Below are 46,853 nucleotides of genomic sequence, written 5' to 3' on the forward strand. Positions count from 1 at the left end.
GCTTCCATCTCGGCCAGCCGGAGTTCCAGCGCCTTGGTGCGCCTGTGGAGTCCCTTGGGGGCTGAGTGTCCCGACATCTGCTATTCCCCTGCAAGTTTGACGCCTACGGTAGCACAACGTCATGGCTGACACACGGCGCATTGACACACGGCGCCTCGCAATGGCACCATCCCAGCATCCTGCGAGCGCCCAACCGCGCGAGAAAGCGACTGCCCATGGCCAAACACGGCTTCTCGGTCATGGACTCCGACATGCACATCGTGGAGCCCAATGACCTGTTTGAGCGCTACCTTGATGCCCCCTACAGCCACCAGGCGCCCAAGATCACCCGCGTGCGCGGCCAGAGGGTGGGCATCTTCCTCTTCCAGGGGCATGCCTTCCCGACGGTCGATGTGGAGCACCCTGTGCGCAACGTCGGCATGGCCAGCCGCGCCGACGCCGCCTCCAAGCCCATGCGCGACAAAGGGTACTCCGGCGAATCCCAGCTTGAAGCTATGGACATGGAGGGCATCGACATCGCCATCATGTTCCCCACCGTCGCCCTCTACATCCCCAACGGCATGGATGACGTGGATCCCGGCCTCTCCGCCGCCGTGTGCCGCGCCTACAACAACTGGCTCTACGACTTCTGCCAGGCCGACCCGGCCCGCATGAAGGTCTGCGCCATGCTCCCCCAGCACGACACCGGCGAGGCAGTCAAGGAGGCGGAGCGCGCGGTCAAGGAGCTCGGCGCGGTGGGCGTCTACATGCGCCCCAACTTCGTCAACGGCCGGACGCTGCACAGCGGCTACTGGCACCCGCTCTGGAGCACGCTGCAGGAGCTCGACGTCCCTGTCGGATTCCACGAGGGCACCGGCTCCGTCTACTTCCAGGACGGGTCCGAGTTCGGCGACAACCGTCTCATGCGCCATGCCGCCTCGCACCCCATCGGCATGATGAAGGCCGTGATGAGCATGGTTTGCGGAGGCGTGTTCGAACTTTTCCCGCGCCTGCGGGCTGCCTACCTCGAGGCTAATGCCGGCTGGGTTCCCTTTTGGCTTGCGCGAATGGATCGCGACTACGAGCTCTACGGCGAGTGGGACGCCCGAATCCTCACTCGCAAGCCCAGCGACTATTTCCGCTCAAACTGCTACGTCGGCACCGAGGCCGACGAGGCCGAGCTCAAGTACACCATCGACGCCTTTGGCGACGCCAACATCGTATTCTCGACCGACTACCCTCACCACGACTCGGAGTTCCCCTACGCAACCGATGAGTTCCTCAAGATGCCGGACGTGAACAACGAGAGCAAGAAGCGCATCCTGTGGGAGAACTGCTCGCGGTTGTACAACATCGGCTAAAGCGAAACGCCAACGCCAGAGGGTCTGGTATCATGGGCAGGCTCGCCAGGCGGTGAGTCCGCAAGAGAAGGAGGCAACATGGCCCAACAGGCGCTCCTCAGCCCGGAAGCGGTTATTGAGGAGTTCAACAAGAATGGCGTGACCCACGTCGTATACCTGCCCGACAGCGAGACAAACTGGATGTACCAGCTCATGGAGGCGGACCCCTCATTGGACCTGATCCCGGTTTCCAGGGAAGGCGAGAGCATCGCGATTGCGGCTGGGATCATCGCTGGGGGAAAGAAGCCCGTGGTGCTCATCCAGAACACCGGCATGTTTGAGTCTGGTGACTCCATTCGCGGCCTCGCCCAGGACTGCGAAATCCCCGTGGTGATGCTCATCGGCTACCGCGGTTGGACCCGGCACGGGCCAACCCCGGACTCGGCGGCACGTCTCACCGAGCCGACGCTGCGTGCTTGGAACGTGCCCTACTACCTTGTAGAGCATGACGGTGATGCTGACCGCATCTCCGCCGCCTTCGAGCAAGCCGCCCGCACCAGCGGCCCCATCGCCGTTCTTGTGGGCGACGAGTACCACGGCTTCAATCGGTAACACAGCGAGGAGTTGACATGATTAACCAGGTAGACCTTATGGCCGTGGTGGAGAAGCACCGGGACAACGGAATTGTGGTGCCCACCATGACCGGTAGCCGTGGCTGGAACGAGGTCAGCAACGACAAGGACCGCGACATACCCATTGGCGGTGCCATGGGCAAGGCATCCTCCTTCGCACTGGGACTGGCATTGGCGCAGCCGGACACCAGGGTCATCGTCTTTGACGGCGATGGCAGCCTGTTAATGAACCTTGGGACCCTGGTAACCATTGCGGAGAAGTCGCCCAAGAACCTCTACCACTTCGTCTTGGAGAACGGCGTGTATGCGGTGACCGGAGGCCAGCCCATCCCCGGCGCCAACAAGCTCTCCTTCGCGGGCATGGCCCGCGAGGCAGGCTACGCAGCCGCTTTCGAGTTCGACGATCTGGAAGACTTCGCGTCCCGCGCGGACGAGGTGCTTGAGATTGAGGGGCCCGTGTTCATCTGCTTCAAGACCACTCCTGAGGTGCAGAATGAGCCCATCGGCCTGCGTCCGGCGTCGGGGCTGAAGCCAACGCGCGTGGCAATCAAGGACGTGATGGCAAGCCTCGGCGTCTAGGCCAACTGACTCGTGAAGAGTTCTGCTGCCCCCTCCAAGTGCGCCGGACCACTCTGATGGCCGGCGAACTGGAAGGGGCAGTATAGTTGAAAGAGGAACATCATGGCTGACTCGAACTTGAAAGGGAACATCATCCCCGGCATGCGTTACCGCGACGCGCCCGCAGCCATCGACTGGCTCTGTGACATCCTCGGCTTCCAGCGCCATCTCGTCGTGCCCAACGAAGACGGCACGATCGCACACGCGCAGCTGACGCTGGGCAACGGCATGATCATGCTGGGTTCGTCCCAGGGGAGCGAGTTCGATGGTGTTGTCGGCCCGTCCTCCCCGGATGGCACGCTGACGCAGGCCGCTTACATCGTGGTGCAGGACATCAAGGCGCTCTACGAGAGTGTGAAGGCCGCCGGTGCCGACATCGTCATGGAGCTGGACGAGCAGCACTACGGCGGCAGCCTCTTCGCCGTCCGCGACCCCGAAGGCCAGCTCTGGAACGTCGGCAGCTACGATCCATGGGCCGAGTGGAGCGGCGCCAGCTAGGGCAGGTCCAGCTCAAAGGCCCGGTGCAGCGCCCGCACGGCATCTGCGCTCTGGCTGTCTGACACGATGCAGGTGATGCGGATCTCCGACGTCGTGATCATCTCTATGTTCACGCCCGCCTCCGCCAGCGCGCGGAACATCGTCGAGGCGTAGCCCGGCGAGTTCTGCATCCCTGTGCCCACCACGCTCACCTTCGCCAGCGCATCGTCGTGGCTCACACCCCTTGCGCCGATCTCCTCTGCCACGGGCCGCACAAGCGGCAAAGTCTTCTCCACATCCGTCCGCGCGACCGTGAACGAGAGGTCCGTCAAGTTGTCCACGCTGGTGTTCTGCACAATGGTGTCGACGCTGACTCCCGCCTGCGCGAGCGGCTCAAAGAATGCCGCCGCGATGCCGGGTCGGTCTGGCACCCCGAGCACCGTCACCTTTGCCACGTTCGTATCGCTCGCCACACCGCGGACCTTGCTGCGGACCTCCATGTCTGCCTCCCGGTGAATGAGGGTTCCCGGGGCCTCGCTGAACGTCGAGGCCACCAGGATCGGAATGTTGTACAGCTCGCCGAGCTCAATGGAACGCGGCTGCATCTTCGCGCCGCTCGCCGCCAGCTCCAGCATCTCCTCGTAGTCAATCTCATCCAGCTTGCGCGCCTCCGCGACGATGCGAGGGTCGGCCGTGAAGATCCCCTCCACGTCCGTGTAGATCTCGCATCGCTCCGCGCCCAGCGCCGCCGCCAGTGCGACGGCCGTCGTGTCGGAGCCGCCGCGGCCCAGTGTCGTGACCTCTTGCTCCTCTGTAACCCCTTGAAAGCCGCAGACCACGGCAACGCGGCCCGCGTCCAGTTCGGCCCGGATGCGGTCGGGCGCCACTTCGGCGATGCGCGCCTTGCCGTGGAGCGCCTCCGTCTGAATGCCCGCCTGCAGCCCTGTGAGGCTCACTGCCGGGCAATCCATGTCGTTGAGCGCCATAGCCACGAGCGCGCACGAAACGATCTCACCGGTGGACAGCAGCAGGTCCACCTCGCGCTCCACTGGCGCCTTGGCCACGCTCCGCGACAGCGCCAGCAGGTCGTCCGTGGAGTCACCCATGGCCGAGCACACCACCACGACGCCGGTGTCGCCGCTTCGCGACGCCGCAATCCGCCGCGCAACACCCCGTACCTTCTCAGGGTCAGCCAGGGAACTCCCCCCGTATTTCTGTACGATGACTGCCATTCCCAACTCTTCTCTGACTGTGTTCTTCTGTTCTTCGTCGACGCTACCCCGCGGACACCACGTGCGCCCCCTGCGGGCTCACCTTCGTCACCTTCACGTCGCCCGGCACACCGGCTTTGTCAGCCATGTCCGCCATCTCGTACCCGACCGTCATCTCCCGGTCGACGGTCAGCGCAAGAATCGTCGAACCGGCGCCCGACAGGAACGCCCCGACGGCCCCGGCGTCCAGCGCCGCGCGAATGATCCGCGCCATCGCCGGGAAGAGCACGCCTCGAGCGGGCTGATGCAGCCGGTCCTGCGTCGCCGTGCGCAGCAACGAGACATCGCCCATCGAGAGGGCGTTCACCAGTAGCGCGGCCCGGCCCATGTTGAACACCGCGTCGGCCCGGCTAACGGTCGGCCCGAGCAACCCCCGCGCCTGTTGCGTTGGCATCTGCTGCGATGGGATGTATAGCACCGCCCATAGGTCGCTCGCCAGCGGCACCGCGGAGGTCACCAGAGCATCGCCGTCCTGCACAACTATCTGGCACCCGCCCAGCAGCGCGGGAGTCACGTTGTCCGGGTGCCCCTCAATCTCGACGGCCAGCGCCAGCACTTCATCCTGCGTCAATGGGTTCTCGCAGAGCGCATTCGCCGCCACAAGCCCGCCGACCGCCGCCGCGGAACTGCTGCCGAGCCCCCTGCCCAGCGGGACAGCGTTGTCGCACGTCAGCGAGAGCTGCGGTGTCGGCTTGCCGATCGCGCGGAAGAGCGACTCGGCGGCACGAATCACAAGATTGTCCCGCCCGAGGTTCAGTGACCCCTCGCCCTCGCCGGACACCCTGACACCGGAGCTCCCGGCCTCGAGCCGCACCGTGTTCCAGATGTCCAGTGCCATGCCAAGACAGTCGAACCCGGGACCCAGGTTCGCTGTCGTTGCAGGCACCCGCACTTCCGCGTAGGACAACACCCGCTCGTTCCCTCCATGGTGTTTGACTTGAGCCGCACTCACCCCTCATGTAGATCGAGGACTGCGGCAAGGCGGAGTCTACTTGCGCCGCTTGGCGAGCTCCGCCCACACGTCACGAGGCGAGACGTCGGCAGCAGCCAGCATCGTCAGCGTGTGGTAGAGCAGGTCAGCAACCTCTCCCGCCAGCGCTTCCTTCTCGCCCTGAACAGCGGCGATGGCCGACTCGCCCGCCTCCTCCACCACCTTCTGCGCAACACGGCCGACGCCGGACTGAAGCAGCTTGGCCGTGTAGCTTTCGGCGGTGGGGTTCGCCTGACGGTCCTTGATGACAGCAAACAGCTCCTCCAGTACGCCGACGTTCGCATCGCTCGCCTCGTACGAAGGATCCGTGTCCAGGTCGTTGAAGAAGCACGAAACGGCGCCCGTGTGACAGGCGGGCCCAACGGGATCGACCTTCATCAGCAGCGTGTCGCCGTCGCAATCAACGTGCAGCGACTTCACGCGCAGGTAGTTGCCGGACTCCTCGCCCTTGTGCCAGAGCGACTGTCGACTTCGGCTGTAGAACCACGCATCGCCGTCCTGCAGCGTCCGCGCCAGCGACTCCGCCGAGACGTACGCCAGCATCAGTACTTCGCCCGTCTCGTGGTGCTGCGCGATGGCGGGGATGAGGCCGTTCTCGTTGCGCTTAAGCGGCATGGGCATCGCGGTCCCTCCTTACCCGCCCACCGGCTTACCGGCCACGATGGGGAGCAGGTCTTCAAGGCTCCGTATTTCATAGTCAGGCGCAACGCGTCCATCCATCGGCGCCCCGTAGCGGTTGATCCACGCGCCGGGCATGCCCGCCACGCGTGCTCCGTAGATGTCGTCGAGCAGCGTGTCCCCCACCATGAGCGTCTCCGCCGCCGGCGTGCCAAGGCGCTCCAGCATCTGCGCGAAGATGCCCGGGTGTGGCTTGTACAACCGCGCCTCTTCTGACGACAGCACCGTGGCGAAGGCGTCCGAGAGTCCGTTGCGCTCAATGACGGGATAGAGAAAGGCGTCGTCGGCGTTGGAAAGAATGGCTATGGGCACGAGCTCCCCCAGCCTTTCGAGCGCCCCGAACGTTTCCGGGAATGCATCCCGCGTCCCAAGGTCCTCGAGGAAGTATCCCACGGCGGCGTCCGCGTCACCATCGACTTCCAGGTTGCCGAAGGACTGTATAAAAGCGTCTTGCCACACCTCGTAGTAAGTCTCGAATGGCTCCCGCGCGGTCATCGTATCCACGTCATTCCGGCGCTTCCTGAAGTCCATCTCCGCCACGGCCCAAGCGTCGTACAGCGCACTGGGATCGATTGCCAGACCCTGGTCCCTGCAAATGCGGACAAAGCAGTCCCGCCAGAGGTCTCGAGTATTCACAAATAGCGTGTCGAAGGCGTCAAACACCACTGCCTTGATGACCATGCTTGCTCCTGCCCGAATGTGGACCCTTTCCATTGTAACCCGGACAGATGTGAAGTGTGTCTCGTGTCCGCGCCGCCCCACTGTCTGGGGCAGCCGAACTCAATGCGCAACACAGGAAAGGGGGCCCGGCATTTGCCGGGCCCCCTTTCCTCCAAGGCCTTGGAAGGAAGGCCGTTCCCGCTACTTCACGGCCTTGATGTGTGGGATGTGCGTGTACGTGCCGGTGACGTTACTGGGGAAGACCCAGTCCGACACGAACTTCGGGTTCACAGTCGCCTCTGCCGGCAGCCAGAAGAGGTTCAGGTTGGCATGCGACGAGTAGATGGCCTCGCCCCACTCCTTCCATGCAACTGCCTGTTCTTCCAGGTCGAGGATCCCGCGCACCTTGGTGCCCAATACGTTGATCTCTGGCGACGTGTAGTTGTTGCTCGTCGCCCGGTACGCCCAGTTGTAGATGCGCTGGGCCACAAACGGGTAGGACGACGTCCCCACGATGTCCACGTCGTTGTACACCTCGAAGCCCCGCTCAGCGGAGCGGAACCGCGTGGGGTCGTAGGCTTCCAGCGTGACCTTTACACCCACTTCCGTCCAGTAGTTCAAGATCACGTCCACGACGTCCGCGGCGCCCGCATACGCGGTCAGTTCCTCGGAGTACGTGGTCAGCTCCAACGGGTTGCTCTCTGAGTAACCGGCTTCACTGAGCAATTGGCGCGCGACTACAGGGTCGAAACCGTACTCCTCCGGGTAGCGCGTCTCCCAGCTGGGGTCCCAGCCCAGGGTGTTCTCGTTCAGGTGCGTGTGATACATCGGGAAGCCCTTGTTGTTGAAGAACGCCTCGTTCAGCTCGTCCTTGTTGACAGCCTTGTTGAGGGCCTTGCGCACCCGCCCATCGAGGAGTCGGCTTTCCGGGTAGAGATACTGCGCGTCGGCCGCGCGGCTCCCGTCAACCATGTAGCAGCAGTTGAAGCTCATGAACGTCCGAAGTCCCTTGACGCGGCCTGCAATGTGCCTCATGCCCCTGGCGGCGGCCTGTTCTTTCAGGTCTTCCGGCAATGCGGCCATGTGAATCTCTTCGGTCAGCAACGCGGCAAGCCGAGTGGAATTCTCGTTGATGATGCGCCACTCAAATCCCGGGAATTCTGTATTGAGCTGCCAGTGGTCGTAGGGGACCTGCTCGAACTGAATATTCTGGGCCTGCTCGCGTCCGCCGAACTGGTACGGTCCTGTGCCGGCGATTGCCTCGCCCTCGAACGATGGTCGAAACTCTGGGTCGCCGCCGGCCAGGGAGTCATAGTGGTCCTTGCTCTGGATCTCCATGCCGCCCGCCGACATCTGGGAGATGATCCAGAAGAGTTCAGCCTCCGGGCTGGTCAGGTGCCAGAGCACCTCGTGGTCATTGATGATCTCAATGTGATCGGTGGCGGAGCGGAACAACGTGGTATTGCCGTGGTCGGCGTCCTCGCGTGTGACCTGCTCCCACGTGTGGACCACGTCCTGGGCCGTGAACTCGCCCTGGCCCTTGTGGAACGGCACGCCTTCCCGAAGCTGGAATCGAATCTTGTCTGAACCCTCAATGGTCCAACTTGTAGCCAGCATGGGGACGAACTGCCCGCGGTCCGGAGTGATGTCCACCAGAAACTCATACATTGGCCGCAGGGAGATGAAACCGGCGATACCACCACCTCCCAGGGGTGGCGAGGTAGTCTCCTGCGACATGTTGATGCCGAAGACCAACCGCTCGATCATGGGCATCATTGCGTCGCCGCCGCCCGACGTTGACGTGTCCGTCGTTGACGGGGCCGCGGTCGGCGCGACAGCCGGCTCGGCGGGCGCAGTCACCGGCACGGAAACGACCGCCGCGATGGGTGTTGGCGCAGCAGCCGCTTCGGTCGGCGCTGACGATTCGGTCTGAGTGGTGGTCGCTGTTGTGCTCGTGTCAGTAGTGCTTGATGTTGCCGCTGAGTCTTCGTCGTCGCCTCCGCACGCTGCGAAGCTCAACAGCGCAGCGCCAAGGGCCGCGAGCAACACTAGAGTCCATGCCGAGCGTCTACGATGAGCGCGCATACTTCACCCCCTGTTATATTCCCCATGTGTTCCCGTAATAGTACGATAGTATGCTGATAACGAAACTTGTCAACAATGTGCAGTTTGTCACAAGGAATCGAAGATAGATTGTCAAATACTGCTCATAACCTGCGGTAGATTTCACGAAGACATCAGAGTTTCGTGAGATTTGTTGCGTGCGTGCTGCTGAGCTTCCATGCGGGCGAAGTGGAGTCCCACTGCGGTAGAATACGGTGCGCACATCGTCAGAGGGAGTCCACATGAAGATCGCCGTTTGCATCAAACAGATACCCGTCATCGCCCGCGTCAGATTCGACCCGGAGACACGCACCATCGTGCGAGAGGGCGTGCCGCTGGAGGTCAATTCCTACGACCTCCTCGCAGTGTCCGCCGCCGTCAAACTCGTCGAGGAGCATGGCGGCGAGGTGACCGCGATCACGATGGGCCCGCCCCAAGCCCGCGATGCCCTCGTCCAGTGTCTCGCGCTCGGCGCTGACCGCGCGGTGCTGCTCACCGACCGCGCCTTCGCCGGCGCCGACACGCTTGCGACCGCTAGAGCTCTCGCCTTGGCCCTCAGCCGCGGCGAGTACGACCTCATCCTCTGCGGCAAGCACAGCCTGGACGCAGAGACCGGGCAGGTGGGCCCGGAGGTGGCGGAGATGCTGGCCATCCCGCAGGTCACCAGCGTTTCTGGCTTGAGCTTCGACGCGGCCCGCAATGTCATTTCGGCGCGCCGTGAGACCGATGACGGCCTCGAGACAGTGGAATCCCATTTGCCCGTCCTGCTGGCCTGTGGCGACGGCATCGCGGAAGAGGCGTGGCCCGGTCCCGAGCAGCTGGAGGCTGCGAAGGAGAAGCAGATTGAGGAAGTCACCGCCACGGACCTGTCGCAGGATACTTCCATCTTCGGCTTCGCCGGCTCACCAACATGGGTCGACGCGATCGAGAGCTTCGAGAGTACCCGCCAGCCGGAGGTCTTTGACGATGAGGACGTGCAGGTCAACGTGAACCGGCTTGTCGAGGCGCTTGAAGGCCGTGGCCTCTTTTCCGGCTGGGGTGCGGCTGCTGAGGGCGAGAAGGCGGGTCAGGCCCGCTTCCCCAAGAACCCCTACGACGCCATATGGGTCATCGCCGAGCAGGATGCTGAAGGCGCGTTGCGGCCTGTCACTTTTGAGCTGCTGGGCGTCGCCGGCAAGCTGGCCGCCCAGTCCGACCGAGCTGTCGCCGCGGTGCTCATCGGCAGCGATGTCGAGCGGCACGTCCCGGAGCTTGCCGCCCATGGTGCCGACCTTGTCTTCATCGCGGACCACCCAGGGCTGGCGCAGTACGCCACGCTCACGTACACACGCGTGCTGGCCGACGCCGTCGCGGTCAAGCGTCCCTTCGCCCTGCTGCTGCCGGCCACGGTGAACGGCCGTGACCTCGCGGCGCGGCTGGCAGCGCGGCTGGGACTCGGCCTCACCGGCGACTGCATCGACCTCGCCATCAACAGCGAGGGACAACTGGTGCAGTACAAGCCTGCATTCGGCGGCAACATCGTCTCGCCCATCCTCTCGCGCACGACGCCGCAGATGGCGACCGTCCGCCCCGGCATGCTCGCCCGCGCCCCGCGCGATGACTCGCGCACAGCGGTCACGGACGGACTCGAGATAGCAGCCGCCGCGCTTGAAGACCCGGTCTCGGTTGTCTCTGTGAAGAACGAGGTCGGCGGCGAGGGCGCCCGCCTGTACGACGCCGACATCGTCGTTGGCATAGGCATGGGTGTCGGCGAGCCCGAAAACTATGGGCCCGTCTACGAGCTTGCAGACGCTCTGGGCGCCGCCGTCGCCGCCACCCGGAACGTGACCGACCTTGGCTGGATTCCCAAGCAGCAGCAGGTCGGCATTACCGGAAAGGCCATCTCGCCCAAGCTATACGTAGCGGTGGGCGTGAGCGGCAACCTCAATCACATGGTCGGCGTCCTCCGTGCCGGCATCGTCGTCGCGATCAATCAGCGCGCCCGCGCTTTCATCTTTCGCTCTTGCGACTACGGCATCGTCGGCGACGCGGCCGAGGTTGTCCCGGCCCTCACGGCAGCGCTCCGCGACGCCGGGGCGCGGGCCGGCGCGTAGGAGGCGTGACAGTGGCGGGCGAGATCAAGGTCGGACTCCACATCCCCGCGGCGTCGGACGGTCCGCTGCCCTCGAAGGCGCAGTACATCGAGTTCTTCCGGCACGCCGAGCGCCTCGGCTTCCACGGCTTGTGGACGGAGGATCGCATCTTCCACAACGCCAACCTGCTTGAGCCGCTGACTCTCCTCACCCTCGCCGCCAGCGCGACAGAGCGAATGGTTCTCGGCACAGCCGTGCTGCTGCTGTCCATGCGGAACGCCCCCGAGCTGGCGCGACGGCTGTCTTCCCTCGACTACCTCTCCGGAGGACGCGTGGAGCTAGGCATCTCATTGGGAGGGAGACCGGGAGAATACCCGGGACTGGGGATGCAGCAGTCCGAGCGAGTGCCACGCCTTCGAGAGAACATGCTCGTCCTGCGCGCACTGCTCCGCGGCGAGCCGGTGTCGCATGAAGGACGCTTCTACGACCTGGACGACGCCGTAGTCCGCCCCGCCGCCGTGCGCGAGGGCGGCATCCCCCTCTACATGGGCGGCCACGTCGAACCGGTGTTGCGAAGAACAGGGGAGCTCGCCGACGGCTGGATCGGCGGCCCATTCACGCCTCCAGTGGGCTACGAGGCGTGCTGGCAAAGTGTGTTGGAGCACGCCCGCAGCTTTGGCCGTGACCCTGAGCAACTGGAGGCGGGGAAACTCATCTACGTCGCAGTGGACGACGACCGTGACCGCGCGTTGGCGGCGCTGATCCCATTCCTCAACGCCTACTACGGCCCGGCAAGAGACCCCAAGACATTCGCAGTGTACGGTCCGGCGGAAGAGGTAGCTTCCAAACTGCAGGAGTTCGTAGACGTCGGCACGAGGACATTCATGCTTGGCGTGCCGTCGCTGGACGTGGAGCACCTTGAGCGCATCGCGGCGGACGTTGTGCCGCGACTTCGAGAGACGCCGTAGCCCCTACGCCGCTCGGGGCAGGTCCACCGTGTCGCCTGCGGAGGTGAGGAGCACTGGCTGCTTCTTGCCTTCCACCACCTCGGCGTCCACCAGGCAGCGGTTCACCCCTTGCAGCGACGGCAGCTCGTACATGACGTCGAGCAGCGTCCGCTCGATGATGGTCCGGAGGCCGCGCGCGCCGGTCTTGTGGGTCATCGCCTCCTCCGCGGCGGCCTCGAGCGCGTCGATCTGGAAGACCAGCTCCACGTTGTCCAACGAGAAGAGGTGTTGGTACTGCTTGACCACGGCGTTCTTCGGCTCCGTGAGCACCCGGACCAGGTCGCCCTTCGTCAGCGGGTCCAGGGACACCACGACGGGGAAGCGGCCCACCAGCTCCGGAATGAAGCCGTATTGCAGCAGGTCGTCGCTGTTGACCTGCTGCATGATGCTCTCGGGCTCGTCGCTGTCGATGTGGCTCCGGCCGTCCCGGACCAGGCCGATGCTGCGCCGGTCCTTCAGCACGCGCTTTTCGACCACTTGCTCCAGGCCGTCGAACGCGCCCCCGCACACGAAGAGGATGTTGTCCGTCCTGAACTGCAGGAACTCTTGGTGCGGATGCTTGCGGCCGCCGTTCGGGGGAATGGCCGCCTGCGTGCCCTCGATGATCTTCAACAGTCCCTGCTGCACACCCTCGCCGGAAACGTCGCGCGTTATCGAGGGATTGGGGCTCTTGCGGGCGATCTTGTCGATCTCGTCGATGTACAGGATGCCGTGTTCGGCGCGGCTCAGGTCCCAGTCCGCCGCCTGGATGAGGCGGAGCAGGATGTGCTCCACGTCCTCGCCGACGTAGCCCGCCTCGGTCAACGAGGTTGCGTCGGCAATGGCGGAGGGAACGTCAAGGATCTTTGCGAGAGTCTGTGCCAGGAGGGTCTTGCCGCTGCCGGTGGGACCGATGAGGAGGATGTTGCTCTTCTGGAGCTCCACGTTGCTGAAATTGTCGGCGGCATTCCATATTCGCTTGAAATGGTTGTAGACGGCGACGCTGAGTACCTTCTTGGCATGCTCCTGCCCGACAACGTACTCGTCCAGCTTCTCGTAGATGACTCTCGGCGGCAGGAATTCGGCACGGCTGGAGGCGACGGGAGCTTGCGCTGCATCCTCTCCGGAGGACGCCTCGGTCGCGGCGTAGTCGCCCATGATCTGCTGGCATAGCACGACGCACTCGTCGCAGATGAAGACCTTGCCGGGTCCCGCAACCAGACGCTTTACCTGCCCCTGTGGTTTCCCGCAGAACGAGCAGGTGTAGTCGATGCCGCCCTTGCCCTTGCCGGCCATTCCGCCCTCTCCCTAGCTGCCCGCGACAGCCGGCTGCTCTCTGGTCAGCACTTCATCAATAAGGCCGTACTCCACCGCCTGCTCCGCGGTCAGGTAGAAGTCGCGGTCCGTGTCCCTTGCCACCTGCTCGTAGGGCTGTCCGGTCTGCTCGGAGATGATCACCCGGATCTTGTCCTGCAACCGCAGGATCTCCCTTGCGGCAATCTCGATGTCCGTCGCCTGGCCCTGCGCGCCGCCCAGTGGCTGGTGCATGTGGATCGTTGAGTTGGCGAGGCTGTAGCGCTTCCCCTTGGCGCCCGAGCACAGCAGCACAGTGCCCATGCTCGCGGCCAGGCCGACGCAGATGGTCGACACGTCAGGAGCGATGAGGTTCATGGTATCCAGGATCGCCAGTCCGGACGTGACCACGCCGCCGGGAGAGTTGATGTACAGGTTGATGTCCTTCTCCGGGTCCTCCCGTTCCAGGTAGAGCATCTCCGCGACGATGAGGTTGGCGACATAGTCATTGATGCCCGTGCCCAGGAAGATGATGCGTTCCCGCAGGAGGAGTGAGTAGATGTCGAAACCTCTTTCGCCGCGGGCGCCGGTCTCGATGACTGTGGGGATGATGCCCTGCGGAGGCGGGCCGAGCAGCTTACCAGCCGCACTGACAAGCTCCGCCTCGCTGTGTATGTTCCTGCGTGCCATTGACGTTCCTCCTGCGTCCTATTGCGTCCGTATTATCCAGCAGGCCAACCGAATTAGGTGGCCTGTTCAGTGGATTCCTCTGTTTGCCCGGACTCCTCAACGGAGTCCGCCGACTCCTCAACGGAGACCTCAGTCGGCTCGGCCTCGTTCGACGGCTCCACGACGGCTTCGCCCTTCGCTATGTCGACGAGGCGCTGCACCGTGCGGCGCGACCGGATCGAGCGGGCGACGGAGTCACGGTTTTCCTGGCTCATGAAGAGATCCCGCACCTGATCACCCTGCTCCCCAGCGCGGGTCGCCATCTCCTCAATCTCCGCCTCGACGTCCTCGTCTGTCGGGTCGATGCCCTCCTTCTCGGCCACCTGCGTCAGCAGGTACGAGCGCCGGAGCTGCTCCTCCACCGTGACGCGGGTCTCCTCCCTGAGGTCATCTTCCGACTTCTTCATGATGTCCATGTACTCTTCGAGCGAGATGGCCCGCCCGATGCGCCTGCCAATGGTGTCCTGGATCTCCTGCAGGTGGTTGTCGATGGCGCGCTCGATCATGATGGGCGGAAGTTCAACCGAGCCGGCGCTCACCAGCTCCGTCATGACGGCGTCTTCGTACTTGTGCTCGTCCTCGTGGTCCAACTCATCCTGCAGCTGCTGCCGTAGGTGGTCCTTGAGAGCGTCCAACGAGTCGTATCCGTCGTCCACGCTCTTGGCGAACTCATCGTCCAATTCCGGCAGGACCTGGGCTTTGATCTCCTTGGCTGAGATGCTGAAAGTGCAAGCCTTGCCAGCCAAATTCTCGTTGAAGTAGTCGTCGGGAAAGGGAAGCTCAAACTCGCGGTCCTCGCCGGCGGTGATGCCGGTCAGTGCTTCGCCGAAGCCGGCGATGGGCGCCTCTGGGTCGAGGACGAAGGCCGCATCCTCCTGCTCCACGATGGTCTCGCCGTCCACAACTCCCTTGAAAGTCATAGTGACGTCGTCGCCCATCTCCGCGGCCCGTTCGACGGGCTCCCAGACGGCCTCCTTGCGTCGCGCCTCCTCCAGCGCCTCCGCAATCTGCTCGTCGGTGACGGCGGGCGGCTCCCAGGGTACGCGCAGGGAAACGTAGTTGCCGGTGTCCACGAGCGGAGTGAGGGGAACGGTCGCTTTGATGGTGACCGGCTCGGTCTCTACGAGTTCGACGTCTGGTTGTGCGCCGGCCTCGATGTCCTCTTGCTCTATGGCCTTGGCTGTGATCTCCGGCACCATGAAGTCCAACGCCTCATTGAGGAGCGACTCCCGCCCGACCATCCGCTCCACGACTCGGCGGGGGGCCTTGCCCGGGCGGAAGCCGGGCACCTTGACCTTTTGAACGACGCGCTGGTACGCGCGTTGCAGGTAGCTTTCTACATCCGCCTCTTCCATCTCAATATTGAGCACAGTTTGGCGGACGGCGTCTTCTTCACGGGTAATCTTCAACGGCAGCCTCACGGGAGGGTTCCCTCAATTATAGCATAGGGAAGGGTGCGGGCAATCGTGGCGGGCGATTGAGGTGGTCTAGCCGAGGAAGATGGACAGGCCGGCGTGAGGGAAGAAGACCTCCATCTCCCCTTTCATCTGGTCCTCTACGGCAACGGCGTAGGCCGCGCGTCCTTCGTCACTGGGAGGGTGCGCACAGGCCACCCCCGCCTGCGTCTGCGGGCAGAGGTGGTTGCCGGTCTGACCGTCCCAGAACGCGACAAACTTGAACGGATAGTAGAGCGTCTCAGCTATCACCCGCAGGTCGCCGATGATCTCCGTTCCCCGGTACTCCGCGGGCCCGTCGAGGTTAACTGCAATGCGAGCAAGGGTGTCAGTTCGAGCGCCGGAGGGCCCTGCGTCTGCCATGTGAATATCACTCCCTGCCCCGGAGGGCGCCCCAGAGTCCGGCGGCGAATACGACCGCTCCCCCGATCATGGCAATCCATCCAACAAGGTTCAGCAGCCACTCCGCTACCGGCGAAATGAGGAACAGCCCAAAGGCGAAAATGACTATTCCCAGCGCAATCCTGCTGCCTGTGCTGAGCGTGGCGCGGTAGAACCTGTATCGTGGGTCGAACATGGTCGCCGCTCCGTCCTTCAAGACCTCAGCCGCGGCATCGGAAGTGTGGGGAGAGGGCACATAAGCCCTTCACGTCATTGAAATTTTAGTGTAGGAACGGCGTTGGGGCGTGTCAACGCGCGGGTTTGGCCCATCCCCTATCAATCGCTGGACAAGGCCATTACAATGTGGATGGTTGAAAAGCTCCCATCCATGACCGTAATGGCGCTTGTCAACCAGGGTGACCGAGACAAGGCGTAGGTCTGAGGTGTGCAGATGACCGAATCCCGATTTTCGTACGCCCCCTTTGCGGCGCAGGGGTTCTACCAGGTGGTCAATCGGCAGTTGGTGGACATGGTTGACTTCCGGCCCGGGCAGAAGATCGTTGACCTTGCCTGTGGCACCGGTGCCGTGACCCGCCTCATCGTCGATCGCATCAAGGGCGCCCGCGACAGCCTCGTCATCGGCATCGATATGTCCGCATCCGCCATCAAGGAGGCCATGGCGCAGCTCGGCTCCGCCCGTGACGTGGCGCTCGAGTTCATTCACAGCCGCGCCGAACACCTCTCCACGATTGTCAAGAACCCCGTCGACGGCGTGGTCTTCTGCAACGGCATCCACATGGTGCCCGATAAGCAGACGCTCGTGGCCGAAGTCGCGTCGACGCTGCGGCCCGGCGGAACCTTTGCCTTCAACACCACCTTCTTCCAGGGCAGCGTCCCGCCCGAGTCCGAGCAGTTCTACCGCCGTTGGATGTCCAAGTCGCTCCGCTCCCTCAAGTCCAACTATGGCATGTTCCCGAAGGCGGACAAGGTCGCGGCGCGTGTGCAGCTCACTCCCGAAGAGTACGAGGAGTTGCTCCTGAAGAACGGCTTCTCCGTGGCACGAACCCACCTCTGCCCCGCACCCATGGACTTGGCCGGCTTCCTCGCCATCAGCCAGTACGAGGCTTTCATCGAGGGCGCCATGCCCGGCATCCCGCTCGAGTATGGCTCGGAGGCGCTGAAGGCCGGCGCCCGTCAGGCCTTTGAGGAACTCCAACTCGACAAGGTCCCCCGCAACTGGCTGACGGTGATTGCTACACGCAAATAGCTTGAACTACGCTTGAACGAAAAGGGCCCCTCATTTGAGGGGCCCTTTCTCATTTGCATGTTGCGTATGTGTTTGAATGAAGTCCCTAACTTGGCGGCTTCTCCAAATAGTCCTGGTGCCGTTGTATCGTGTACTGCAGCCCGCCGCCCTGCACCGCCTCCAGCGCCGTGCGCGCAGTGTCCAGCGACGTGAAGCACGGGATCCGCCGCTCAACCGCCGCCCGCCGGATGTAGAAGCCGTCGCGCATCGGCGCCTCCTCGCTCCCGGAGAGCGTGTTGACGACGGCGTCCACCATGCCCTGCTGCACGACGTCCACGACGTTGGGGCTCCCCTCCCACAGCTTGGACACCTCCACGACATTGGAGTAACCCAGGTTCCGAATGAGATTCGCCGTCCCCTCCGTCGCATACAACCGGTGCCCGGCGTTGGCGAGTGAGGCGATCAGGCCCTTTGCCTCACTCTTGTCCTTGTCGGAGATGCTGAGCAGCACCGGGCACGAAGGCCTCAGCGCCATGTTGGACGCGATGAGTGCCTTCGCCATCGCCGCGGAGTAGTTGTAGTCGACGCCCATGACCTCGCCCGTCGACTTCATCTCCGGCCCCAGGTGAGTGTCGACGCCCGCCAGCTTCGACATCGAGAAGACGGGTGCCTTGACCGCAACCAATGACTGTCGAGGCCAAAAGCCGGTCTCGTAACCCAGCTCCTTCAGCGTGCGCCCGAGCATAACCTTGGTGGCGAGCTGCACCATCGGCACACCCGTGACCTTGCTGATGAAGGGGATGGTGCGGCTGGCCCGCGGGTTGACTTCCAGCACGTAGACGTCGGCCGCGTGCGTTCCGCGAGGGTCCCCGGGGCTCCGGTAGTGGCCGCCGCCCATGACCACGAACTGGATGTTCATCAGTCCCTTGACACCCAGCCCCCGCGCGATGCGCACCGTGTAGTCCACCAGGACGTCCACCTCTTCGGTGGTCATGGTGATGCCGGGGTAGATGGCCATCGAATCGCCGCTGTGCACGCCCGCGCGCTCCACGTGCTCCATGATGCCCGGGATGACGACGGTCTCTCCGTCGCACACGGCGTCAACCTCGCACTCCTTGCCCTCCAGGTACTTGTCGACCAGTATCGGTTTGTCCGGGCTCGCCTCGACCCCGGCAGCGAAATAGCCGACCAGTTCGTCAGGGGCTTGCACGATCTGCATCGCCCGCCCGCCAAGCACGTAGCTGGGACGCACCAGCACCGGGTAGCCGATGTTCTCCGCCACCTGCAGCGCCTCCTCGATGGTGGTGATGCCGGTCCCCGGCGGCTGCGGCACCCCGATGCCCGCCATGAACTCCTCGAACCGCCGCCTGTCCGACGCGATGTCGATGGCCTCCGCCGTCGAGCCGAGGATGGGCAGTCCCACCCGGTCCAGCGATTGCGAGAGGTTGATGGCCGTCTGCCCGCCGAACTGCACCACGGACGCCGGCAGGTCGCCCGCGTCGCCGCCCTCGTTCTCGATGACGTCGCGCACGCTCTCCTCGTCCAGCGGCTCAAAGTAGAGGCGTTGGCTGGTGTCGAAGTCTGTGGACACGGTCTCCGGGTTGGAGTTGACCATGATGCTCTGCAACCCCTCTTCCTGGAGCGCCCACGCAGCGTGAACCGAGCAGTAGTCGAACTCTATGCCCTGGCCAATGCGAATCGGCCCGCTGCCGATGACCACCGCGCGTTCGCCTGCCAGCGGGATCGCCTCGTTCTCTTCCTCGTACGTGCTGTAGTAGTACGGCGTGACCGCCTCGAACTCGGCCGCGCACGTGTCCACCATCTTGAAGACAGGTCTGATGCCCATCGACTGCCGCAGGGCGCGCACGCGCTCCGGCAGCCCCTCCGCGATGCCGAAGGCCGCGATCTGCCTGTCGGAGAACCCGAGGCGCTTGGCGTCCCACAGCAGCTCTCGCGTCGGCTGCGTCGCCTCCAGCAGCCGCCGCTCCATGTCGACGATGCGCTCCATCGCCTGCAGGAACCACCCGTCGACGTGAGTGTGCGCCAAGAGTTCGGCGGGCGTCGCCCCACGGCGCAGCGCCGCCATCAGCGCCCAGATCCGCAGGTCCGTCGCCGGGAACAGCGGGAGCTCGCGCCAGTCGTCCAGTCCGCGCCACTCCTGCGCCTCCCAGAGCATCGATTGCCCGCTGATTTCAAGCGAGCGGACAGCCTTGGAGAAAGCGGCTTCAAAGGAGCGGTCGATGGCCATGACCTCGCCCGTCGCCTTCATCTGCGTGTTGATGCCGCGGTCCCCGGTCGGGAATTTGTCGAACGGCCACCGCGGTATCTTCACCACGCAGTAGTCCAGCGCCGGCTCGAAGGCCGCGACGGTCTTCTGTGTGACGGCGTTCGGGATCTCGTCGAGCCTGCGACCGACAGCGATCTTCGCCGCCACCCGCGCGATGGGGTATCCCGTCGCTTTCGATGCCAGCGCCGACGAACGGCTCACGCGTGGGTTCACCTCGATGACGTAGTATTCCAGGTTGCTCTTGGGCCGGGCCGCCTCCGGCAGTGCAGCCGCGACGTCCGGGTGCGGCGCCAGCGCAAGCTGTACGTTGCAACCGCCCTCGATGCCCAGCGCGCGGATAATCTTCAGGCTCGCGCTGCGGAGGAGTTGGTACTCCTTGTCGTTGAGCGTCTGAGACGGCGCCACAACGATGCTGTCGCCCGTGTGAACGCCCATCGGGTCCAGGTTCTCCATGTTGCAGACCGTGATGCAGGTGTCGTTGGCGTCCCGCATCACCTCGTATTCGACTTCCTTCCAGCCCTCCAGCGAGCGCTCCAGCAGCACCTGGTTGATCGGGCTCGCGGCAATCCCCGCGCGCACCGACTCCTCGAACTCCTCCTCCGTCCGCACCACGCCGCCGCCGGTGCCGCCGAGGGTGTAGGCGGGGCGGATGACCAGCGGCAACCCCAGCCGTCCCTTGACCTCGAGCGCCTCCTCGATTGTCGTCACCGTCTCGCTCGGCGGCGTCGGCTCGCCGATGTCCAGCAGCAGTTGCCGGAACAGCTCCCGGTCCTCGGCGTGCTGGATTGCGTCCAGCGGCGTCCCCAGCAGCCGCACGTTGTACTTCTCGAGGATCCCCTGCTCCGCGAGCTGCACCGCCAGGTTCAGCCCCGTCTGCCCGCCCAGCGTCGGCAGAACGCCGTCCGGCCGCTCCCGCGCGATGATCCGCTCGACCGCCTCAGGCGTCAGCGGCTCGATGTGCACGATGTCCGCGATGCCCTCGTCCGTCATGATCGTCGCCGGGTTGGAGTTGACGAGCACCGTTGTCACGCCTTCCTCCCGCAGCGCCTTGCACGCCTGCGCTCCGGCGTAGTCGAACTCGGCCGCCTGCCCAATCACGATCGGCCCGCTGCCTATGACGAGGACCTTCTGTGGCTTCTCGGTCATCCGTTGTCCTTCCGTCGCGCCGCGACGTCCCGCCCCGGCGTCGAAGTCTAGTCGTTGCCTAGGTGCGCCCGTCCCACACCATGCGCAGGAAGGCGTCGAACAGGTACTCGTTATCGCGCGGCCCCGGCGACGCCTCCGAGTGGTATTGGATGGTGATGACGGGCGCCGAACGGTGCCGCAGCCCCTCCACCGTCCCGTCGTTCAAGCTCACGTGCGTGATTTCGAGCTCCGACGGCAGCCCGTCGGCGTCGACGGCGAAGCCGTGGTTCTGCGCCGTGATGTGGACGGCGTCCGTGTGGAGCTCCTTCACCGGGTGGTTCGCCCCTCGGTGTCCAAACTTCAGCTTGTACGTCCTGCCGCCGAGCGCCCGCGCGACCACCTGATGACCAAGGCAGATCCCCATGATCGGCGTCCTGCCGATGAGCGCCCGCGCCGTCTCGACGCCATAATCGAGGTGCACCGGGTCGCCCGGCCCCGGCGACAGCAGCACCCCGTCCGGCCGCAACCCCAGGATCTCCTCCGCCGTCGCGCCCGGCGGCGCTCCGATGACCTCGCACCCGTTCCGCTCGAGGATGCGCATGATGTTGTACTTCACGCCGTAGTCCGTCACCACTATGCGCTTGCGGTCGCCGTGTTCCTGCCCCTCGAAGGTACGGCTGCCGCCCTCCCACGCGAATAGCGCATTCGTGGACACCTGCTGCACCAGGTCGATGGCCTCGTAGCGCGGCCCCTGCCGCAGGTGCGCCAGCGCTTCTTCCGGCGAAACGTCGACGGCGACCGCCCCCATCATCACGCCGCTCACCCGCAACCGCCGCGTCAGCGCCCGCGTGTCGATGCCGCTCACGCCGGGAATGTCTTGCGAGTGCAGGTAGTCGTGCAGCGTGCGGTCGCTGAGCGCGTGGCTAGGCGTCGACGAGGGCCCGCGCACGATGAACGCCGCCGCCTGTATGCGCCTCGACTCCACGTCGCCTTCATTGATGCCGTAGTTCCCCTGCAACGGGTACGTCGGCACGACGATCTGCCCCGCGAACGACGGGTCCGTGAGCATCTCCTGGTAGCCGGTCATGGCGGTCGTGAATACAACTTCGCCGTAGACCGTCACCGGCGCGCCGAACGACTCGCCGCGGTAGACGGTGCCGTCCTCCAGCACCACGAATGCGGGTGTGGTCATGGGCGCCCTGCCCGGAGAGGACAGCTACTTGCCATCGGCTTCTCCCGTGTCGCCGGCCAGCGCGTCGTGTACGAGGCGTCCGCCGACGATTGTCTTGATCACCCGGCCCTGAAGGGTGATGCCCTCCAGCGGCGTGTTCCGTCCCTTCGACGCAAACCCCGACGTGTCGACCGCCCACTCGGCATCCGGGTCCAGCAATGTGACGTCACCGGCGGCCCCCGGCTGCAGCGTGCCGAGCAACGGCAGCCCCGATGCCTCGGCCGCCTCTGCCGTGTCCGCCCCGAGCACTCGTGCAGGGCCCGTCGTCATCCGCGCAATGAGTGTCGGCAGGTCCAGGTCGCCCCGGTCCACCAGCGAGTAGCACAGCCCGAAGGCCGTCTCGAGCCCCGAGATGCCAAAGGCCGCCTCCTGCATGGTGCAGGACTTGTCCGTCGCTGTGTGTGGTGCGTGGTCGGTTGCGATGGCGTCGATAATGCCGTCCCTGAGTCCCTCCACCAGCGCGAGCGTGTCGTCCTCGGTGCGGAGTGGCGGGTTGACCTTCGCGCGCGTGTCGTACGCTGTCCGCGTTAGCGGCCCGTACGGATCAGGCGCGGTGAGCTCGCCGACTCCCCCCTCGATCCCGCCCAGCGCCCACTCCTCAGTCAGAAGCAGGTGGTGTGGCGTCACCTCCGAAGTGACGTTTGCCTTGCCCGCGGCCTTGGCCTGCCGCAGCATTGCGATCGTGCCCTCGGTGCTGCTGTGCGCGATGTGCAGCTTCCCGCCCGTAAGCCCCGCAAGCTCGATGTCCCGCGCCACCATCGTCTCCTCGGCTGCGGCCGGTTGCCCCGGCAGGCCCAAACGGCTGGCAACCCATCCCTCGTGCAGGACCCCGTCCTTGGCCAGCGAGGGTTCCTCGCAGTGGTTGATGACGGGCAGCCCGGTGATCGTGCTGTAGGTGAGCGCGTTCCGCATGAGCGTCGGGTCCGCCACCGGCGCCCCGTCGTCGCTGAACCCGATCGCCCCGGCCTCCGCCATCTCGCCCATGTCGGCCAGCTCCTTGCCGGCCCGGCCTCTCGATACGCACCCGATCGGCAGCACGCGGGCAAGCCCCGCCTGCTCGGCGGCCTCCATCACGTGCCGGATGACCGCCGCGTTGTCCATGGCCGGCTCGGTGTTCGGCATGGCGCAGACGGTCGTGACCCCGCCCCGAACGGCGGCGAGCGCACCCGTCGCGATCGTCTCCTTGTCCTCCTGCCCCGGCTCCCGCAGGTGCACGTGCAGGTCGATGAACCCCGGCGTCACCACCAGCCCTGTCGCGTCGACAACGGGGCAGTCCACCGGCCCGCCGACGACGGGACCCGCCGACACGACCACACCGTCGGCGATTAGCACGTCGCCCACGGTATCGAGGCCCTGCGCGGGGTCGATGATCCTGCCTCCGGTGACCAGTATCGCGTCAGTCATGGTCCCCTCCGTGCGGCGCGGCAAGGATGAGCAGCAGCGCCATCCGTACGGCGAGCCCGTTCGTAACCTGCTCCTCGATGGCGGACGCGGCGCCGTGGGCCACCTCCGGGCTGATTTCCACGCCCTCGTTCATCGGCCCGGGGTGCATGACCACCGCCTGTGGGCAGTGCCGGGATAGCCGTTCCTGGTTCACCTGCCACAAGCGGGCGTACTCGCGGACGCTCGGCAGCAGCCCTGCGGCCATCCGCTCCTTCTGGAGTCGCAGCGGCATCACCACGTCGGCCCCGTCGAGCGCCCGTTCAATGTCCGTCTCCACCTCTACCTCGGCGAAGGGGTGCCCGTCATCAACGTGTCGTCGATTGAGCAAGTCCCATGGCATGAGGGTCGGTGGGCCGCACAACACTGGCGTCGCCCCCATCTTGCAGAGCCCCCAAAGGTCGGACCGCGCGACGCGGCTGTGGGAGATGTCGCCCACGATGACAACCCGCTTCCCTTCCAGCCCTCCGAGCCTTTCCTGGATTGTGAACATATCGAGGAGTGCCTGGGTCGGGTGAGCGTGCGCGCCGTCGCCCGCGTTGATGACCGCCGTGCGGTCGAGCGACTTGGCCGCCAGGTACGGCGCGCCCGAGTGGCTGTGCCGCATCACCAGCACGTCCGCCGATGCGGCCTGCAGGGTGAGCGCCGTGTCCACGAGCGATTCGCCCTTCTCCGTGCTGCTGCCGTTGGATGAGAGGTTGATGACGTCGGCCGAGAGCAGCTTCCCCGCCGTCTCGAATGACACCCGCGTGCGGGTGCTCGGCTCGCTGAACAGCGTCATGATGGTCCGGCCCCGCAGCGTCGGCGCCTTCTTGACCTCACGCCTCAGCATCGCCTTCATCGCCTTGGCTGACCGGAGCACAGTCGTGATCTCCTCCGGCGAGACCGCGTCCAGGTCTAGCAGGTGGCGCTGCCGCCACACGGCCGGCGGCGCCGACTCGGCAATCTGCGTCGCGACGGGCGCAACCGCCGTCTGCTCTCGTCGCGCAGGTCTGATGCTCGTCATGGCCTACCTCCCAGGCGCCTGCAAGGGCGCCCCTTCACGCCGAAGGATGACCACCTCATCCACGCCGTCCGTCTCGACCAGCCGCACGCGAATGTCCTCCGAAAGCGAGCTCGGGATGTTCTTGCCCACGTAGTCAGCCCGTATCGGCAGGTCCCGGTGCCCCCGGTCGATGAGCGCGGCCAGTTGCACCTTGTTGGGCCGCCCAATGTCCATCACGGCGTCCATCGCCGCCCGCACCGTCCGCCCCGTGAAGAGCACGTCGTCGACGAGCACCACACGCCGGTCCGTGACCGAGACCGGCAGGTCCGTCGCTTCGAGCGGCAGCAGCCCCCGCAGGTGGACGTCGTCGCGGTACAGCGTCACGTCCAGCGACCCGACGGGCGTAGGCTCCCCTTCGATGGCCGACACCAGCTCGCCGAGCCGCTGCGCCAGCGGCACCCCGCGTGTGCGGACGCCCACCAGCACCAAGTCCCGTGCGCCGCCGTTGCGCTCGAGTATCTCGTGCGCAATGCGGTTCAGCGCGCGGCGCATCTGCTCAGCGGTCAGGATGGACTTTTCCCCGGATTCGGGCACAGCTACACCCTCGGCTAAGGTTCTGCGGGCAGCGTGGGGCGAGGCAAGAAAATACCCCTTGCTACGTGCGGCAAGGGGCTCGCGCGGATATGGCCCATGGTATGACTCACACACACCATCGCCACGGAGTGGAGCGCCTTGCCAGCCTCACAGGGCTGCCCTTAAAGGCCCCTCCCCTTTCGGGGAGCCACCCAACGATGTTCCATCAAGCGTAGCACCGAGGGTGCCTTCGGAGCAAGTGAAGAATGCCGGAGAAATCTCTGATTTTGGTTCTGTTGCCTTTCGCGGGATAGCCTGCGCCATGCCCCGCCGCCGTTCGTGGCGGGCCTGTCGAACTACGCCCCGACTCTGGATTCCGGCCCTCGCGGGACCATGACACCACCCCCTTGCGCTCGGCCTTCTCCCCTCGTTACATTCTTGTCATGAACAGCGAAAGCAGGGCGGCACGGGATGCGCCGGCACAGTCCTCGACAGGCGCACGTTTGCGCCCCGTTCAGATACGAATTGTTTCCCAGATAAGGGGTGCGTTGTCGTAGCTGCAGACACCCTTAACAGCTACGAATTGATATCCGGAAACAATTCTGAAACCCCCGCAGCTACAGCGAGGCGCGGAAGAGCAGGTCCGTGGACAGGCCCCTGGCAGGGCGGCAAAGAGAGAGCGGCCCACGGGCGGTGTAGCGCTCCCCCGCCAAATGCAACAGAGCCCTGATCGTAGGACGTTCCCCAGTCTGAGGCATGAACCCTCTCTGGTACGCCGTTTGGGGTCCGGCTTCCCGTTGGACTGTCGGATGCGGGATGGTATCATGGCTGCAGCCATGACTATGAACCAACGCCCCATGCTCATCACGGTCATCGGCGGCAGCGCCGCCGCACCCCCTGCATTGGAAGACGCCTATCAGGTCGGGTTGGAGCTTGCCCGCCGTGGCGCCGTCGTCATTTGCGGCGGGCTGACCGGCGTCATGGAGGCCGTCTGCAAGGGCGCCAAGGACGGCGGCGGCACCACCATCGGCATTCTCCCTGGCCACATCCCCGACGATGCCAACTCCTACGTCGACTACCCCATCGCCACCGGCATGGGCTACATGCGCAACGCCATCGTCGCCAAGGCCGGCCGCGCCGTCATCGCCATCGACGGCGCTTACGGCACGCTCTCCGAGATCGGCCACGCCCTCGGCGAGGGCGCGACGGTCATCGGCCTCAACACTTGGCACATGAGCGTCGACGGCGTCGAGGACACCGCCATCATTCGTGCCGATTCCCCCGTCGACGCCGTCGACAAGGCGATAGCCGTCGCGACGACGAAGCAGGCGGCAGTATGACAGCGACGATTAGCGACGTCCGCGCACGAGAAGTCCTCGACTCCCGGGGCAACCCCACGGTCGAGGTCGACGTTCGCCTCTCCGACGGCGCATTCGGCCGCGCCGCCGTCCCCTCGGGCGCCAGCACCGGCCAGTACGAGGCCGTCGAGCTCCGCGACGGCGACGCCTCCCGGTTCGGCGGCGCGGGCGTTCGCACCGCCGTCGAGAACGTAGACCGCCGCCTCGCCCTCGCCGTGACGGGCCTTCCCGCCCACGACCAGGACACCGTAGACCACCGGCTGCTCGACGCTGACGGGACCCCCGACAAGTCGGAGATGGGAGCCAACGCAATCCTCGGCGTCTCCCTCGCCGTAGCCCACGCCGCCGCAGCCTCGAGCGGCGTCCCCCTCTACCGCCACCTCGGCGAAGGGGTGACCCTGCCCGTGCCGATGCTCAACATCCTCAACGGCGGCAAGCACGCCCAGGACTCCACAGACATCCAGGAGTTCATGGTCGCCCCCGCCGGCATTGACCGCTTCTCCGACGCCCTCCGCGCCGGCGCCGAGGTCTACCAGGCGCTCAAGCGCCTCCTCCGCAACGGCGGCCACGGCGCCAACGTCGGCGACGAGGGCGGCTTCGCTCCGTCGTCGCTCACCAATCGCCAGGCGCTCGAGGTGGTCCACGAAGCTATCTCCGCGGCCGGCTACCGCCCCGGCATCGACATCTTCCTCGCCCTGGACCCCGCGGCGTCCGAGTTCTACCACGACGGCAAGTACGTGCTGGCGCGCGAGGGCGCGTCTCTTAGCTCGGAGGAGATGGTTGCCTTCTGGGAGGGCCTCTGCGCCGACTTTCCCATCATCAGTATCGAGGACGGCATGGCCGAGGATGACTGGGAGGGCTGGGTCGCCCTGACCGCGAAGATCGGCGGTTGCGTGCAGATCGTCGGCGATGACCTGTTCACCACCAACACCCAGCGCATCCAGCGCGGCATCGATACCGCAGCGGCCAACTCCGTTCTCATCAAGCTCAACCAGATCGGCACTCTGACGGAGACGCTGGCCGCGGTGCGAATGTCCGCGAGTGCCGGCTGGACCAACGTCATCAGCCACCGCTCGGGCGAAACCGAAGACACCACCATCGCGGACTTGGCGGTCGCGCTGGACGCCGGGCAGATCAAGACGGGCGCGCCGGCGCGTTCAGAGCGCGTGGCCAAGTACAACCGCCTGCTGCGCATCGAGGAGGAGTTGGGCGCGGACGCTCGCTACGGCGGCGTCGGCGCATTCAAGACGCTTTCACGGGCATAGGCCAACAAAGCAAAACGGAGGAGAGCATGGCGACCAAGATTGGCATCAACGGGTTCGGCCGCATCGGCCGGCAGGTGTTCAAGGCAATTCTGGAACGGCACCCGTCCGACTTGGAAGTCGTTGCGGTGAACGACCTCGCGGACAGCAACACGAACGCCCACCTGCTCAAGTATGACACCAACTATGGCCGCTTCCCCGGCACCGTTGAGGTGAGCGACGGCAACCTTGTGGTCAATGAGCGGGCCGTCCGAGTATTCTCTGAACGCGACCCAGCCCAGATCCCCTGGGGCGAGGTCGGCGCCGAGATGGTCATCGAGTCCACCGGCATTTTCACTCAGGCCGAGAGGGCCGCGGCCCACATCCACGATACCGTCCGCAAGGTCGTCATCTCCGCCCCCGCCACCGGCGAGGACCTGACCGTGGTGCTCGGCGTCAACGAGGACAAGTACGACCCTTCGCAGCACAACGTGCTCTCCAACGCCTCCTGCACCACCAACTGCGTCGCGCCAATGGCCAAGGTGCTGCACGAGTCCTTCGGCATTGAGAAGGCGCTCATGTCCACCGTGCATGCCTACACCAACGACCAGCGCACCCTGGATGTCGTCCACTCAGACCTGCGCCGGGCGCGCGCTGCAGCGGAGAACATCATCCCAACGACGACGGGCGCTGCACGCGCAGTCGGCGTCGTGCTGCCGGATCTGAACGGCAAGATTCACGGCTTGGCCTACCGCGTCCCCGTGCCAACCGGTTCGATCATCGACCTCACCGCCACGCTGGCCGTCGATGCCTCCGCGGAGGAGATCAACGCGGCGTTCCGGGCGGCAGCCGAGGGCCCGCTGCGGGGGATCCTGCAGGTATGTGACGAGCCGCTGGTCAGCAGCGACTTCAAGGAAGACCCCCACTCCTGCAGCATCGACTCCTCCATCACCATGTCGCTTGGCGGCAACATGGTGAAGGTCATGGGCTGGTACGACAATGAGTGGGGCTATTCTTGCCGGACGTCGGACCTGTGTGCGTTCCTCGCGGCCAAGGGGCTGTAGCCGGTCCGCTGACCGGGACGGCCCACAGGGCCCGGTCTGCCGCGGCGGCGAGTCATGGCGGACGCTGAGATTGGCGTCCAGGTGGACGCGGCGCGGCCTGTGCGCCAAACGCTCCTCTACTGGCTGAATCGGCTGGCGCTGCCGCTGTTGTTGGCGGCAGCGCTCGCGTTTCGCCTCTACGGCATCGACTGGGATGGCGGCAACCTCTATCACCCCGACGAGCGCGCCATCCTCACCCACACCTACGACCTTGGTCTCCCAGCACTGGACAACCTCGCCGTCCTCTTCGACGCCGACGAGAGCCCCCTCAACCCCCGCTGGTTTCCCTACGGCACGCTCCCCATCTACGCACTCAAGGCGCTGCAGGTCGCCCTGTCCCCCATCGTTGACCTCGACATCGTCGAGCTTGGCAAGGTAGGCCGCGTCCTGTCCGCGCTCGCCGACACCGTGACCGTCGCGGTGGTGTACCGCTTGGGGCTGCTGCTGTTCAGCCGCCGAGTCGGTCTGCTCGCCGCCGGGCTGACGGCGCTCGCGGTGCTGCACATCCAGCTCAGCCACTTTTTCGCCGCCGAGACATTCCAGACCCTCTTCATCGTCTCAAGTCTCTACTTCATGGTGCAGATAGTCCGTCGAGGCCGCCCGCGTGACTCCCTCTTCGCAGGCCTCTTCGTCGGCCTCGCGATGGCGACCAAGGTCAGTTCCGCGCCCATCCTGCTGCCCCTCGGCCTCGCGCACGTCTTCGCCGCGTGGCGGCATGCCCCCGTCTACGCCGTCCCCTTCGATGTGCCCGCCGCATGGTGGCGAATGGCGCTTGCCTCGGCGGCCTCCGTCGCCGTGGCCGCAGCCGCCTTCATCATCACCGAGCCCTACGCGCTCCTCGACTATGGCCGCTACCTCTCCGATGTCATGGAGCAGAGCGAGGTCGTGCGCCGCATCCGCGACTACCCGTACACGCGCCAGTACGTGGACACGGTCCCCTTCGTCTACCACGCATGGCAACTCGCCCTCTTCGGCCTCGGCCCGCCCCTCGGTCTCGTCGCGATGGCCGGCCTCGCGTGGGCCGGCGTGAAGGTGCTCTGGCGCGGAGGCGCCGAGCTGACGCTGCTCCTCGCCTGGCTCGTTCCCCTGCTCATCATCACCGGCCTGCTCGAGGTCAAGTTCCTCCGCTACCTCCTCCCCGCAACACCTCTCGCCATCCTCCTCGGCGCGGCAATGCTGTTCCAGGGCCTCGACTGGCTGCGCGAGCGCGCCCCGTCCCTCACCCGCTGGGCCGCCGCCGCCATCGCCGTCGTCGTCGCAACGACCGCCCTCTACGCCCTCTCCTTCGCCGCCATCTACGCCGTCCCGCACCCCGCCGACCGAGCCTCAGACTGGCTCAACGCAAACGCGCCCGAGGGCTCCCTCATGCTCAAGGAGCACTGGGAGGAGGGGCTCCGCAGCCTGGAGAGCTACCAGCACCGCGAGCTGCCGATGTACAACGCCGACACGCCCGGGAAGATCGCGCAGGTGGCGACTGACCTCTTTGAGGGCGACTACCTTCTCTTCTACAGCAGCCGCCTTTTCGGCACGATCCCGCGACTCCCCGATGACTACCCCATCCCCTACGGCATGACCCGCGAGTTCTATCCCATGCTCTTCGCCGGTGAGCTCGGCTACGAGCTCGTGCGCGTTGAGCAAAAGTACCCCTCGCTGCTGGGCGTCAGCCTCGTGAACGATGTTTACGGTCGCGCCGGACTGGCGCCGCCTGACGGCATCGACGCCTTCGCCCCGGAAGGCTTCCGCGTTCACATGGGCTTCGCTGACGAGAGCTTCAGCGTCTACGACCACCCGCAGGTGCTCATATTCGAGAACACCGGCAACCGAAACGCCGCGCAGCTCATGGGGCTTCTCGCGAAGGCCGCGCGGGATGCCCCTCCCGCATTCGACCCCATGCTCGTCTCCGACGCCGAATGGGACCGCCAGCAGTCCGGCGGCACCCTCGGCGACATCACTCCCCCTGACGGCATCGGCGCGCAATGGCCGTTGCCCGTCTGGCTGCTTGCTGTATACGCCGGGACCATCGTGGCGCTGCCCCTCGGCCTCGTCGTGTTTCGCGCCCTCCCTGACCGCGGCTACCTCCTCGCCCGCCCGCTCGGCTTCCTGCTGCTGGCCTACGTCCCCTGGCTCCTCGCGAGCCTCGGCTGGATCGGATTCGGGCGCGTCAGCATCGCCCTCGGCTTCCTGCTCCTTGCAGCGGTATCCGGCTGGCTGGCGTATCGCTTCCGCGAGTCCTTGTGGTTCTTCGTACGCCGTCGATGGCGCCTGCTCCTCGCCGAGGAGGCCCTCTTCCTGACCGCCTTCCTCGCCTTCGTGCTCGTGCGCGCCGCCAACCCTGACCTCTGGCACCCCTATTTGGGCGGCGAGAAGCCCATGGACTTCGCCTACCTGAACGCCGTGCTGCGCTCGACAACCATGCCCCCCCTTGACCCATGGTTCGCCGGTGGAGCCCTCAACTACTACTACTTCGGCCAGTTCATGGTGGCGACGGTTATCCGCGTGACGGGCATCCCCTCGGCGGTGGCCTACAACTTGGCGGTGCCCCTGTTTTTCGCGCTCACCGCAGGCGCAGCCTTCTCCCTTGGCTACAACCTGACCGAGGGTGCCCGACGTTGGCTTCGCCGCACCCTTCGCCCGCCGGCGTGGACGGCCGTCGCCGCAGGTGTGGGCGCGATGACGATGGCCGTTGTTCTCGGCAACCTGCACGGCGGCTGGCAGCTCTTGCGCGGCGCGGTTTCCACCTTCGATTTCTGGGCGCCGACCCGCATGATGCCCCCAGACCCGCCCGGCTTTGAGATCACCGAGTTCCCTTTCTTCACCTTCCTCTTTGCCGACCTCCACGCCCACCTGATGGCTATGCCCCTCGCCCTGCTGGCCGTCGGCCTCTGCCTGAATACCGTGTTGCTCTCTCGCCGCCGCGTAGCGCGATGGCGGCTCCCTGTGTCCATTGCGCTGTTGGCGCTAACCGCAGGCGCGTTGGCCGTGACCAACACCTGGGACTTTCCAACATATCTCGCGCTGGGCGCGGTGAGCATCGCCGTCGGCCAGTGGCTTTCCGTGCGACGCATCAGCCGGGCGCTCTTGTATAAGATGGCGGGATTGCTGTTGATATTCGCCGTGTTGGCGTTCGCCTTCTGGCTCCCCTTCCACCTGCGGCTGGTGAACGGTTTCCCCGGCATCGGCATAGCGCCCGCAACGACCCCCCTTGAGCAGTACCTCGCCATACACGGCCTGTTCATGTACATCGCCGTAACTCTGCTCGCCGTGGAGGCGCTCCCCAGGATATGGCGCTGGATGGCACGGCGTCAGGGGCCGTGGCAATTGGTCCTGGGACTCACCGTCAGCGTCCTGGTGTCGCTGGGCATCGCCCTCGCCGTGGTCGGCTACGGCACGGCTGCGATACTGGGCGCCTTGCTGCTGGCCATGGTCGTCCCGTTGCTGGGGTGGCTCTTCCTCCGGCGCTGGCGGTGGGCCCACGACGCGGCCGGCGTGAGGGGTGCGGCGCCCTATCACCTGCTCCCCCTCGGGCTGTTGGCCGTTGCGATCGCTATTGGCGTGGCCGTGGATGTGCTCGTCCTGAAAGGCGATATAGACCGGCAGAACACGGTGTTCAAACTCTACCTGCAGGCGTGGATCTTCTTCTCCCTTGCGGGAGCTTACGCGCTCTGGCATCTCGGCTTTGTGCGAGGGTGGTTCACGCGGCCACGCCTGTCCGCCGGCGTGTGGACAGCGGGTCTCCTCGTGCTGCTGGCCGCTGCCGCCGTCTACCCCGTGCTCGGTACGGGTGCCCGCCTCGACAACCGTTTCGCCCCGACTTCCCTGACCCTCGACGGCACGGCCTACATGGAGAACGCTGTCTATTTCGACCAGGCCGAGACCCACTTGAAGTACGACCTCGACGCCATCAACTGGCTGCGCGACAACCTCGATGGGACACCCGTCGTCCTCGACGGCCGGACGCCCCTTTACCGCTGGGGCAGCCGCGTCTCGGTCTACACGGGCCTGCCGACCGTCCTTGGCTGGGACTGGCACCAGACGCAGCAGCGGTGCGGCCTCGACCCGTGCCCCGCCGTCCACGACCGCGCTGCAGCCGTCATCCGCATCTACGCCGGCGCTGACGAGGCCGAGTCGCTGGACCTGCTCGATCAATACGGCGTCGACTACGTGTACGTGGGTCAGACAGAGTGGCAGTACTACCCGGCGGACGGGCTGGCAAAGTTTGAAGGGATGGCCGAACGCGGTGAGATGTCCGTCGCGTACGAAAACCCGGAAGTGACAATCTACCGCGTCGAGGCGTAGAGCTAGCTCTGCCCCTCGTGGTAGCGCGGGTACGAACCAAACACCTTGATGTGCGAAGTCTGCAACTCCACGGCCTTGAGCGCCTCGACCATGATCGCGTCCTGCCGGTGGCCGATGAGGTCGACGAGGAAGATGTAGCGCCCCATCTCGCTCTTGGACGGTCGCGACTCGATCTTGGTCATGCTGATGTTGCGCCGGGCGAACTCCCCAATGACGTTGTACAGCAACCCCGGCGTGTCCCCCACCAGCGTTCCCCTGTCCTCGTCGAAGTCGAAGCATATCGACGTCTTGTCGTCGCCCGTCGGTTCCTGGTCCTCCTTGGCGAGCACCACGAAGCGCGTGGTGTTCCCTGCGACGTCCTGGATGTCCTCCTCCAGCACCTCGGCCCCGTAGAGATCGCCCGCGCGCCGGGAGGCGATGGCTGCAGACGGCGCATCGCTGGCAAGCATCTGCTCGACCGACGCCGCTGTGGAAAGCGCGGCCTGCGGCGTCGCATTGGGCAGCGTTTCCTCCAGGTGGCGGCGGCACTGTCCAAGCGCCTGCGGGTGTGAGTACACCATCTGGATATCCGATGCCTTGGTGCCGGGTTTCACCAGCAGGCAATGCCGTATGGGCACCAGCACCTCTTGCCGTACCATCAGCATCGGCTCACGGATGAGCAGGTCGAGCGTGTCGTTAATCGCTCCCTCAAGGCTGTTCTCGATGGGCGCGACACCCTCGTCGGCCTCCCCCGAGCGGACGGCGTCGGCGGTGGCCGAGATCGTAGAGCAGGGATAGCGCTCGGCGGAGGGATCGTACCGCTCTGTGGCGTCCTCCGTATAGGTGCCCGGCGGCCCCAGGTATGCGATTCGTTTCGGCATCGTTACCTCCTGGTGCTCAGGACTTCCAGGAGGGCTTCCGCCTGGTCAGCCACTGTGATTGCGATGATTTCGTCGTGCAGTTCGATGTACGTTTCTTCGTCGAGCTCCTTCAGTCCGCCATGCCGGTCCACCACGGCCACGACGAACGTATCCGGCGGGAGGGGGATGTCGGAGAGCCGCTTGCCGATGACCGGCGACCCCTGCGGCACCTCGATTGTAGCCGCCTCGCGGTTCCCCTGCACCGGCAGCACGTGCGCCCGCGAGTGTGCCGGCAGCTCCTCCTCAATGGCGCCAAGCAGCAATTGCGTGCTGCTGACCACCACGTCCACGCCCAGGAGCCCGAAGAGCCGCTCGTCCTCGGGGCTGTTGATGAGAGTGACCGTCTTCGGCACGTTGAAGCGGTGCTTGGCGAGCTGGCAGGCCGCCAAGTTGTCCTCGTCGGCGCCTGTGGTGGCGATCAGAATGTCGGCCCGTGCGACGCCCGCTGCCATTTGGATGATCGGCTCTGAGCCGTCGCCCTTGATCGCGACGTTGCCGAAGTGCGTCACGAGCTCGTCGACGCGCCTGCCGTTCCGCTCGATGATGAAGACCTCGTGACCCGCATTGAAAAGAGCACGAGAAAGGTAAAAGCCAACTCTGCCGCCGCCAACTACTACGATGTACATGATTTACGTGAACACCGCCTCCAGGATGAGGGCGGACGTGATCTTCGTGGGGCTGATGGCCGCCAGGCCCAGCTTGTTGTACATCTCCTGCCGCTCCACGTCGCCAACACGGCAGACCACCTGCGGCACGTTGAAAATGTGCTTCGCCCGCTGCGCAGCCATGGCGTTGCGGTTGTCCCGGTTGGAGACCGCGACGAAGACGTCGGCCTCCAGTATCCCCGCGTCGATGAGCTCCTCTTCAAGGATCCCGTCGCATAGGATCGTCGCCCCTTCGGTCTCACGCAGCTCCTTGGGGAGGCTGAGGAAGCTCTCGGGCACGGTGTCGAGGACGGTGACGTGGTGGCCCTCCCGCCAGAGGGATGTGGCGACTTGGGTTCCGATTCGCCCGCAGCCCATCACGATGACGTTCATCGACGGCCTTCAGACAGCGTCCTCCCGGCCGCATCGGTGGGCCGGGCGTTCTCCTCCGGCATGGGTTCGCGGAAGATGAGCACGGGGCAGAGCGAGTGCTCTAGGATGTACGCGGCGTCGCTCTGGGGCGTCAGCCCGTCCTGCTTCCGCCGGTACGGCAGGCCCAGCAGGATAGCGTCCACACGCTCCTCCTGCGCCTCTTTCACGATGGCGGGACCCAGGTCCCTGGCTTGCAGCAGGTCGGCCTCCACCTTCACCTTTCGGGACTTGACGAAGGCCTCGCCGTGGCGGAGGAGATCTTCGCTCTGGGCGACGGCGCTGGGAAGCTCGGCGTCAACGGCGTACTCTCGGGGGACTTCAATCACGGAGAGGAGGCAGACGCACCCGTGCTCTTGTCGCACAAGGCTACAGGCGAACTCCAACGCATGTTCGTCAACGCGCTGCCCGTTTATGGGGAGTAGCAGCCGCTTTATGTGCATCCGGAGTTTTTTCTCGTTTCAGAATTGGGGCGTTTGCCCCACAATCTGCCCGAAAATCGATTATGAACTTTACGCAACAGTTCCGCAAGGGGATATCACGGTATTTCACAAAGCTGAAGCAATGGCTGTTGCGACTGGTGCGATCACCCCTCTCGCGCGCCGTTCAGTTGCGCGAGGCCCGTCTCACGCAGACGGTCGAGCAGCTCCTCCCGGCTCGCGAGAACCAGGGTGTCCTCCGTGTGGATGCGCTCGTCCTCCGCTGGCAGCAGGATGACGTCCTGCCCCCTGCGGATAGCCAGTACCGCCAGCCCGTACTTGTCCCTTGCCCCGGTCAGCCCCATGTCCTTCAGGGTGCGGTTCACGGCCTGCGCGGAGGTGCGTACCATGCTGACGACGAAGTTCGGGCCCACCTCCATATAGTCCTGCACCTCCGGGTGGAAGAGGCTGCGCGCCACATGTTGCCCCGTCTCCTGCTCGGGGTGCACCACCACGTCGGCGCCCACGCGCTCCAGCGTCCGCCCGTGCAGTTGAGTGCGTGCCCGCGCCACGATGTACGGGATGCCCATGCTCTTCAGCAGCACCGTCGCCATGATGCTCGCCTCGACATTGGACCCGATCGCCACCACCGCCATGTCGAAGTTGGGGACCCCCAACTCGCGCAGGACGTTCTCTTGCGTGGCGTCGGCGCGCACCGAGTAGGTGACCCGCCCCATGGCTTCCTGCACCAGCGCCTCGTCCGTCTCCAGTGCCAGGACGTCGTGGCCCATCTGGTACAGCGTGAATGCCACGCTTGAGCCGAACCTTCCAAGCCCGATGACAACAATTTGTCTGTTCGCCATAGCTGCCCCTAGCCTATTCTAACCCTCTCCCTGGGGAATCGGTAGAGTGGTGTCTTGCCCTCGTGGTGTACCAGCGCCAGCCCCAACGCCAACGGCCCGATGCGCCCGACTATCATCGTCACGATGATCAGCAGCTGCCCCACCACACTGAGGTCCGGCGTCACGCCGGTGCTCAGTCCCACGGTGCCCACAGCGGAGAACGCCTCGAAGAGCAGGTTGATGAAGGACGTGTGGGCGCTCTCCGTGCCCGTCAGGATGAACGCCACGACAAAGACCAGCAGAAGCCCCAGCGACACGACCGCGATAGCCCGGTGCACCTGGAACGGCGACACCTCGCGTCCGAACGCCGTCACGTGGTCGCTGCCCCGTATGGACGCCAGGATCGTCGCTACCACGACGCCCAGCGTGTTCAGCCGAATTCCACCGCCCGCCGACGCCGACGCCGTGCCGATGAACATGAGCCCCATGAGGAAGAAGATCGTCGCGGAGTTGAGCACGCCGGTGTCGATGGTGCTGAATCCCGCGGCCCGCGCCGTGATCGACTCGAATGTGGCGTGGACAATCTTCTGCCCGAGGGACATCGACCCCAGCGTCTCCGGCCTGTTGTACTCGAAACCAAAGACGACGATGGCGCCCAGCACCCACAACACCACGCTCGCCGCCACAATGATCTTGGTGTCCAGGCTGAACCGCGTGAACCGCCGCACCCGCACCAGCTCTGACATGACGGCGAAGCTCAGCCCGCCGAGCATGATGAGGAACGCCATGACCCCCAGCGTGAACAGGTCCTCGCGGAATGCGCTCAGGCTCTGCGAGTCAGGCAGCGTGGTAAACCCCGCGTTGTTGAAGCCGCTGACAGCTTGAAATATCCCCAGCCAGGCAGCCTCCGGCAGGCTCACGTCGAGGCTCCCCGCAAAGCGCACCGTCAGCAGCACGCCGCCGACGAGCTGCAGCACCAGCGCCGTAACCATAAGATTGCGGATTGCCCGGAGTATCCCGCCGAGGCGCGTGTCGCCGAGCCCCTCGCGGAAGGCCATGCGCTGCGGCAGCGTGATTCGCTGGCCCAGCAGGATGTAAATGAACCCCGCCATCGTCATCCAGCCCAGTCCTCCGACGAGGATCAGCAGCCAGATGATCGCCTGCCCCGCATAGCTCCAGTGTGTCGGCGTGTCCACTACAACCAGTCCCGTCACCGTCGCGGCGGAAGTGGCCGTGAAGAGCGCGTCCATCGGCGAGGACCACTCACCCGTCGCGCTGGCGAAGGGGAGCATGAGCAGCAACGTTCCTATGGCAATGAGGAGGGCGAGGCCGCCAATCAGCGTCGTCGGCGAATTGATGGGACGCAGGCGAGGGGTGCGTAGGGGGATGCGTACAGTGACTGGGCGGGTCTCCTGGGGTCTGGGACGCCGGACAACCTGTTCGCCCGGTTTGGGCTGCCAGCCGCGTTGCACGCATCGCTCCCCGTGGTCCCGTTTCTTGTGTTGGGACCCGCATTTCGATTGTGGACTCAGCTTTACGCCAATGCAAGGGCTGTGCGGGGTATTGACTGGTGGGCATGGCGGGCTAAGGTGGATGCGGGAGGGCCGCATGGAACGCAGACTGCTCGTTGCCACAGGCAACCCGGGCAAGGTGGTAGAGCTCGCGGAGCTGCTGCGCAGTGCCCCCTACACCCTCGTCTCCCTGCGTGACCTCGGCCTGCCGGCGGAGATTGAGGAGCCCGCGGACACCTTTGAGGGCAACGCCGTCATCAAGGCCGAGGCCTATGCCCGCATGAGCGGCCTCCTGACCATTGCCGACGACTCCGGCCTCGAGGTCGACGCCCTCGACGGCGCCCCCGGCGTCCATTCCCGCCGCTTCGCCGGCGAGGATGCCTCTGACGACGACCGCACTGCCCTGGTGCTCGCGCGCCTCGACGGCGTCCCGTGGGAGCGCCGCACCGCGCGCTACCGTTGCGTGCTCGCGTTGGCCGCCCCCGGCGAGCCCACTGTCACATGTGAAGGGGCCTGTTCTGGTATCATTGACTATGGACCCCGTGGAGACGGCGGTTTTGGCTATGACCCCGTCTTCTATCTGCCGGACTACGGCAGGACCGTGGCGGAGCTCTCACTGGACGAGAAGAATCGCGTCAGCCATCGCGCGATGGCGGCCAGGGAGGCCGCCGCCGTGCTGATGGAGCGGGCCGCCAGGGAGCCGTAGCCCGCAAGAGGCTTTGCAGGAGCAATCATGCCGCTGGACACGCTGAAGAGGCCCCTCAGGGACCTCCGCATCTCGGTTACCGACCGGTGCAACTTCCGGTGCCCGTACTGCATGCCCTCCGAGGTCTTTGGCGAGCGCTACAAGTTCCTCTCCAAGGCGCAGATGCTCAGCTTTGAGGAGATAACCCGCCTCGCGTCTCTCTTCGTCGGCCTCGGCGTTGCCAAGCTCCGCATAACCGGCGGCGAACCCCTCGTCCGCGCCGACCTCGAGAAGCTCATCGCCATGCTTGCCGGCATCCCCGGCGTCCAGGACATGGCAATGACCACCAATGGCTACGTGCTGGCTGGGCATGCCCAGCCCCTCAGGGACGCCGGCCTCTCGCGTGTCACGGTTAGTCTCGACTCGCTGGACGAGGAGATATTCGGTCGCCTCAACGGCCTTGGCCACAGTGTCGATCGCGTGCTGGAGGGCATTCAGGCCGCCGCCGCCGCCGGGCTGACGCCCATCAAGGTCAATTCCGTCGTCGTGCGCGGCGTCAACGACCACACCGTCGTCGACCTCGCCCGCTGGTGCAAGGAGCGAGGCTACATCGCCCGCTTCATCGAGTTCATGGACGTGGGCAGTCTGAACGGCTGGGACGAGTCCCAGGTGGTGCCCGCACGGGAGGTCCTCGACCGCATCAATGAGGAGCTGCCGATTGAGCCCGCCACCCCCAACTACGCCGGTGAGGTCGCCCAGCGCTGGCGCTACGCTGACGGCCAGGGCGAGATGGGCGTCATCGCTTCCGTAACCGCCCCCTTCTGCGGCGACTGCACCCGCGCCCGCCTCTCCACCGACGGCAAGCTCTACACCTGCCTGTTCGGCACGGACGGCGCAGACCTCATGGGCCCCATGCGTGACGGCGCCACCGACGCCGAGCTCATCGCCATCATCGACGGCGTCTGGAACAACCGGGAGGACCGCTACTCGGAGCTCCGCGCATCGCTCCGCCGAGCCCTGAGCGTCTCCACGAAGGGCAACGGCCCCCGCAAAGTCGAGATGTACAAGATAGGCGGCTAGGAGGACAAGGAAAGCCCATGACCCTTGAATCCCAGCCCCAAGACACCACCGCAGGCACGGACGCGCAGCTCACCCACCTTGACGAGTCCGGCCACGCCCGCATGGTCGACGTGGGCGCCAAACCCGTCACCCGCCGTGAGGCGACGGCCGTCGGCAGCGTCGCCATGCAGCCCGAGACCCTCGCCCTCATCGTGGCGGGTGAGCTGGAGAAGGGCGACGCCCTCGCGACGGCCCGCATCGCCGGCATCATGGCCGCTAAGCAGACGCCGGCGCTCATCCCCCTCTGCCACCCCATCCCGCTCAGCCAGGTCGCCGTCGATCTCGAACCGGATGAGTCCGCCTCAGCTGTCAACATCACCGCCACCGTCGCCACTACGGCCCAGACCGGCGTCGAAATGGAGGCGATGACCGCCGTCTGCGTCGCCGCCCTGACGGTCTACGACATGTGCAAGGCGGTAGACCGCGCCATTCGCTTCGAGGGAGTTCGCCTCGTGCGCAAGTCCGGCGGCGCCAGCGGCGACTTTACGGCGGAGTAGCCCCCGCTTCGTACTCGGCCAGCAGCCCCTCGATCTCCTCCATGTGCACGGCGTAGAAGATCCCCACGACGCGCCGCCCCGTCTCGTCCACTTCCACCACGCCCTTGCTCATCCCCACGACGTGCCCCTGCCCGTCCAGCACTGGCCCGCCGCTGTCGCCCGGGTCCACCGCTGCGTCGATGCGCAGCCGTCGCCCGCCCTGCTCACCGAAGCTTACGATCTGCGAGAGCACGCCCCGTTTGATCGCCGCGCCGCCTACGGTGCCGTCTTCCTGCACGCCGACTGAGGAGTAGCCCATGACCAGCAGCGTCTCGCCAAGGCTGTCGCCGTTCACGAGGCGCGTCGGCAGCGGATCGAGTGCGGTCGTATCCGGGTTGTAGGAGATAAACGCCACGTCAATGACCGCGTCCGTGAAGACGACCTCAGCTCGGAATGGCGGGAGGAACGCGTGGCGCACTGTCACGGCCTCCTCCTCGCCGACCACGTGCTGGTTCGTCACGATGAGCCCCCCGCTAACTGCCCACCCCGTCCCCGTTCCGTCAGGCGTCTCGATGTACAGCACAGAGCCCGCAACTTGCTGATACACCGCGGCGGCGTCAAGCTCATCGACCGTGTTGCCCGCAAAAGGGGTCGCCGTCGGCAGCGGCGTCGGAAACACCACTGGCGTCGCGGTGGGAAGCGGCGTCGGGAAGGTCACGGGCGTCGCCGTCGGCGCTGGTGTCGGCAGCACGATGGGCGTCGCAGTCGGCCGTGGCGTCGGCAGCGCGATGGGCGTCGCAGTCGGCAACGGCGTCGGGAGCGCGATCGGTGTCGCCGTCGGCAGCGGCGTCGGAAACACGACCGGCGTCGCCGTCGCCCGGTTCGCCGCCGGCGACAGGTCGGCGACCGCTGTAGCTATCTTCGCGTCTACTTCTTCCTCCGAGGGCCCGCACGCCGCGAGACACAAGACGGCGAGGGCGCCCGCAAGCGCGAAGCCCAGCGCGAATCGAGGCCGCTTCACTCCTGCGGCCCCGGCGCCGGTTGCTCCGTGGCCGCGACGGCCCGCTCCACCTCGATGTTCAGGCAAAGCGGCCCCGCCGGCCTGCCTGCCCCGTCCACAACGGCGCTTCCCTCTACGCGGACCCTCCCCTCGGCCACCGCTTTCAGCGCCTCCAGCAGCAGCGGCCGCTCTCGAAGCACGCCCTGCCGCCGGATCGCCTGCATCAGGGGCAACTCCTCCCCGTGCTTCGACTGCAGTTCTGCGACAGTCTGCGCTTCCGCCTCCGGCCACAGCTCGTCGAATCCCGCGCCGCGTATCGGAAAGGTGACGTACGCAATGACTGGCCCCCGGTCGAGCTCCTCCGTCGCGAGGTGCACAAACGCCCCCGACTCCGTCGCCCGTGTCTCGATGAGTTGCCAGATTACCTGCTGCCACGTCCCGACCGGCCCGTCCGGCGCCGCGGGGTGCGGGTTCAGCGCCGGTCGGCTCCGCACCATCTCCGCCCCGAAGATCAGCCCGTAGCCCGCCGTCACGTTGTAGTCCGCCGAGTGCTCCGCAAGCAGCGCCATCACCGCGTCGTCGTACGCCTCCCGCACGTCCGCGAAGCGAGCCGCGCCCCGCTCCCGTCGGAACCGCTGCGATGACAGTGCCACGACGGGAATGCCGTGCGACCGCGCCAACTCCATGAAGCCGTCGCTGCCCTCGTGCTCCCCCGGCTCCCGGTTGCAGAAGACGAATGCGATCTCGGCCCGCAGCTCCCCCCGGTCGATGGCGTCCTTCACGCAGGTGTACAGCCCCCGCGATCCCTCTCCCCTGCCGGTGCTGAACCACCCAAGACGCAGCATGACACTCCTTGCGGCTGCTGATGCAGCGATAGTGTGCCAGAACATACCATTGAATGAAAGCGAATCTGCTATCATCAAGCCGCAATTGACGCATTGCGCAAAGGGGGCATCGTGCAGGACAGGTCGTCAACTGACGTGGTCATCGTGGGTGGTGGCATTGCAGGCTGCGCCGTCGCCTACTACCTCACCACCATGGGCGTGCGCCCCATCGTGGTCGAGCGCGAGCAGGTGGCGGGCTCCGCCTCCGGCTTCGCGCAGGGAGGCCTCTACATCATGTCCGGCCCCGGCATGGACGGCCCGTTCTTTCCCCTCGTCAGGGAGAGCCTCCAACTGCACCGCGAGCTCCACCCCGTCCTCACCGAAGCCACCGGTCTCGACAGTCGCCTCGCCGAGAAAGACATCCTCACCGTCGCCCTCGAGCACGATGACCTTGAGGCCCTCCGCGTCCTCCGCGCCCAGCAGGAGGCCAATGGCTTCACCGTCGAGTGGCTCGACGCTCTCCAGGTCCGCGAGCTCGAGCCCGGCATAGGCCCCGATGTCCTCGGCGGCATGCTCACCCGCCACACATGGCTCCTCGACAGTGACACCCTCACGAAGTCCCTCATGCTTGCCGCCGAGAGCAACGGCGCGGAGCTGCGCATCGGCGACGTCCGCGGCCTCCAGTGGGACGGTGATCGCGCCACCGGCGTCGAACTCGCAAGCGGCGGCCCCATCGCGTGCGCCAACGTCGTCCTCGCGATGGGCCCGTGGTCCGCCTTCCTGCGCGACTGGCTTGGCGTCGACGTCCCCGTGCGCCCCATCAAGGGCGAAATCCTCCGCATCCGAACGAACGCGATGCCCGCGGTGCCGCACCTCGGCTGGCAGCACAGCTATATGGTGCGCAAGCCCGATGGCCTCCTCTGGACCGGCACCACCGAGGACGAGGTCGGCTTCGACCGCGAACCCTCAGCCTCTGCCGCGCAGCGCATCATTGAGGGCGCCGGCCGCGTCTTCCCCGCCATCACCAAGGGCACAGTCGAGCTCCACACCGCCTGCCTGCGCCCCGTCTCCCCCGACAACGCCCCCATCATCGGCGCAGTCCCCGGTAAGCAGGGCGTATTCGTCGCGACGGGCGGCGGACGTAAGGGCATCCTCGCGGGTCCCGCCCTCGGCATGGCAACCGCCGACCTCGTTACCAGGGGCGCGACAGACCTGCCGATAGCCACGCTGGGGCTGGACCGTTTCATGTAATCGCCTCGTACCAGCCTGGGAGAGAAATGGCCCCTTCCGCCGCCACCGTGAATTTCCTCGGCTTCCGAGCCCAGGGCCGCACGCTTGCCCTCATCGCCGCCGTCGCCGGCCACGCCATGAACCACGTCTTTCTCTCCGGCTCGGTGCTCGTCCTCCCCGAGATCAAGGCGGCGCTGGGCCTCAGTAACACCAACGTCGGCCTGATAGCCGCCGCCCGGGACGGCTTCAGCGGCCTCATCAGCTTCCCCGCCGGGTACGCCGCCGACCGCTACGCCAGCCGAATGGCCGTGATCCTTGGCGGCTCCACGGTTGCCCTGGGCGTCTTCATGTTTCTTGTGGGCGTGTCCACGACGTTCTGGATGGTCCTCCTCTTCATGACCCTCCTCGGTTTCGCGATTGTCTTCTGGCACCCGCCCGCGCTCGCCGCCGTATCCGTTCAATACCCTGACAGGCGCGGCTTCGCCATCGGCATGCACGGCATGGGCGGAAGCATCGGCGAGGCAATCGGCCCGGTCCTCCTCGGTCTCCTACTGAGCGTCATGCTCTGGCGAACGGCGCTGCAACTGAGCGTCATCCCCGCCCTGATCATGGGCATCGGTGTCTACCTTCTGGTGAAGTACGCGCCCGCCCTGACCGCCGAGACAAGCGTCCGCCGGTACTTCTCCGGCGTAGGCGCCGTGCTCGCCAACCCGCGCCTCCTGCTGGTGCTCGCGACGGCAGCCTGCTTCAGCGGCACGCAGATCGCCGTCATGAGCTTCCTGCCCGTCTACGCCCGCGAGGACCTCGGCCTGTCGACCACCGCCACCGGCCTCATGCTCTCGATGCTCCAGGTCGCCGGCATCGGCTCCCAACCCGTCCTCGGCTACCTCTCAGACCGCATCGGCCGCCGCGTCGTGCTGTCCTTCGGCTTCCTGGGGCTCACCCTTGGCACACTCTCCCTCCACGTTTCAGGCGAGGGTCTCGCATTCTTCGCGTCAGTGGCCCTTACCGGCCTCTTCCTGTTCCCGATGATGGCCATCATCCTCGCCCTCGGCATGGACGTCGTCGGCCGCACGATGCAGGGCACGACGGCCTCCATCATCTTCGGCGTCGGCATCATCCTCGCCGCCTTCTCGGGCTGGATGGCCGGCCGCGTCGCCGACACCTACGGCGTCGATGCCGTCTTCCTCTACGCCGTCGTCCCCGCCTCCCTGTCCCTGCTCTTCACCGTCCTCGGTGGCGGCGTCCGAGGCCCCAGCCCCACTCCGTAGGGGCAACCTCTGTGCTTACCTTCGCCTCCCACTTCAATTGACGCCGCACGCGCCATACCGCTATATTTGCAGGTGCGCCTCGAGCCGCGACGCGACTGCCAATCGTCCAACCCCTCGATGCGCATTCCGTCTCAGAATCTCTGGCTAGGTGAAGAATGGCCCAGACCACCGCCGCCCCCCGTCCGCTGAGCGTCCAGGTCGACAATCGCCTGCTCGTGCTCATTGCCGTGGTGGCAGGTCACGCCGTCAAGCACGTCTTCAACGCCGGCTCCATGCTCATCCTGCCCGAGCTCAAGTCCACCCTCGGCGTCTCCAACACCAGCATCGGTCTGCTCACGACTACGCGCAGCGTCTTCGGCGGCCTGATCAACCTCCCCGCCGGCTTCGTGTCTGACCGCTATTCCGGCAGATGGGCTGCCGTGCTCGCCCTGACGCTGATAGGTGTCGGCGGCTCCATGTTCCTCGTCGGTATTTCGACCGCCTTCTGGATGGCCGTCGTCTCCATGACCCTCCTCAGCATGGCCATCACCTTCTGGCACCCGCCCGCCCTCGCCGCCCTCTCCGTCCGCTACCCTGATAAGCGCGGCTTCGCCGTCGCCATGCACGGCACCGGCGGCAGCATCGGCGAGGCCGTCGGCCCCATCCTGACCGGTTTCCTCATCGGTTTCCTCGCCTGGCAGACCGTCCTGCAACTCAGCCTGATCCCCGCCATCCTCATGGGCGTCGGCACCTACCTGCTGCTCAAGTCCATCCCGTCCCTGTCTGCGGAGACCACGACCAGGGGCTACTTCGGTGGTGTGAGGGCCGCCCTGAGCAATCCGCGGTTGCTGCTCGTGCTCGCGACGACCGCCTGCTTCAGCGGCTCGCAGATTGGCATCATGAGCTTCCTCCCCATCTACGCCCGCGAGGACCTGGCAATGTCCACGACCGCCACCGGCGCTCTCGTCTCCCTGCTGCAGGTCGCCGGCATCGGCTCCCAGCCCCTCCTCGGCTACCTCTCCGACCTCTTTGGTCGCCGAGTGGTGCTCGCCATCGGCTTCGCGGGGCTCACCATTGGGACCCTCGGGCTCTTCACCGCTGGCAGTGGCCCCGCCTTCTTCGTCGCCGTAGCCTTCACCGGCCTCTTCCTCTTCCCCATGATGGCAATCCTGCTCGCCGCCGCCATGGACGTCGTCGGCAGCGTGGTGCAGGGCACGACGGTCTCCTTCGTCTTCGGCGTGTCCATCGTCCTCGCCGCCATCTCCGGCTGGATTTCCGGTCGCGTGGCCGACACCTACGGCGTGGAGTTCGTCTTCCTGTACGCGGCGATTCCCGCGGCGGTCGCCTTCCTGCTCACCGTCGCCGGCAGCCGGATGAAGGACAACCGGTCTACCGTCGCCTCCGAGGCCTAGCGATGCCGCACCCCCGCGACGAGTCCCCGCAGCCCGCTCCCGTCGGCGGCGCGAAGCCCACCCCCGCCAGCGTCGACATCGGCGACGACGCCATCACCATCGTCTGGAACGACGGCCACCGGTGCGTCTACCCCCACCGCTACCTGCGGCTGCGCTGCCACTGCGCCACCTGCGTCGGCGAGGGCATGGGCAGGCACGCCATCGACCCAAACACCGTCCCCGAGGACGTCGTCGCCCTCGAGTACATGCCCGTCGGCCGCTACGCCCTCCAGTTTCTCTGGAGCGACGGCCACTACACCGGCATCTACCCCTTCGACGCCCTCCGCGAGTCATGCCCCTGAAACCAGTGCGCCGCACCCGCATAGCGCACCGCCGCGCTCCCGCTGATCGCGTCAAACTACCTCAAGCAAAGGTGGATCATCCGCAGTGACTGAAGAGCGCACCGCCACGGGTTCAGGAATGACGGACAACCCCCAGCCGTCCCCAAACGGAGGCGCGTGGGATGCCGCAACCTACAACACCCACTTTTCCTTCGTCTGGGAATTCGCCACGGACCTCTTGTCAGCGCTTAAGCCCGCAAAGGGGGAGAAGATCCTGGACATCGGCTGCGGCACGGGGCAGTTGACGGCGGCCATTGCGGAAGCGGGCAGCACGGTAACAGGCATCGACAATGACGAGGCCATGGTGAGCCGCGCCCGCCAGAACTTCCCCGGCGTCGACTTTGCGGTGATGGACGCCCGGGCCCTGACCTACGCCAACGAATTCGATGCCGTGTTCTCCAACGCCTCCCTGCACTGGATGCGCCCCCCTACGCCCGTCGTCGCGGGCATCAGCCGAGCGCTCAAGCCGGGAGGCAGGCTCATCGCCGAGATGGGCGGGCAGGGCAACATTCGGTCAATCGTAGCCTCCATCCGCAGGTGCATCGCCGCCGCGGGGTACGGCGACCCGGGATCACGAAGCCCCTGGTACTTCCCCGACATCCCCTCGTACACGGCTCTCTTGAAACGCCACGGCCTCAACACCGCCATGGCCACGCTATTCCAGCGGCCCACTCCCTTGAACGGAGGCCCCGACGGCATGGCCCTTTGGCTAGACATGTTCGCCAGCGTCTTCTTCGAAAAAGTCCCACCCCAGGCAAAACCCGGAATCGTGAACGCAATCGTAGAAGAACTCCAACCCACCCTCTACCACGGCGACCAGTGGGTAGCAGACTACGTCCGTCTCCGCATCATAGCCACCAAACCCCCGTAGGGGCACTTCGCGAAGCGCCCGTCCCGCGAGAGCGGGAACCCCTCCCCCTCACGTCATTCCTGCGAAGGCAGGAATCCAGAGGGGAGGCAGCGGGGGGCGTCCCCACCACCAGCCACATCAACCCTACCCAACCACCCCCACCCTCCATACCGGCGGACGCCGGTATCCAGGGGCGCGGGGCAAGCCGTCCACCAACCCCTCTCAATCTCCCCATCCTCCTCGCGCCATTGCCGGCCTCCCCCTCACGTCGTTCCTCCCCCCCCCTCGTCATTCCTGCGAAGGCAGGAATCCAGAGGGGCGGGGAAACGGGGCG

Annotated in this window: 44 protein-coding genes (1 of these 44 only partly in view); 20 read left to right on the plus strand and 24 right to left on the minus strand. The window is 65.8% G+C overall.

Features of this window, described 5'->3' with window-relative positions; translation table 11 throughout:
* On the minus strand, nt 1–77 hold the start of the coding sequence (locus OXC99_03320; GenBank protein ID MCY4624017.1) for a hypothetical protein. 283 nt of this gene lie to the left of the window's left edge; the window shows 77 of its 360 coding nt (coding positions 1–77); it begins with the start codon at nt 75–77; its stop codon lies beyond the left edge, outside the window.
* A gap of 138 nt (nt 78–215) precedes the next feature.
* On the opposite strand from OXC99_03320, the gene OXC99_03325 reads away from it, so the two are divergent.
* The 4 genes from OXC99_03325 to OXC99_03340 all read left to right on the plus strand — a co-directional run bounded on the left by OXC99_03325 (nt 216) and on the right by OXC99_03340 (nt 3,067).
* Nucleotides 216–1,340 carry an amidohydrolase family protein gene (locus OXC99_03325; GenBank protein MCY4624018.1) on the plus strand — a complete coding sequence of 375 codons (1,125 nt, stop codon included), beginning with the start codon at nt 216–218 and terminating at the stop codon, nt 1,338–1,340.
* Nucleotides 1,341–1,418: 78 nt separating this feature from the next.
* On the plus strand, nt 1,419–1,931 hold the full coding sequence (locus OXC99_03330) for a thiamine pyrophosphate-binding protein (protein MCY4624019.1): 513 nt from the start codon (nt 1,419–1,421) through the stop codon (nt 1,929–1,931).
* A 17-nt stretch (nt 1,932–1,948) separates the two neighbouring features.
* Nucleotides 1,949–2,530, plus strand: coding sequence for a thiamine pyrophosphate-dependent enzyme (locus tag OXC99_03335; GenBank protein ID MCY4624020.1), 582 nt, complete (start codon nt 1,949–1,951; stop codon nt 2,528–2,530).
* A 102-nt stretch (nt 2,531–2,632) separates the two neighbouring features.
* The gene (locus OXC99_03340; GenBank protein ID MCY4624021.1) at nt 2,633–3,067 is read left to right on the plus strand and encodes a VOC family protein; all 435 of its coding nucleotides are present in this window, start codon (nt 2,633–2,635) and stop codon (nt 3,065–3,067) included.
* Here the strand turns inward: OXC99_03340 and OXC99_03345 are convergent.
* The 5 genes from OXC99_03345 to OXC99_03365 all read right to left on the minus strand — a co-directional run bounded on the left by OXC99_03345 (nt 3,064) and on the right by OXC99_03365 (nt 8,413).
* Nucleotides 3,064–4,278 (minus strand): aspartate kinase, encoded by a 1,215-nt coding sequence (locus OXC99_03345; protein ID MCY4624022.1) that lies wholly within the window; start codon nt 4,276–4,278, stop codon nt 3,064–3,066. The two genes, OXC99_03340 and OXC99_03345, sit on opposite strands and share 4 nt — an antisense overlap.
* 43 nt (nt 4,279–4,321) lie before the next feature.
* On the minus strand, nt 4,322–5,203 hold the full coding sequence (gene thrB, locus OXC99_03350) for a homoserine kinase (GenBank protein ID MCY4624023.1): 882 nt from the start codon (nt 5,201–5,203) through the stop codon (nt 4,322–4,324).
* Between the two features lie 102 nt (nt 5,204–5,305).
* Nucleotides 5,306–5,929, minus strand: a complete 624-nt coding sequence (gene hisIE, locus OXC99_03355) for a bifunctional phosphoribosyl-AMP cyclohydrolase/phosphoribosyl-ATP diphosphatase HisIE (GenBank protein ID MCY4624024.1) — start codon at nt 5,927–5,929, stop codon at nt 5,306–5,308.
* Nucleotides 5,930–5,941: 12 nt separating this feature from the next.
* A complete protein-coding gene (locus tag OXC99_03360; GenBank protein MCY4624025.1) occupies nt 5,942–6,667 on the minus strand; it encodes an HAD family hydrolase in 726 nt (241 codons plus the stop codon).
* 180 nt (nt 6,668–6,847) lie between these two features.
* Nucleotides 6,848–8,413 (minus strand): ABC transporter substrate-binding protein, encoded by a 1,566-nt coding sequence (locus OXC99_03365; protein MCY4624026.1) that lies wholly within the window; start codon nt 8,411–8,413, stop codon nt 6,848–6,850.
* Here OXC99_03365 and OXC99_03370 point away from each other — a divergent pair.
* The 3 genes from OXC99_03370 (at nt 8,382) to OXC99_03380 (ending at nt 11,789) form a co-directional block, all read left to right on the plus strand.
* The gene (locus OXC99_03370; protein MCY4624027.1) at nt 8,382–8,579 is read left to right on the plus strand and encodes a hypothetical protein; all 198 of its coding nucleotides are present in this window, start codon (nt 8,382–8,384) and stop codon (nt 8,577–8,579) included. The two genes, OXC99_03365 and OXC99_03370, sit on opposite strands and share 32 nt — an antisense overlap.
* Before the next feature lie 412 nt (nt 8,580–8,991).
* Nucleotides 8,992–10,842, plus strand: a complete 1,851-nt coding sequence (locus OXC99_03375; protein ID MCY4624028.1) for an FAD-binding protein — start codon at nt 8,992–8,994, stop codon at nt 10,840–10,842.
* An 11-nt stretch (nt 10,843–10,853) separates the two neighbouring features.
* Entirely contained in the window at nt 10,854–11,789 is a 936-nt protein-coding gene (locus OXC99_03380; GenBank protein MCY4624029.1) for an LLM class flavin-dependent oxidoreductase, read from the plus strand.
* Nucleotides 11,790–11,792: 3 nt separating this feature from the next.
* Here the strand turns inward: OXC99_03380 and clpX are convergent, their stop codons facing one another.
* The 5 genes from clpX to OXC99_03405 form a co-directional block, all read right to left on the minus strand.
* Entirely contained in the window at nt 11,793–13,103 is a 1,311-nt protein-coding gene (gene clpX, locus OXC99_03385) for an ATP-dependent Clp protease ATP-binding subunit ClpX (GenBank protein ID MCY4624030.1), read from the minus strand.
* A gap of 12 nt (nt 13,104–13,115) precedes the next feature.
* Complete coding sequence (locus OXC99_03390) at nt 13,116–13,712, minus strand: ATP-dependent Clp protease proteolytic subunit (GenBank protein MCY4624031.1); 597 nt, start codon at nt 13,710–13,712, stop codon at nt 13,116–13,118.
* A gap of 131 nt (nt 13,713–13,843) precedes the next feature.
* Complete coding sequence (gene tig / locus OXC99_03395; GenBank protein ID MCY4624032.1) at nt 13,844–15,238, minus strand: trigger factor; 1,395 nt, start codon at nt 15,236–15,238, stop codon at nt 13,844–13,846.
* Between the two features lie 78 nt (nt 15,239–15,316).
* Nucleotides 15,317–15,646 carry a hypothetical protein gene (locus OXC99_03400; GenBank protein ID MCY4624033.1) on the minus strand — a complete coding sequence of 110 codons (330 nt, stop codon included), beginning with the start codon at nt 15,644–15,646 and terminating at the stop codon, nt 15,317–15,319.
* A 7-nt stretch (nt 15,647–15,653) separates the two neighbouring features.
* Nucleotides 15,654–15,860 carry a hypothetical protein gene (locus tag OXC99_03405; protein ID MCY4624034.1) on the minus strand — a complete coding sequence of 69 codons (207 nt, stop codon included), beginning with the start codon at nt 15,858–15,860 and terminating at the stop codon, nt 15,654–15,656.
* A 255-nt stretch (nt 15,861–16,115) separates the two neighbouring features.
* Between OXC99_03405 and OXC99_03410 the strand changes: the two genes are divergently transcribed.
* A complete protein-coding gene (locus OXC99_03410; protein MCY4624035.1) occupies nt 16,116–16,931 on the plus strand; it encodes a methyltransferase domain-containing protein in 816 nt (271 codons plus the stop codon).
* Nucleotides 16,932–17,016: 85 nt separating this feature from the next.
* Here the strand turns inward: OXC99_03410 and carB are convergent, their stop codons facing one another.
* The 5 genes from carB to pyrR are packed head-to-tail and all read right to left on the minus strand — an operon-like array spanning nt 17,017 to nt 24,572.
* Nucleotides 17,017–20,343, minus strand: coding sequence for a carbamoyl-phosphate synthase large subunit (gene carB / locus OXC99_03415; GenBank protein MCY4624036.1), 3,327 nt, complete (start codon nt 20,341–20,343; stop codon nt 17,017–17,019).
* Nucleotides 20,344–20,401: 58 nt separating this feature from the next.
* Nucleotides 20,402–21,514: a glutamine-hydrolyzing carbamoyl-phosphate synthase small subunit gene (carA, locus tag OXC99_03420; protein ID MCY4624037.1), complete on the minus strand. Its 1,113-nt coding sequence runs from the start codon at nt 21,512–21,514 to the stop codon at nt 20,402–20,404.
* 24 nt (nt 21,515–21,538) lie between these two features.
* Nucleotides 21,539–22,957: a dihydroorotase gene (locus OXC99_03425; GenBank protein MCY4624038.1), complete on the minus strand. Its 1,419-nt coding sequence runs from the start codon at nt 22,955–22,957 to the stop codon at nt 21,539–21,541.
* On the minus strand, nt 22,950–23,999 hold the full coding sequence (locus tag OXC99_03430) for an aspartate carbamoyltransferase catalytic subunit (protein MCY4624039.1): 1,050 nt from the start codon (nt 23,997–23,999) through the stop codon (nt 22,950–22,952). Before OXC99_03430 ends, OXC99_03425 begins: the two co-directional genes overlap by 8 nt.
* A gap of 3 nt (nt 24,000–24,002) precedes the next feature.
* Nucleotides 24,003–24,572 (minus strand): bifunctional pyr operon transcriptional regulator/uracil phosphoribosyltransferase PyrR, encoded by a 570-nt coding sequence (gene pyrR / locus OXC99_03435; GenBank protein MCY4624040.1) that lies wholly within the window; start codon nt 24,570–24,572, stop codon nt 24,003–24,005.
* 815 nt (nt 24,573–25,387) lie between these two features.
* Between pyrR and OXC99_03440 the strand changes: the two genes are divergently transcribed.
* From OXC99_03440 to OXC99_03455, 4 genes are read left to right on the plus strand one after another with little or no spacing between them, the layout of a single operon-like run.
* Entirely contained in the window at nt 25,388–25,891 is a 504-nt protein-coding gene (locus OXC99_03440) for a TIGR00725 family protein (GenBank protein ID MCY4624041.1), read from the plus strand.
* On the plus strand, nt 25,888–27,174 hold the full coding sequence (gene eno, locus OXC99_03445; protein MCY4624042.1) for a phosphopyruvate hydratase: 1,287 nt from the start codon (nt 25,888–25,890) through the stop codon (nt 27,172–27,174). Before OXC99_03440 ends, eno begins: the two co-directional genes overlap by 4 nt.
* Nucleotides 27,175–27,200: 26 nt before the next feature.
* Nucleotides 27,201–28,214: a type I glyceraldehyde-3-phosphate dehydrogenase gene (gap, locus tag OXC99_03450; GenBank protein MCY4624043.1), complete on the plus strand. Its 1,014-nt coding sequence runs from the start codon at nt 27,201–27,203 to the stop codon at nt 28,212–28,214.
* Nucleotides 28,215–28,268: 54 nt separating this feature from the next.
* Complete coding sequence (locus OXC99_03455; protein MCY4624044.1) at nt 28,269–32,549, plus strand: DUF2298 domain-containing protein; 4,281 nt, start codon at nt 28,269–28,271, stop codon at nt 32,547–32,549.
* A gap of 2 nt (nt 32,550–32,551) precedes the next feature.
* Here OXC99_03455 and pheA read toward each other — a convergent pair whose 3' ends face one another.
* From pheA to OXC99_03485, 6 genes are all read right to left on the minus strand, one after another.
* Nucleotides 32,552–33,409 carry a prephenate dehydratase gene (gene pheA, locus OXC99_03460; GenBank protein MCY4624045.1) on the minus strand — a complete coding sequence of 286 codons (858 nt, stop codon included), beginning with the start codon at nt 33,407–33,409 and terminating at the stop codon, nt 32,552–32,554.
* Between the two features lie 2 nt (nt 33,410–33,411).
* Nucleotides 33,412–34,074, minus strand: a complete 663-nt coding sequence (locus tag OXC99_03465) for a TrkA family potassium uptake protein (protein MCY4624046.1) — start codon at nt 34,072–34,074, stop codon at nt 33,412–33,414.
* Between the two features lie 3 nt (nt 34,075–34,077).
* The gene (locus tag OXC99_03470; protein ID MCY4624047.1) at nt 34,078–34,485 is read right to left on the minus strand and encodes an NAD-binding protein; all 408 of its coding nucleotides are present in this window, start codon (nt 34,483–34,485) and stop codon (nt 34,078–34,080) included.
* Nucleotides 34,482–34,964 (minus strand): universal stress protein, encoded by a 483-nt coding sequence (locus OXC99_03475; protein ID MCY4624048.1) that lies wholly within the window; start codon nt 34,962–34,964, stop codon nt 34,482–34,484. The genes OXC99_03470 and OXC99_03475 overlap by 4 nt, the downstream gene beginning before the upstream one ends.
* 143 nt (nt 34,965–35,107) lie before the next feature.
* Entirely contained in the window at nt 35,108–35,803 is a 696-nt protein-coding gene (locus OXC99_03480; GenBank protein MCY4624049.1) for a TrkA family potassium uptake protein, read from the minus strand.
* An 8-nt stretch (nt 35,804–35,811) separates the two neighbouring features.
* Nucleotides 35,812–37,074, minus strand: a complete 1,263-nt coding sequence (locus tag OXC99_03485) for a Trk family potassium uptake protein (protein ID MCY4624050.1) — start codon at nt 37,072–37,074, stop codon at nt 35,812–35,814.
* Nucleotides 37,075–37,390: 316 nt separating this feature from the next.
* Between OXC99_03485 and OXC99_03490 the strand changes: the two genes are divergently transcribed.
* From OXC99_03490 to moaC, 3 genes are read left to right on the plus strand one after another with little or no spacing between them, the layout of a single operon-like run.
* Nucleotides 37,391–37,999 carry an XTP/dITP diphosphatase gene (locus OXC99_03490; protein MCY4624051.1) on the plus strand — a complete coding sequence of 203 codons (609 nt, stop codon included), beginning with the start codon at nt 37,391–37,393 and terminating at the stop codon, nt 37,997–37,999.
* Between the two features lie 27 nt (nt 38,000–38,026).
* Nucleotides 38,027–39,058, plus strand: a complete 1,032-nt coding sequence (gene moaA, locus OXC99_03495; protein ID MCY4624052.1) for a GTP 3',8-cyclase MoaA — start codon at nt 38,027–38,029, stop codon at nt 39,056–39,058.
* Nucleotides 39,059–39,075: 17 nt separating this feature from the next.
* On the plus strand, nt 39,076–39,594 hold the full coding sequence (moaC, locus tag OXC99_03500) for a cyclic pyranopterin monophosphate synthase MoaC (protein ID MCY4624053.1): 519 nt from the start codon (nt 39,076–39,078) through the stop codon (nt 39,592–39,594).
* Here moaC and OXC99_03505 read toward each other — a convergent pair.
* Nucleotides 39,581–40,594 (minus strand): trypsin-like peptidase domain-containing protein, encoded by a 1,014-nt coding sequence (locus OXC99_03505; GenBank protein MCY4624054.1) that lies wholly within the window; start codon nt 40,592–40,594, stop codon nt 39,581–39,583. The two genes, moaC and OXC99_03505, sit on opposite strands and share 14 nt — an antisense overlap.
* Nucleotides 40,591–41,418 carry a formyltransferase family protein gene (locus tag OXC99_03510; GenBank protein ID MCY4624055.1) on the minus strand — a complete coding sequence of 276 codons (828 nt, stop codon included), beginning with the start codon at nt 41,416–41,418 and terminating at the stop codon, nt 40,591–40,593. The genes OXC99_03505 and OXC99_03510 overlap by 4 nt, the downstream gene beginning before the upstream one ends.
* A gap of 111 nt (nt 41,419–41,529) precedes the next feature.
* On the opposite strand from OXC99_03510, the gene OXC99_03515 reads away from it, so the two are divergent.
* The 5 genes from OXC99_03515 to OXC99_03535 all read left to right on the plus strand — a co-directional run bounded on the left by OXC99_03515 (nt 41,530) and on the right by OXC99_03535 (nt 46,540).
* A complete protein-coding gene (locus tag OXC99_03515) occupies nt 41,530–42,648 on the plus strand; it encodes an FAD-dependent oxidoreductase (GenBank protein ID MCY4624056.1) in 1,119 nt (372 codons plus the stop codon).
* 26 nt (nt 42,649–42,674) lie between these two features.
* Nucleotides 42,675–43,898, plus strand: a complete 1,224-nt coding sequence (locus OXC99_03520; GenBank protein ID MCY4624057.1) for an MFS transporter — start codon at nt 42,675–42,677, stop codon at nt 43,896–43,898.
* Nucleotides 43,899–44,053: 155 nt separating this feature from the next.
* Entirely contained in the window at nt 44,054–45,289 is a 1,236-nt protein-coding gene (locus OXC99_03525; GenBank protein ID MCY4624058.1) for an MFS transporter, read from the plus strand.
* 2 nt (nt 45,290–45,291) lie between these two features.
* A complete protein-coding gene (locus tag OXC99_03530) occupies nt 45,292–45,630 on the plus strand; it encodes a DUF971 domain-containing protein (GenBank protein MCY4624059.1) in 339 nt (112 codons plus the stop codon).
* A gap of 85 nt (nt 45,631–45,715) precedes the next feature.
* Complete coding sequence (locus OXC99_03535) at nt 45,716–46,540, plus strand: class I SAM-dependent methyltransferase (GenBank protein MCY4624060.1); 825 nt, start codon at nt 45,716–45,718, stop codon at nt 46,538–46,540.
* The last annotated feature ends 313 nt before the right edge of the window (nt 46,541–46,853 follow it).

Source organism: Chloroflexota bacterium, assembly GCA_026713825.1.
In the GTDB taxonomy this organism is placed as follows: Bacteria; Chloroflexota; Dehalococcoidia; order Lucifugimonadales; family UBA1127; genus UBA1127.

What these genes read in the sequence shown, in the direction of transcription:
- OXC99_03520 (MCY4624057.1), top strand. Translation starts at nt 42,675, where the DNA reads ATGGCCCCTTCCGCCGCCACCGTGAATTTCCTCGGCTTCCGAGCCCAG.
- OXC99_03490 (MCY4624051.1), top strand. Translation starts at nt 37,391, where the DNA reads ATGGAACGCAGACTGCTCGTTGCCACAGGCAACCCGGGCAAGGTGGTA.
- OXC99_03510 (MCY4624055.1), bottom strand. Translation starts at nt 41,418, where the DNA reads ATGCTGCGTCTTGGGTGGTTCAGCACCGGCAGGGGAGAGGGATCGCGG.
- hisIE (MCY4624024.1), bottom strand. Translation starts at nt 5,929, where the DNA reads ATGCCCATGCCGCTTAAGCGCAACGAGAACGGCCTCATCCCCGCCATC.
- OXC99_03480 (MCY4624049.1), bottom strand. Translation starts at nt 35,803, where the DNA reads ATGGCGAACAGACAAATTGTTGTCATCGGGCTTGGAAGGTTCGGCTCA.
- OXC99_03360 (MCY4624025.1), bottom strand. Translation starts at nt 6,667, where the DNA reads ATGGTCATCAAGGCAGTGGTGTTTGACGCCTTCGACACGCTATTTGTG.
- OXC99_03525 (MCY4624058.1), top strand. Translation starts at nt 44,054, where the DNA reads ATGGCCCAGACCACCGCCGCCCCCCGTCCGCTGAGCGTCCAGGTCGAC.
- eno (MCY4624042.1), top strand. Translation starts at nt 25,888, where the DNA reads ATGACAGCGACGATTAGCGACGTCCGCGCACGAGAAGTCCTCGACTCC.
- OXC99_03370 (MCY4624027.1), top strand. Translation starts at nt 8,382, where the DNA reads ATGTTGATGCCGAAGACCAACCGCTCGATCATGGGCATCATTGCGTCG.
- OXC99_03330 (MCY4624019.1), top strand. Translation starts at nt 1,419, where the DNA reads ATGGCCCAACAGGCGCTCCTCAGCCCGGAAGCGGTTATTGAGGAGTTC.
- OXC99_03430 (MCY4624039.1), bottom strand. Translation starts at nt 23,999, where the DNA reads ATGACGAGCATCAGACCTGCGCGACGAGAGCAGACGGCGGTTGCGCCC.
- OXC99_03405 (MCY4624034.1), bottom strand. Translation starts at nt 15,860, where the DNA reads ATGTTCGACCCACGATACAGGTTCTACCGCGCCACGCTCAGCACAGGC.
- OXC99_03340 (MCY4624021.1), top strand. Translation starts at nt 2,633, where the DNA reads ATGGCTGACTCGAACTTGAAAGGGAACATCATCCCCGGCATGCGTTAC.
- OXC99_03470 (MCY4624047.1), bottom strand. Translation starts at nt 34,485, where the DNA reads ATGAACGTCATCGTGATGGGCTGCGGGCGAATCGGAACCCAAGTCGCC.
- OXC99_03485 (MCY4624050.1), bottom strand. Translation starts at nt 37,074, where the DNA reads ATGCTCCCCTTCGCCAGCGCGACGGGTGAGTGGTCCTCGCCGATGGAC.
- OXC99_03455 (MCY4624044.1), top strand. Translation starts at nt 28,269, where the DNA reads ATGGCGGACGCTGAGATTGGCGTCCAGGTGGACGCGGCGCGGCCTGTG.
- pheA (MCY4624045.1), bottom strand. Translation starts at nt 33,409, where the DNA reads ATGCCGAAACGAATCGCATACCTGGGGCCGCCGGGCACCTATACGGAG.
- OXC99_03375 (MCY4624028.1), top strand. Translation starts at nt 8,992, where the DNA reads ATGAAGATCGCCGTTTGCATCAAACAGATACCCGTCATCGCCCGCGTC.
- OXC99_03440 (MCY4624041.1), top strand. Translation starts at nt 25,388, where the DNA reads ATGACTATGAACCAACGCCCCATGCTCATCACGGTCATCGGCGGCAGC.
- OXC99_03425 (MCY4624038.1), bottom strand. Translation starts at nt 22,957, where the DNA reads ATGACTGACGCGATACTGGTCACCGGAGGCAGGATCATCGACCCCGCG.
- OXC99_03530 (MCY4624059.1), top strand. Translation starts at nt 45,292, where the DNA reads ATGCCGCACCCCCGCGACGAGTCCCCGCAGCCCGCTCCCGTCGGCGGC.
- OXC99_03345 (MCY4624022.1), bottom strand. Translation starts at nt 4,278, where the DNA reads ATGGCAGTCATCGTACAGAAATACGGGGGGAGTTCCCTGGCTGACCCT.
- OXC99_03325 (MCY4624018.1), top strand. Translation starts at nt 216, where the DNA reads ATGGCCAAACACGGCTTCTCGGTCATGGACTCCGACATGCACATCGTG.
- OXC99_03365 (MCY4624026.1), bottom strand. Translation starts at nt 8,413, where the DNA reads ATGATCGAGCGGTTGGTCTTCGGCATCAACATGTCGCAGGAGACTACC.
- OXC99_03335 (MCY4624020.1), top strand. Translation starts at nt 1,949, where the DNA reads ATGATTAACCAGGTAGACCTTATGGCCGTGGTGGAGAAGCACCGGGAC.
- carB (MCY4624036.1), bottom strand. Translation starts at nt 20,343, where the DNA reads ATGACCGAGAAGCCACAGAAGGTCCTCGTCATAGGCAGCGGGCCGATC.
- OXC99_03465 (MCY4624046.1), bottom strand. Translation starts at nt 34,074, where the DNA reads ATGTACATCGTAGTAGTTGGCGGCGGCAGAGTTGGCTTTTACCTTTCT.
- moaA (MCY4624052.1), top strand. Translation starts at nt 38,027, where the DNA reads ATGCCGCTGGACACGCTGAAGAGGCCCCTCAGGGACCTCCGCATCTCG.
- OXC99_03475 (MCY4624048.1), bottom strand. Translation starts at nt 34,964, where the DNA reads ATGCACATAAAGCGGCTGCTACTCCCCATAAACGGGCAGCGCGTTGAC.
- moaC (MCY4624053.1), top strand. Translation starts at nt 39,076, where the DNA reads ATGACCCTTGAATCCCAGCCCCAAGACACCACCGCAGGCACGGACGCG.
- OXC99_03410 (MCY4624035.1), top strand. Translation starts at nt 16,116, where the DNA reads ATGACCGAATCCCGATTTTCGTACGCCCCCTTTGCGGCGCAGGGGTTC.
- carA (MCY4624037.1), bottom strand. Translation starts at nt 21,514, where the DNA reads ATGACCACACCCGCATTCGTGGTGCTGGAGGACGGCACCGTCTACCGC.
- clpX (MCY4624030.1), bottom strand. Translation starts at nt 13,103, where the DNA reads ATGGCCGGCAAGGGCAAGGGCGGCATCGACTACACCTGCTCGTTCTGC.
- OXC99_03400 (MCY4624033.1), bottom strand. Translation starts at nt 15,646, where the DNA reads ATGGCAGACGCAGGGCCCTCCGGCGCTCGAACTGACACCCTTGCTCGC.
- gap (MCY4624043.1), top strand. Translation starts at nt 27,201, where the DNA reads ATGGCGACCAAGATTGGCATCAACGGGTTCGGCCGCATCGGCCGGCAG.